The following is a 55,127-nucleotide window of genomic DNA, read 5'->3' on the forward strand; positions in this document are numbered from 1 at the left end:
ATCACCGCGATACAGTGGTAAACCAGTTTGGCGCTCTCACTGGAGAGAGAACCCTCTAATTCGTTGATACAAAAATAACGAAGTGTCGAGGCGTCTACTGCAGACGCGCGGCGATGAGTTCTTCGAGGTCGTCGCGGAACTCGTCGACTTCGATCTCTTCGAGGACGGGCACGAAGAAGCCCTTCACGAGCATGTTGCGCGCCGTCTGCTCGGGGATGGACCGAGAGGCCATGTAGAAGAGGTCTTCTTTGTCTACCTGGCCGACCGTCGCAGCGTGCGACGCTTCAGTGTCGTGGTTGTTGATGATGAGCTTCGGCGACGCGTCTGCCTCGGACTCGTCCGAGAGCATCAGCGTGTTCTCACGCTGGTAGGAGTTCGTACTCCACGCGTCGCGGCCGACGTCCTGGACACCCTCGTAGACCGAGCGTGCCTGGTCGTCGAGGACGCCACGGGTCACGAGGTCTGCGGTCGTGTTCTCGGCTTTGTGCCAGACACGAGCGTTGACGTCGAGGTGCTGGTCGTTGTGACCGAAGAACGCGCCGACGATCTTCGTCTCCGAAGCGTCGCCGTTGAGTTCGGTCTCGACGTCGCTGCGGGTGAGGCGAGAGCCGAGGTTCCCCTCGATCCAGTTGATGGTCGAGTAGGTGCCGGCGTCGCCTCGCTTGAGCGAGTACGTGTAGGTGTCTTCGTCGAGGTTCTGGAGCGACCCGTACTGGACGTACGAGTTCTCGCCCGCGTCGATTTCGACGAGGTTCGAGAAGTATCGCTCTCCGTCGACCTCGGCGTCACCGGACTCGATGCCTTCGAGGATGGTGACGGACGAGGACTTCTCGGTCACGACGAGCGTGTGACTGAACAGCGACCGAGAGTTCATCTCGGCGCGAATCTTCACGTCTTCGGCGTCGACGCCTTCGGGGACGTAGATGAACGTGCCCGTGGTGAACAGCGCGGCCGACAGTGCCGTGAGGTAGTTCGTCTCGAGGTCGACGACGGAGCCGAAGCGCTCCTCGATGAGGTCACCGTACTCGCCGAGCGCCTCCGTGAAGGGGAGGACGACGACGTCGTCTGGTGCCTCGCGGGTCGTCTCGTCGGCCTGGTTCAGGGGGTCGACGAGCGACTCGAAGTCGAGGGCTTCGAGGTTCGTCCATCGGCGGCCCGGCGTCTGGATGACGTCGGGGAGTTCGAGCGTGTCGAGTGCTTCGAGGGCCTCGAGTCGGGCCTCGAGCAGCCACTCGGGCTCGTCCCGTGCGTCCGAAATCTCTCGTACTGTCTCTGCAGACAGGTTTGCGGGAAGTTGCGCACTCATTGGTTATCCGAGGCTACCCTCCATCTCGAGTTCGACGAGTCGGTTGAGTTCGACTGCGTACTCGATGGGCAGTTCCTCCGTGATGGGTTCGATGAACCCGGAGACGATCATCTGCTTTGCGTCGTCGTCGTCGAGTCCGCGCGACTGGAGGTAGAAGATGTCCTCGTCGCCAATCTTCCCGACGGTTGCCTCGTGAGCAACGTCGACGGTGGACTCGTTGATCTCCATGTACGGCATCGTGTCCGAGGTGGACTCGTTGTCGAACATCAGCGCGTCACACTCGACGGCGGTCGAGGAGTTCTTCGCGCCGTTTGCGATGTGGACGAGGCCGCGGTAGTTGGTGCGGCCGCCGTCTTTGGAGATGGACTTCGACTCGATGGTCGACTTCGTCTCGGGTGCGTTGTGGTAGACCTTCGCGCCAGTGTCGATGTTCTGGCCTTCGCCCGCGAAGGCGATAGTGATGTGGTTGTCGGATGCGCCACGGCCCTTGAGAATCGAAGCTGGGTAGAGCATCGTCGCCTTCGAACCCATGGAGCCGGAAATCCACTCCATGCGGCCGTTCTTCTCGACGATTGCGCGCTTCGTGTTGAGGTTGTACGTGTTCTTCGACCAGTTCTGCACGGTCGAGTACTGCACGTGAGCGTCCTCGCCGACGAACACTTCGACGCCGCCGGAGTGAAGGTTGAACGCGGAGTATTTCGGTGCGGAACAGCCCTCGATGTAGTGGACTTCGGAGCCTTTCTCCGCGACGATGAGCGTGTGTTCGAACTGGCCCATCCCCTCGGAGTTCATGCGGAAGTACGCCTGCACTGGCATGTCGACTGTCGTGTCCTCGGGGACGTAGACGAACGACCCGCCGGACCAGATGGCCCCGTGGAGTGCGGCGAACTTGTTGTCGCTCGGTGGGACGCACTTCGTCATGAAGTACTCCTTGACGATGTCTTCGTGCTCTTGGACCGCCTGGTCCATGTTCATGAAGACGACGCCCTTCTCCTCCCAGCGTTCCTGCATGTTCTGGTAGACGACTTCGGACTCGTACTGGGCACCGACGCCGGAGAGGGCGTTCTTCTCGGCTTCCGGGATACCCAGTTTGTCGAACGTGTCCTTGATGTCGTCCGGCAGGTCACGCCAGTCGTCGACACCGCCGCGCACTTCCACGTCGGGGCGGATGTACGGGACGATTTCGTCCACGTCGACCTCGGAGAGGTCAGGCTGGCCGGGCCAGTCGGTCGGCATCGGCATCTTCTGGTACTGCTTGAGCGCGCGGAGGCGGCGCTCCAGCATCCATTCGGGTTCGTCTTTGTCTTCCGAGATGACGCGGATGGTCTCTTCGGTGAGACCCTTCTCTGCCGCGAACGCGGCCTTCTGCTCCTTCTTGAACTCGAAGCGAGCTTCCGTGTCTGTCTCTTTTAGGTGGTCTTGGTCGGAACTCATGGTGTGTAGGGTGGTTTACGCGGCCTCGTAGACTTCCTCACGGACCCAGTCGTAGCCTTTGTCTTCGAGTTCGGACGCGAGGGACGCGTCGCCGCTCTTGACGACCTTGCCGTCCAGCATGATGTGGACGTAGTCGGGTTCGACGTATTCGAGGATACGCTGGTAGTGAGTAATCTGAAGGATGCCCGTGCCCTGCTCGTCGCGGAGCGCGTTGATGCCTTTCGACACGTCCTGCAGGCGGTCGATGTCGAGACCGGAGTCGATCTCGTCGAGCACTGCGATGGACGGTTCGAGGATGGCGGCCTGGAGCACCTCGTTCTGTTTCTTCTCACCGCCGGAGAACCCGGCGTTGAGGTAGCGCTGCATGAACTTCTCGTCCATGTCGAGGAGGTCCATCTTCTCTTTGAGGAGTTTCTGGAACTCGGCGACACCGACTTCGCCGTCGTCGACGTTGCCCTCCATCGGGGAGGTGTCGTAGCCGGCTTCCTCTTCTTCTGCGTCTTCGTCTTCGCCGAAGAGGAGTTCGTCGCGCTCGTCGATCTTCGCGTTGAGCGCGGTTCGGAGGAAGTTCGTCATCGTGACGCCCTCAATCTCCGCGGGGTACTGGAAGCCGAGGAAGATACCGAGCGCGGCGCGCTCGTTCGGTTCCAGTTCCAGAAGGTTCCACGTGCGGGCGTCTTCCGGAATCTCGACGTCGCCGAAGTCGCCTTCCTCCAGGTGGAGGAGAATCTCGCCGTCGGTTACTTCGTAGGCGGGGTGGCCGGCAATGATTTTAGAAGTCGTAGACTTGCCGGACCCGTTCGGGCCCATCAGTGCGTGGATCTCGCCGGATTTGACTTCCAGGTCGACACCTCGCAGAATCTGCTCACCGTCTTCCTCCGCGACACGTGCGTGGAGGTTCGTAATCTCGAGAGTTGCCATCGTTGGTTCGTTGCCTCGTACTCGAACCCTGGGGAGTATCGCCCATAATGCTTGCGCATTTACCCCCGGTGCCTTTTGTAGAAAGAAAATTTGTTTTCAAAACCACAAAGGAGACGTGACGGTTCGTGACATATGTCCGGGTTTCGGGCACCCGAACATCGCTTCGTCAACGGAGCTGGAGTAACCACAAATGGTTACTTCCACCCAACGAGCGTGTCGCTTAGACGAAACTCCCGAGTCCGGTCTGTTCTTGGCCGCTTTTGACTTCGTCCCACGACATCCCGAGCGCCTCGATGATACGCGAAATTGGGCCTTCGAGCGTCTTGTCGAGCATCGTGTCCCAATCGACTTCGAACTCGTCTGGAACCTGGTCGGCGTACTCGAAACAGATGACGTCGGGGTCGCGCTTGAACGCGCGGTAGAGGTCGTCCATCTGCGGGTCGAAGCCATCGTCTTCCATCGCTCGGAACCACGAGGGGTGGACCTTCTGGAGGTAGACGCGCTTCGGTTTCGACCCGCGACCGAAGTTAGTCCCGAGGAACCTGTTCGCGTACTGTGCGCCGCGAACGTGGGCAGTCGGCGTGTCGTACGCCGACAGACGCTTCCCGATGCCACCGGGGATGCCGATTTCTTCGAGCGGCAAGTCACCGGACTGGAAGTCGGTGATGATGTCGTGGAGGTAGTCTTTGATGACCTCGGTGTCCTCACCGTGGACGATCATGTCGATGACGTTCTTCTGGACCTCTTTGGTCACCTGCGCGATGTCAGAGCGCTTGTACTCGAATCCGGTGATGTCGATGTCGTCGACGTCTTTGCCCTCTTTCCAGACGATGTGACCGGCGTAGCGTTTCTTCTTGCCCGCCTGGAAGAACCGCCGGTAGAGTTTCTCGAACTCGATTTGGAACCGGTGTTCGTCGGCACCGAGCGCCTCTTTCGCGAAGTCGTCGTAGGCGGCGTTGATGTGTTCCTCGATTGCGAACGACTGCTCGATGGCTTCCTCTTTCGACACGTCGGGGCCGAGTTCGAGCATGACCGAGTCGGTGTCTCCGTAGGCGACGTCGTAGCCGAACTCGTTCGCTGCCTGCTCCGTGAACTCGATGACTTCGCGCCCGGTGGCCGTCACTGCAGCACCCATCTCTTTGTCGTACAGACGGAACCGGTCCCATCCCAGGACACCGTACAGCGAGTTCATGATGACCTTCACTGCGGCCTGCTGGCGGTCGAACTGCTCGTATTCGGACGAACCGGGTTCGTGCTCGTTTCGGAGCGACTTCTTCTCTTCACGCTCGGCGAGCAGCTCGTCGACCATCTCCCGAATCATGCCGTCCGGCTCCTGCCGGAAGTGCGTCCCGTTGGGAGCGTGGAACATTTCGCCGTCGTACTCGTCGGGGTCGACTTTCGTCTCCGGCGACGCGTTGATGGTCACCATACACATCGGGTACAGCGACTTCAAGTCGAGGACCGTGACGTTCTCTTTGACACCCGTGATTGGGTCGAAGACAGCACCGCCTTCGTAGTCTTCTGACTCCTGTTGGCCCTTCGACGGCAGTGCGAACTCGCCGTGGACTTTGTGGAGGACGTAGATGTCGACGGTGTCGCCCGGTGTCGGCGCGTCTTCGAGTTTGCACCCGACGAACGTCCGCACCTCGTCCCAGAAGGCGACGATGTCCTGTTTGCGGTCGATTTCGACACACAACTCCACGTCACGAAGGTTGTACTCCAGCAACCGCTCGGGGTCTTGCTCCCAGAGGTCACCGATGTCGCCCGAGTAGCGTTCTTTGCCGACGTCGAGTTCGAGTTCGCCGACTGCGTCCAATCGATAGGATTCGAGTTCCGTGAACTGCGTCCGTTTGTAGGCGTACAGCAGGTCGAAGACGACGCGGCCTTTGATGTCCGGGCCGCCCCATCCGCTCCGCCACACTTCGCCGAGACGCGACATTCGGTCCGCGTCGAGGTCGTAGTCGGTCGACGGGTTCAGTTCGTCGAGTCGGTCGAGGAAGTACGGCGCGTCGAAGTCCTCGAAGTTCCACCCGGTGAGGACGTCGGGGTTCGTCTCTTCGATGTAGGCGAGGAACGCGTCGAGCATCGCCGCTTCCTCCTCGAACGTTCGGACCTCGACTGCCGACCCATCGCGGAGGAACTCGTAGTTCGGAAGCGAGTTGGGGCGTTTGCCCTCGCCGTCGGGGGCGACGGCGTGCCAGACGATGTACTCGTCGCGGTAGGAGTCGTGCGACGTGAGACAGATGATTGGTTCTTCACCGTCTTCGGGGAAGCCGTTTCTGTCGTTGACTTCGATGTCGAAGGTGTTCACCCGCAGGTTCGCGTCGACCGACGCGGGTTCGACTTCCTGGTGGGGAACCTGAATGGTTCCGTCGTCGAGACGGCGGTTCGGGACCCGGATGCCGTCTTTGATGTCCTTGTCGATGAGGAGGCGATTCGGAAAGAGGATGTCCGCTTCGTAGTGGTCGAACTCGTCGCGGATTTGCCCGACGTCGCGGGGAGTTCGCGTGTGGATTCTCGTCAGTTCCTCACCGCGAATACTCTCGTACCCATCTTCGGTGCGTGTGATGACGTCCTTGTCCAGTACCTCGTCGTCGAGACTCTCTGTCGGCGCGTAGAAGTACGGTTCGAACCCGAGGACGCGAACGTGCGCTGGTTCGTCGTCCGCCGTCCGACCGAAGACGTGGAGAACGGGATACTCGTCGCGGCCGGTCCCCTCGATGGTGTAGTCGACCTGTGTGACGGCCAGTTCGACCGTCCCGTCTGGGTCGGGAAAGCGCACCTCGTCCGTGTCGATGACGTCGGAGACGTGCTGGGCGGCATTCCCGGCGACGATGGCGGCCTCACTGTCTGGCCGCTCGTCGCCTCCGCCGTCGGCGTCGTGTCCCCCGAAGTCGCTCAAACCCGTCTGCGTCATGCCACTCGCTTCGGCGGCGCGGCTAAAAACCCCGGCGTTTCCCCGAACCATCTCTCAGACAGAACCAGCCAGTTCCACGGAAAGACATATACCCTTGTGTGACATTCTGTGACACACGATATGACCGACCACGCAGCACCTGAACGGTGGGACGGCACGATCGACGGCAACGGACCGACTGGTCCGACGGGCGCCGAGACGATCGAATCCTACGATATCGACGGTGGCGTGGTGTTCTATGACGCGATGAACCCACTTGCATGGGTCGAGGCGACACAATCGATGCGCCTCGACGACTGCGCCTAATTCGACTGAAGCGGACTCTTTTTCTTGGCACAGCGTCTCGACGCGAGCGTGACGAACGACGAGCGACGCGAGGACGAGTTGGAGACGTCAGACTCGTCTTCCGGGAGCACGCAGAACGCAGAGCGGCCTGCTCACGACGTGGCTTCCGGGACCGACCGCGTAAAGCGATGGGCCGACCCAGAGTCCAGATGGGGAAACCCCGAGCGGGACCTCCCCAAGATTCCTCGCGTCAAGGTTCCGGGTCAGGAAGGCGACGGAAGCCTGAAATCGGAGTTCAGCGACGACGCGCCAGACCTCTCTGCCGACATCGACCCCGAACTGTCGCGCCTGTTCTGGGCGAGCGTCCTCCTCGCCAACGTCGGCGTCGCCGGAATCACACTTGGCCCGATGCTCGTCTACTTCCGTGGCCAGTTGTTGATTGGCGCGGGTGTGACGGCCCTCGGTATTGGCGCACTCGTTCGCGTCTACTCGATGTATCAAGAGTACAAGGCCACAGACTGGTCGTCCGACGACGACGAGGAAGCCGAGTCCACCGACGACGATAGCGACACGCCCGACGACGAGCGCAACCGCTAACAGTCGCCGACGCCTTGGCCCGACCATGCGTACCGTTCGCGGGCCCGACGGCCGAACCTACTTGCTCGTCAAACGCTCCAGCGACAGCAGCCGCGTCCGCGACCCGAAGACTGGTGACGAGCGCTACCTGCCGAACGACGACCTCGAAGACGTCAGCGGGGAATCGCCGCTCGAAACTGCGGCGCGTGCCGTCCCAGAGTCGGTTCGCCGAATCCTCGTCGCGACGCCGACCGAGCGCGGACTGGGCCTCCTCGTCGACCTCGTCGACCGCGGCCCCCTTCCTGTCGTGGACCTCATGGGCGCGTACGACCTCTGCGAGAGCGACCTCCACGGCCTCTTGACGGAGTTCCGAATCGCCGGCCTCGTCGAAGAGACGACAGTCTACGGCGAGCGAGGCTACGAGGCGACAGCGGTCGCAAAAGAGGGAATCGAGCGTCTGCGAGCGAGTGAGTGAGGACGGAGACGTTCAGACCGCTCAGTCGTCGGCGAGGGCGCTCGCGAGGTCAGGCGCGTCCGTTCGCTCGACAGACGAGCGGTTCGTCGTCGGGTTCTTTTCGACGCGGACGAGGTCGTCTGCCGCTCCGACGAGTTCGTTGTCGTGGCTGACGATGAGAATCTGTTTGACACCACGGGTCTGCATGTCTTCGACGAGGTCGACCAAGCGTGAGACGTGGCCGTCGTCGAGGAAGACGGTCGGTTCGTCGAGGATGAGCGGCGGCAGTGGGGCGGCGCCGTCGATACCCTCCGCGAGGAGTCGATAGATTGCACACCGAAGACTGAGGTTGAACAGCGCACGCTCCCCGCCGGACAACTGCTCGGGTTCGAGCGCCGTGCCGTCCTTCTGGAAGACGGTGAGGCCGTACTCGCCGTCGAGACGGATACGTGAGTACGCGTCGTTCGCGTAGACGAGGTCGAACGTCTCGTTGAGCATCCGTTCGAGCACCTCGACGTTCCGCTGGCGAAGGTCCGCTCGGAGGTCACCGTACGTCGATTCGAGCGTCGACACCTCGTCGTGGAGGGAGTCGAGCGCACCGACTCGCTCGGCGAGGCTGTCGCGTCGTTCGCGGAGTTCTTCCAACCGTTCGAGGTCCGACTGGACGCCACCAATCTGACTCTGCAGGTCGTCGCGCTGGTCTCGCAGTTGGGGGAGTACGTCGGTTTCGACCTTGTCGAGGTACTCCGCGGCGTTCTGCTTGCGTTTCTTGGCGGACTCGACTGCGTCTTCGTCGACTGCCTCCCGGAGTTCCTTCCGCCGAGTTTTCCGGTCTTGGAGGTGTTCTCGTCGCTCGCGGTTGACGTCGGCGAGCGTCTCGCGCTTCTCGCGAAGTCGCTCTTGTGTGTCGACCGTGTCGTCACGTCGCTCGACGAGTGACTCGACACGGTCCAGTCGCTCACGGCGGGTTTCGAGCGCGTCGAGGTCCGCTTCGAGGTCTTCGACCGTCGATTCGACAGTCTCGGCACGGTCGGTCTGCGTCGTCGCTGCCTCGCGTTTCGTAGACGCCTCCTCGACGAGTTCGGCGGCTGCCTCTCGCTTTTCTGTAACTGCCTCGCGGCGTGAATCGACCGTCGTCTCGCGGTCTTCGATGCGTTCGTCGAGATGTTCGAGTCGGTCGGAGAGCGTGTCGGCGCGGGTCTCGGCTTCCACGAGTCGCTCTGCTCGCTCGACTGCTGCGTCGAGGTCTTCGACCGTCGATTCGAGTTCGTCTCGCTCGTTTTCGAGTGACTCGACTTCGGCAGAACGGTCGCCGATGGCATCGACGTGTGGCGACCCCTCGACTGCTTGCCCACACTCGGGACACTTGCCAGCGTCGCGGAGCGCCTCGGCCTCGGCCAGTCGTTCGCGTGCGTTCTTCAGTTCTGTCTCGGTCTCCGCGAGCGATTCGCGGGCCTCCGAGCGGTCACGCCGTCGTTCTTCGAGGAGAGCCGCCGCCGACCCACGGTCGACGGGCGCATCGGCGAATCGGTCATCGATGTCTTCGAGCGACGACTCGATGGTCGTCCGTTTCTTGCGGAAGGATTCGAGTTCAGCTGCCGCTTCGTCCGCGGCCGTCTCGTCTGCCTCGGCAGCATCTCGTTTCTCTTTCGCGCGCGCTTCGAGGTCCGCGGCACGTTCTTCGAGGCGTTCCGCCTGCGTGGCGAGGGCCTGAGCCTGCTGTCGTGACTCGGATAGCTCCTCGCGAATCTCGGATTCGCGCTCGGCGAGTGCCTCCCGACGGGCGTCTATCGACGCTTCGGTGGCGTCGTCGAGGTCTGTCTCCGTCAGTGCGGTCTCGATTTCGTCGTCAAGGTCACCGAGTTTCCCGTCGAGGTCATGGATTTGCTCGGTGAGTTTGTCACGCTGTGCTTCGTCCGCCGCGACCTTCGACTGGAGGTCTTCGATGGTCGATTCGACCTCCACGAGGCGCTCTCGCTTCTCGGCGTGTTCGTCCAGCGTCGACTGCGCTGCATCGAGCGTCGATTTCGCCTTGTCGCGTTGTGCTTCGTAGTTCGAGAGCTTCTCGTCGACCTCGGCGAGTTCGGATTCGAGCGCGTTGAGTCGCGCGTGGAGGTCTTCGTCTTCTTTGGCCGCGATTTGTGACTCGATATCTTCGAGGACGCTCCGCTTGCTCGTCAGCACGTCTTCGACACCCAGACGGGCGTTACCGGCCCGTTCTCGGTACTCTTCGAGTTTCCCGAGTTGGAGCAGGTCGTCTATCATGTCCTGTCGCTGGGCCGGCGAGGCGTTGATGAGTTTGTTGACCTCGCCCTGCTGGACGTACGCGCAGTTGACGAACGCCTCGGCGTCCATCCGGAGGAGCGACGCGACGTGTCGCCGGACGTCTCGCGCCCCTTCGACGGTCCCGTCTGGCCCTTCGAGGACACACTTCGCGGTGGTCGCTCGCTCACCGGAGATGCGGATGCGGCGCTCGATACGGTACGTGCCGCCGTCGTGGACGAATTCGAGTTCGATTTCGGCGTCGTCCTCGCCAGTCGTCACGACGTCTTCGAGGGTTCCGGAGAGCGCTTTCGACCCGTACAGTGCGAAGAAGCACGCTTCGAGGAGCGACGACTTTCCGCTGCCGTTGACGCCGTGGATGACGGTGACGCCGTCGCGGACGTCCAGTTCGGCGTCGTCGTACGGCTTGAAGTTCCGGAGGGAAACGTGAGTGAACCTCATGCGAAATCACCCAGCGAACTGTCTCGGGCCGGTTCGGGGTCTGACTCGGATTCGGAGGTCACTTCGTCGGTCGCCGCTTCGTCAGTTTCCGCTTTGTCTGTTACTGGTTCGTCAGTTGCCGCTTCGTTGGTTGCAGCTTCGTCGGTGGTCGGCTGCTCCGACGCTGCCGTGGTCGATTCTGTCACAGTGTCAGTTTCAGTCGGTGGTTCTGGTTCGGTCGGTGACTCCGACTCTGTCGGTGGTTCAGTCGACGGCTCCGGTTTCGTCGACGGTCCCGATTCGGTGTCAGTCGGTTCGCTGTCGTCGGAGTCTGTCTGAGCGGCGACGAACGCACCGGGGTCGTCGTCGAGGAGCGAGGCGACGCGTTCGCGTACTTTGTCGCGGACGTTCGAGTCGGCCACTTTGCTCGCGCGGACCGTCTCGTCCACGTCGAGTGCGGCGGTCGAGAGACCCATCTCGCGGACTCTCTCGCGCACTGCCTCGTCCGGGTCGGCAAACGACACGTCGACCGAGAGTTCTGCCTCGGTGTCGATGTCGCGGCGGTCGTTGACTCGGGCGACGAGTGCGCCCTGTTCGACGGCGAACGACTCGACTGCGGCAGGCGTCACCGATTCGCCGTCGCCGTTCAGGTCGACGATGACAACGGCGTCTTCGAGGTCGAACTCACGGAGGCGCTGTCGAACGCGTTCGATACCTTCGTCGCCAGAGAGGTCGACGTCGATGAACTCGAACGAGCGAGTTTCGAGGGTTCGCCGACGGATATCCACGGTTCCCGCGTCGAACGTGACGAGGTTGTATCCGCGCGGGTCGCGTTCGCTCGCGCTCGCGCGCTCGGTCGACCCACAGTAGGTCACCCACGTGCCGTCGAGGTCCACCTGGTCGGGGACGTGGTTGTCGCCGAGGAGCATCGCGTCGAACTCGACGTTCGACTCGTCGAGGACCGTCTCGGTCTCCCAATCAGCGTGTGCGAAGGGAGTGAACAGGCCGTGTGCGACGAGGGCCGCGTGCGACGTGTCGTGTGGTTCGAAGTGGTAGTCGAGGTCGTCTCGGCGGGAGCGCGGAACGTGGTCGAGTCCGTAGAAGGCCACGTCGCCGAGGACGTAGGGGTCGCTCCCGAGCCGAGTCGCCAAACCGAGGCGCTCGAAGAGGTCCAGCCACTGGCCTCCGCGCGTCGACTCGTGGTTCCCGACGATAGCGAGGAACGGAATCTCTGCATCGTCGAGGCGGCGGAGCGCGGCGAGGGTCCCGAGGAGGTCGGGGAGTTCGGGGCGGCGGTCGTGGTAGAGGTCGCCCGCGTGGACGACGGCGTCCACCTCCTCCGAAATCGCGTCCGCGACGACCTGTTCGAAGGCGTCGAGGAAGTCCTGACGGCGCTCCGGCGAATGGTACTGCTGGTACCCAATGTGGGTGTCGCCGGTGTGTATCACCCGTGTCATCTGTCAGGAGGTTCGCCACCCCCGCTGAAAACGGTTGTGCGACCGGAGTGAAAGTGGTCGCCCACGGACGACGTTGTCGATTCAGTGGAGTCGAGTGACGTACGAAGGCAAGAGAGGTCTCGAAGGAGCGACCGACCGACGCGCGCACAGTGGTGTCCTTCACGGGTTGCCGTGCCGACTGCCCGACGTAGTCGCACCTCTCCACCTGCGTCGAGGAACTGCGCCGCAGTAGAGACGTCGGAAAACGCAGCGCGCGCGTCGGCGATGATGGATTCGAACGCGTCTCGGTCAGAAGTATCGTCGGGGTCGGCGAGTGCGGCGAGTGCGCGGCCGACGACCGCAGGGTCAGGTCCGGGGGTGGGGTCGGGCATAGGCCCGTCTGGGCCCGTCTTCGGGTTTAAATGTTGAGTGTGTAGAGACGCTTTCGTGCGTCAGAGAACGAAAATCGGGAGTCGACCGCGCCTTCCTCTTCGAGTCGGGAGAGCGCGTAGCGAACCGTCCGTGGGGGAAGAAGCGACTCTTCGGCGATTTCGCTCTGAGTGAGCGTGTCTTCGTAGTCGAGTATCTTCGCGACCAACTTCGCACTCGGGGGCATGTCGCGAACCGCGGCCCACCGGTCTTCAGTTTGTGGCTCGGATTCTCGTTCGACCGCTTCGGTGGTGCTCATCGTATCTATCCACAGGCAATGCTATTAGATAATATTTGCTATCCTGTTTTATTACTCTTGAGAATATGTGTGACGCACGTCAGACTCGTCATCTCAGTAGATAGACGCCTCATAGCCGGCGAATCCCTCATACACCCGAAGCCTCTTATGAGCCTGTGCCCTATCCCGCCTGATGACCGACACTGTGGACGACGTCGACCTACCGTACGACAAGGATTCGGCGTCGCAGCAGGAGAAGATCACCGCCCTTCAAGAGCGGCTCGAAGTTCTCGAAACGCAGAACGAGGAGATGCGCGATAAACTCCTCGACGCAAACGCAGAGAACAACAAGTATCAGCAGAAGCTCGAGCGTCTTACTCACGAGAACAAGAAGCTCAAGCAGTCGCCGCTTTTCGTTGCGACGGTGCAGGAAATCACCGACGAGGGGGTCATCATCAAGCAGCATGGTAACAACCAAGAGGCCCTCACCGAGGTGACTGACGAGATGCGCGAGCAGTTAGAACCTGACGCGCGTGTCGCTGTGAACAACTCTCTGTCTATCGTAAAGCGACTCGACAAGGAAACAGACGTCCGGGCACGCGTCATGCAAGTCGAGCACAGCCCCGATGTGACCTACGAGGACATCGGTGGACTCGAAGAGCAGATGCAAGAGGTCCGCGAGACCGTCGAGATGCCGCTCGACCGTCCCGAGATGTTCGAGAAGGTGGGTATCGACCCGCCGGCTGGCGTGCTCCTCTACGGCCCGCCGGGTACCGGGAAGACGATGCTGGCGAAGGCCGTCGCGAACCAGACGAACGCTTCGTTCATCAAGATGGCCGGGTCCGAACTGGTGCACAAGTTCATCGGTGAGGGCGCGAAACTCGTCCGCGACCTGTTCGAGGTCGCCCGCGAGAACGAACCGGCCGTCATCTTCATCGACGAAATCGACGCCATCGCATCCAAGCGGACCGACTCGAAGACCTCCGGCGACGCCGAGGTCCAGCGGACGATGATGCAACTCCTCGCCGAGATGGACGGCTTCGACGAGCGCGGAAACATCCGCCTCATCGCGGCGACCAACCGCTTCGACATGCTCGACCCCGCGATTCTCCGCCCCGGCCGGTTCGACCGCCTCATCGAGGTGCCCAAGCCGAACGAGGACGGACGTGAGATTATCTTCAAGATTCACACGCGGAAGATGAACGTCTCCGACGACGTGGACTTCAGAGAACTCGCCGAACTCGCCGAGGACGCGTCCGGTGCCGACGTCAAGGCAATCTGTACGGAAGCCGGGATGTTCGCCATCCGCGACGACCGCACGGAAATCTTCATGCAGGACTTCCTCGACGCCTGGGAGAAGATTCAGAAAGAAGCAGAAGACACAGAATCCGTCTCGCGCGCGTTCGCCTGACCGGCGTTCTGCGCTCCGAGAAGGGACCACACAGTCTTTTCACAGACCGACGCCCGCGAGTGATTACGCCGCGAAGGCGATGTAGGGGAGGACGAACAGGACGACGAACATTGCAGTGAGGATGATACCGTATCCAGCGAGCGTCGCGGCCGCGGTCACCCACGCTTCGCGCCGGCCGGGAAGGTCGATAGCAGACATAGTCGTCTGCTCACGGTCGTAGATGATAAATCGTTGGACTCCGGAGTCGCCTCGGCCGGTGACTTGGTCGCCGGAACCCGAACGACTGAAACCGACCGGGTCGCACCCACAGATATGGGCACGCCACTCGACACCCGCACGGCGCAAGCCGAAGAAGTCCTCGACCGACTCTACGAGGAGTACCCCGATACGACCATCTCTCTCACCTATTCGAACCGTCTCGAACTCCTCATCGCCGTCATGCTCTCTGCGCAGTGTACCGACGAGCGCGTCAACAAGGTCACCGCAGAGTTGTTCGCAAAGTACGACTCAGCCGAGGACTACGCCGACGCCGACCAAGAGGAGTTGGCCGAAGACATCAACTCCATCACCTACTACAACAACAAGGCGAAATACATCCGCAGCGCGTGCGCGGACATACTCGAAAAGCACGACGGTGAGGTTCCGGACACGATGTCCGAACTCACCGAGCTCGCCGGCGTCGGCCGGAAGACTGCGAACGTCGTCCTCCAACACGGGCACGACATCGTCGAGGGAATCGTCGTCGACACGCACGTCCAGCGCCTCTCGCGCCGACTTGGCCTCACCGAAGAGGAGTACCCCGAAAAAATCGAAACAGACCTCATGCCTGTCGTCCCCGAGACAGACTGGCAGCAGTTCACCCACCTGTTCATCAGTCACGGCCGCGCAGTCTGTGACGCCCGCAACCCAGACTGTGACGCGTGCGCGCTCGAAGATATCTGTCCGTCGTCGAAACTCGACCACGACGTCGACCTCGCCAGCGGCGACGAGTGGTAAGAGAGAGGGAGACGAGCAGAGACCTTAGACGAGCAGATACCCCGTGACGTATCGGTACACGCCGAGAAGCCACGCGAGGAACCAGAAGATGACGTACCCGAACACGCCAATTCGGAGGCGGCCACGCCACGCACCCATGTTCTCGTGGAGGTCGTCGAGTGAGACTGTCGGGTCTGGATTACGGTAGAGGTCCGCTTCCCACTTCGCTTGGAAGATGCGGACGATACCGGTGAGTGCGAAGACGAGCATCGCGTACGCCTGCAGGCCGAGGATGGCGTGCAGGGCGCTCAGCCCGTTCAACTGTTGGAGCAGTCGCGGCATCATCCACGTGACGACCGGGACCGTGTTCAAGACGAGCCCCGGGAAGATGACCTTCAGGTGGTACACGAGAACGTCCCACGACACCGTCTCGGCGTCTATCATAATCCACGCACCGTAGAGGTAGAACGGAAGACTGGCCGTGACGGTGAGCGCGGCGAGGGTGGCGAGGGTCGTCTCGTCTGCCATCGCCCGCCGTTAGCACGCGGGCGGCGTAAATGGACCGATGCACGCACGCACGTTCGAGCGCTAGACCAGTGTCGTGGGATGACTCAGTGAGTGGCTGCCCCAGTATACCGGGTGGATGGGGCCTCCGCGGGTCGGTCCAATCGACTCGGGGTCGGAACACGTTTACCGACCAAGGTCCTACTTCCGCCGATGGCAGATTCGTCTTCCGCACCGGCCGACGACCGAACGTCGCCGGACGCGGGTGCCGACGATGCGGTGTCCGAGGACGAACTCGAAGCCCTTCGCCGTGAGGTCGAAGAGAAGTACGACTTCGAAAACTTCGGCCCCGCAGATATGGCGAAGATGAGCGTCGAAGAGTGGGAAGCAGCGTTCGACCCGGACTCGTGGGTCGTCGGCGAAGAACTCCTCGACCGCGTCGAAGAAGAACTCCGATACCGGGTCGCAATCCGAGAGGTGTTCGCCGTGCTCGAACGCGTCACCGAAAACGGCGAGCCTCGAATCCTCGCGTACTCAGACGAAGGCTACGCAGTCGTCTATCCAGACGGCAGCGTCGAAGGCGAGGGGACGGTCCTCCGGGACGTGAAACCCACCGTCGCACTCTGTTCGATGGACGACTTCGAGGTGAACAGCGCACCCGAGAACGTCCGTCTCCCCAGCCCTGACGAAGTTTCGCAGGGGACCGGCGACTTCGGGAACCGGATGCTCCAAATCGTCGCCTTCGGGCAGTTACTCGGCGGGGTCGCACTCATCGGTGCGTGGATTATCGTCCCGACGGTCCAGTCGATCGTCGCGCCAGTCGTCGGCTTTGGCTTCCTCCTCATCGGTCTCTTCCTCTTCGTCACTGTCGCGAACGCACGACTCTCCGACCGGTTCCGGTCTGAAGAGTATCGTGACCGACTCCGCGCGATTGGCCTCGAAGACGGCGAACGGCCGGCGTTCGTCCCGTCGTTCGACGGCGACGCGGAGGTTCAGTCGCTGGTCGAAGGGCCAGACGGTGAACCCCTCAGTTCTGAGGGCTCGTAACTGCCCTCGTCGGATTGCGCTAATCCCCCTCCGTGGCGGCATAGTCGGTGGGTTTAAGCGCATCCCATCCTGACCAACGACCGTATGAAAAGGCGGGAGTTTCTCCGAACGGCCGGCGGTACAGCAGCCGCCGCGACCGCTGCCGCCGGGACCGCCGCTGCTTCGCAGGAAGGCGGCGGTGGAGCGCAGGTTCAACCTGACTTCGGCGGTTGGCTCGACGGCGTCGACGGAGGCTACGCAGACCTCCGCGGCCAGAGCGAAGTGACAGTCGAAGTTGGTGCCTCCGGCAACGGTGGGAATCTGGCGTTCGCCCCGGCCGGCATCTGGGTCGACCCCGGTACGACCGTGACGTGGGAATGGACTGGCGAAGGCGGCGGACACAACGTCAAGATGGAAGAAGGACCAGCAGGTCTCGACTCCGGTGCGCCCGTTGCTGAAGCCGGCACCACCTACGAGTACACCTTTGAAGAAGGTGACGCAGGCATTAGCAAGTACTTCTGTGAGCCACACAAGGCGCTGGGTATGCTCGGCGCCGTCGCCGTCGGCGGCGACGTGGCGACTGTCGAAGTCGGTGGCGGCGGCGGCGAAAAGGAACTCGAGGAACTCGGTGTTCCGATTCAGGCACACTGGGTCGGCGCGGCGACCATCCTCGGAATCATCGTCACCGTCATCTACTCGTTCTTCATCTTGAAGTACGGCGAGTCCCCCAACACGGGTAACACTGGAGGTGGCGAATAATGTCCTCGACCGGAAGCACATACGGCGATATTCACCGATACGAACCGGCACGCGAGAGTACTGCGGCGGCCATCGCGATCGTCCTCTTGACGATTATCGAGGTCGTGTTCGTCTTCCTCTTCACCTACGGATTCGTCTCCGGGTGGGGTCTGACGGACACGGGTAACATGTTCCTCGGTGGCATCCTCGCCGTCATCTTCGTGGACCTCGCGTTCATCCTCGCACTGTACCGCAAGGAGTTCCTTCCAGACGTCATGATCGTCAAGAAGCGACGTCGCAAGTGGGAAGACCTCTACGTCCGCGAGGAGGACGTCGACGGTGTCACGCTCGGTGACGGTGCGTGGGACCAGGTCAAGCGCGCGGTGTACCCCTACTACAAGCGATAAATCATGAGTCTCGAACGCAAAGAAGAACACGACCACAAAGCCTGGATGAAGACGAAGGACCTCACGCCGATCGAGGCCACCTTCCTCACCACGCTCATCTGGCTGGATAAGCGACTTCGGATCGTCGACTACCTCGAACTTCTGGAGACACTCTACTACCGAGTGAACCTCCAGATGCCGAAGAGTCACACCGAGCAGTACAACCTCGACAACAAGTTCTGGTACTGGTACCCCCTGTACACGCTGGGCTTGTTCTCGACGCTCGCGTACGTCGTCGCGGCGATTAGTGGCGCCCTCCTCGGGTTCTACTACTCCCCGGCGACGACCGGCGACCCGACGACGGCATACAACAGTATCGAGTTCATCATGCGCGACCTTCAGTTCGGCTTCATGCTCCGTTCCGTCCACCGCTGGGCGGCACAGGTCATGGTCGCGGCAGTGTTCCTGCACATGCTCCGTGTCTACTTCACGGGGTCGTACAAGGAACCCCGCGAGCTGAACTGGCTCCTCGGCATCGTCCTGATCAGCCTGACGATGGTGTTCGGGTACACGGGATACCTTCTCCCGTGGGACCAGCTCGCCTTCTGGGCCGGTCAGATTGGCGTCGAGATGTCGCTGTCCGTCCCGCTCGCCGGTGAGTGGGTGGCACAGCTCCTGTTCGGCGGCTTCACGCTGAGTCAGGCGACGCTCCAGCGCATGTACATCCTTCACGTGTTCCTGCTCCCGTTCGTCGTGACGACACTCATCGCGATTCACATCGGTATCGTGTGGGTGCAGGGCATCGCGGAGCCGCACTGAGGTGACAAACATGAGCGACAACGAACCCGAAAACAAGGAGATTCGCACCGACGGCACGGGCATCGTGGCCCCGGACAACGAGACGCCCACGTGGAGCGAGCGCAAGGCTCGCAAGACGGGGCTCTCCCGACTCACGTACGAGTACTTCGAGCGTGCCCGTCGTGAAGACCAGGACCTCCGTATGGAGTCCGACTACGTCGAACGCGACGTGCTCGCGTTCCCGACGTGGCCGCACGAGACCGTCCGGAACCTCTCGATTGCGTCGTTCTTCGTCGGGATGATTCTGTTCCTCTCGGCGACGATGCCACCGCACATCGGCCCGCCGGCGAACCCATCGAGTACGCCGGCGATTATCCTGCCCGACTGGTACCTCTACTGGTCGTTCGGGCTGCTCAAGCTGAACCCGCTGAACCCCGAGCTCGCCATCCTCGGCGGCCAGAAGATTATGGCCGACCGTACGTACGGTGTGCTCGCTAACGGTGTGGTCGTCGGCTTCATCGCCATCGTCCCCTTCCTCAACAAGGGGTCGGCCCGGCGTCCCGTCGAGCAACCGTTCTGGGCGGCAGTGGGTATCGCAGGCGTGGTCTTCGCGATGACCATTTCGCTGCTGGCAGTCAAGAACCTCATGCCGATGAACGTCGACCTGCTGTTCGACCTGACGTTCCTCCTGCCCATCGTCTTCGGGACGGTCACCTACGCGGTGCTCAAGACGATGCGCGAGGGCTACATGTACAACCTCAACCGTCGCTACTACCGGCTTCGCCCGCCGAAGTAGAGCGGAACCACTACCAATCGTCCCTTCTTAGCGTACATAATGACAGATAGCGATGCGACCAGTGGGCCTCACGACACCGGCGAGTCGGGAGGGAGCCAACGCGGCCGGCGCGGTCGGCGCGGGCGACGCGACATCGTCGTCCCGATGCGCCTCTACAAGACGATTACCGTCTTCTCGACGCTCATCGCCGTCGTCAGCGTCGTCCTCGGGTTCGTCTTCCTCGACGCCGCGACACTACAGGTGAGCGCCCTTCGTGCAGTTCTCTCGAACGTCCTGAGCGTCGTCGGCATTGGTGTCGCCGACGGCTTGCTGAGTACGGTACTCGCGGTGTTCGGCCTGACAATCATCGCATTCGGTGCCGTCGTGTACACCCTCGGGACGAGATTTAGGGCTCGCGGAATGGGAAAGTCTCAAGAGGACTCCGGCGAAGGTTCGAACAATGGCTGACGAATTCATCAAGGGGCTGGGCATCCTAACCGGCGCCGGTCTCGCGTGGCTGGTTCTCGCGTCGTGGTACCGGACGAGCAGCTTCGAGAGCACGAAACAGCTCATCGAACCACTGTCGGCGGGTGCGACCGAGGGTATCTTCAACATCATCGGCGTCACCCTGATGGACGCGTTCCTCTGGTTCGCGCTCCTGGGTGCGCTCACGTTCTGGGTCCTCATCCCGGCGGGCCACCAGATCATGTCCGCGCTCAAAGAACGCCGCAACGCGCAGTAAACCCTCACGCGCCCTCTCTTCTCGTCTCGCGAGAAATCATATAAAAACCCCCACACGATAGCGGCCGCCACGTCCGACTCGTGCCGCGTCAGATTGGAAAAACTCTAATGAGTATCCCTCCGACGTTCCTGTATGCAACCACTGCAGTTCCTCGTCCCACTCGACCAGTTGGCTGCGGTCGAACCGGTGATCCCCTTCGCGATACTCGCGCTCGTGCTGGCGAACTTCGCAACGCGATTCCTCGCACACCGGTCACACGTCAAGCAGGCTGAAGACGGTGCAGACGAACTCTCGCGCTACCTGCCGCACAGCATCACGTCCGGTGGACTGGTGCTCGTTTCGTTCGTCTTCTTGCTTTTCGAACCACACGGAGGGATGGTCATGTCCGTCCTCGTCGTCGGAATGTTCCTGACCGACTTCTTCGAGTTCGAGTCCCGCAACGTCGAAGCGCGCAACGACCGCCCACTCGAACGTCCGAACGGTGCGCTCACCGCCGCGGTCTTCGTGCTCCTGTACGCTGCGTACCAGAGCCTCTTTTTCCTCATCGAAGGCGCCTGGAACGTCGTCGTCTGAGACGGTCTGGACGCCTCCGTTTTCTGCAACATCTCCGAGACCCGCTCGGTAGCATCACGAGGGACCCGATTTTTTAGTCCCGAGCGCAGTCGCTCGTGAGCGACTGCAACGGCGACTCAGGAGCGGAAAAATACGAGACAAGAGCGCCGTCCATCGACGGCCGCGCAGTTCAGTCGAGAAGCAGTTGGGCCGTCCCGTCGACGGTGACCAAGACGGGCTCGAACGGTGGAACCTCGCGGACGACGTCGTCGTCGATGACGAGTGAGACGGGTGCGTCGTCGCGTTCGACCGTAAGCCGAAGCGGTGGTTGGAACACCCACGTGTCGGTCCGCGTCGCGTACGGAGAGACGGGGACGACGGCCACACCGGCGTCCGGACCGACGACCGACCCGCCCGCCGCACGAGCGTACCCAGTACTCCCGAGCGGAGTGGCGACGACGACGCCATCCGCACGGAATTCGTCGACGGGCACCCACTCGTCGGCGTCGGTCAGGTCGTCGTGGTCGGGCGAGACAGCGTGTTCCGACCGAGCGTGCGCGACGCCGTACTCCGAGATGTGCGCCGGTTCACTCGTGACGAGCATGGCGTCGAAGAGTGCGCGGCCCGCGTGGTCGCCATCGACGGAGACCGAGAGAATCGGGTGGTCGACGACGCGTCGCTCGCCTGCACGTATCGACGCGACGGCGTCTTCGAGGTGACGACGAGGCGTCGACCACGGCATCGAACAGTCGACGGGGACGACCGGAGCGTCCCACGGCGAGTCGAGTACGGCGTCAGAGAGTGACGACTCGCCGACTGCGACGACGGCGTCGGCAGTCGCAGTCTCGTCAGACGAGACGACGTCGGCACCCGCCGCTCGAATCGCCGCAGCGACCGACTCGTCACCGACGACTGCAAATCTCATCGTCGTCCACCTCCGGCGAGCCCGTAAGCATCGTGCCGTGCTACGCTGCCCCGAATAAAAGCCCTCGTGGTTCGGTCCGACCGTGAGACGGAACCGAGGAGTCGACCGTCTTCGCTGCCGGTCTCAGAACGGCCAGTCGCCGGTGACCTTCATCCCCTTCGCCTGGTCTTCGGCTTCGAGTGCCGCAGCGATATCCTCGGGTGCCGCGTGTGGAATCTCGCGGTCTGCGCGTGCGAGTTCGACCGTGAGTTCGGTCAGCAAGATTGCTTGCTCGCGGAGCGTCCGCGATTCGAGTTTCTCGATAGTGTCGGCGTGGGTGTGACCCCATCCGCGGCCGCGCCCTTTCTTCTCGCTGCCGACCATGTACGCCGGAACGCCGTGGGCGACGAAGGGCCAGTGGTCACTGTGCGGAAGTTGCTCGGGAATCGTCGAGATATCGTGGTCGAAGCGCTGTGCGACGGTCTGGGCGGCGTCTTCGAGTTCGTCGAAGCCGTGGGTGTGCAGGCGGAGCGTTCGTCCGGCGACGACGCCGTCGTTGTTGACGATTGCCTTGACGTTCGCTCGGTCTGCGCCCAGTCGCGTTGCTTCGTGTTCGGACCCGACGAGGCCGACTTCTTCTGCGCCGAAGCAGACGAATCGGACCCGTGTCTCCAGTTCGTCTTCGCGGGCAGCGAGTGCGCGGGCGAGTTCGACGACCATCGCGGTCCCTGCGCCGTTGTCCATCGCGCCTTCGGCGATGTCGTGTGCGTCGAGGTGACTCGTCACCAGTACCTCCTCGTCGGTCTCGGGGCCGAGTTCGGCGTGGACGTTTCCGCTTTCGGCCTCGGGGGTCTCACAGGTGACTTCGATGGTGACCTCTTCTCCCTCGAATCGACGGCCGAGGCGGGCGCCAACTTCCTTGCTCACGCCGACTGCAGGGATGTCACCGATGGGTGCATCGGCGGTTCCGACGCTCCCGGTGGGTGGGAGTTGGCCGGGGACGTGGTTCGCGAAAATGAAGCCCTCGGCACCGGATTGGACGGCGTAGTAGTACTTTTCGCGGCGGTGGATGAAGCGGTCGAAGTGGTCGGGAACGGTCGACGAGACGACGACGATTTTGCCCGAGAGGTCGCGGTCGAAGTCCTCGGGCAGTCCGTATCCGAGGTCGACGAGTTCACCGGAGACCGTCCTTGCGGGACTGCGCGGGAGCGCGATGCAGTCTTGGGTCGTGTTGTGCGCGACGATGGTGCTGTCGCCGCGTTCCCAGCCCTGAATCTCGAAGGGGTCGATGCGGGCGTTGCGCGCACCGACGGATTCGAGCGCGTCGCGCGTCACTTCCATCGCCTCGCGTTCACCGGGCGACCCTGCCATTCGGTTGCCGATGTCGACGAGCGTCTCGAGGTGTGACCATCCGACGTCGCTCGTGAACGTCTCGCTAATCCACTCAGTCATACACAGAGGTGACGCGGGCCGAGGGTAATCGTTGCGATAGGCGTGCCCGCAGAACTGACCGCCGTCTCGATATTTACCACTCACGTGCTCCCGTGAACGGCAGGTTCAAGGGGCATCTATCACGTACTTTCATTCATGAACGACGTTCGAATCGCCGGGGTCGGACTGACCAAGTTCGGCAGTTCCCCCGAGCGAACGGGCCGCGATCTGTTCGCCGAGGCAGCACTCGCCGCCCGCGACGAGGCCGGGCTCCCCCGCGAGGACTACGAGGAGATTCACTACGGGAACTTCATGGGTGAACTCGCAGAGGGGCAAGGCCACCAAGGTCCGGTCGTGGCCGAGGCCGCGGGACTCGAATGCCCAGCAACCCGCTACGAATCGGCGTGTGCCTCCGCGGGTGTCGCCTTCCGACAGGCCGTCCAGACGATTCGCGGCGGGGGTGCCGACGTCGTCCTCGTCGGCGGGATGGAACGGATGAACAACCTCGGCACGTCCGAGGTGACTCGCTCGCTCGCAATCGCGGCCGACGAGTTGTTCGAAGTCCGCGCAGGCGTCACGTTCCCGGGTGCGTACGCGCTCATGGCCCGGGCGTACTTCGACGAGTTCGGCGGTGACAACGAGGACCTCGCCCACATCGCAGTGAAGAACCACGCCAACGCGATGACGAACGAGTACGCACAGTTCCACCGTGAGATTACCGTCGAAGACGTCCTCGAAAGTCCCACCATCGCCGACCCATTGACGCTCTACGACGCGTGTCCCATCACCGACGGTGCGAGTGCCGTCGTCCTCGTCAGCGGCGACTACGCGGATAAACACGACGTCGACGCCCCCGTTCGAGTCGCCGGGGCCGGACAGGGTGGCGACAAGGCCGCACTGCAGGACCGCGAGTACCTCGCCCAGACACCGGCGGCGACGAAAGCCGCAGAGATGGCATACGCGGACGCCGCCATCACGCCCGACGACGTCGACGTGGCCGAAGTCCACGACTGCTTCACCATCGCCGAGGTGCTGGCACTCGAATCACTCGGGTTCTACGAGCCCGGTGAGGGTATCGGCGCGGCCGCACGGGGCGAGACGACCCGTGATGGTAACCTCCCCGTCAACCTCTCTGGCGGGTTGAAAGCGAAAGGACACCCAGTCGGTGCGACGGGAACTGCGCAGGTCGTCGAGATGACGAAACTCCTCCGCGGCGACCACGCGAACAGCGGTGCCATCCCGGACGCTCGCATCGGCGTCACCCACAACGCGGGTGGAACCGTGGCGAGTGCTGTCGTCCACGTGCTGGAGGTGATGAACTGATGGCAGACACGGGTTACGACGAGTGGTTGGCCGCCATCGCCGACGGAGAGGGCTACTACCTCGCTTGCCCCGACGGCCACGGGTCGCTCCCACCGCGGCGCTCCTGTCCGCACTGTGGAGACGCTGAACTGACCGAAGAACCGCTCCCCGAGACGGGTACCGTGGTCACCTTCACCGAGATTCACGTCCCCGCGCCGGACTTCGCCGACGCGGCACCGTACGTGACGGCAATCGCCACCTTTGGTCCCGTCCGACTCACGGGCGTCGTCCGCGACGTCCCCAACGCAGAGGTCGAACTCGGGATGAACGTCACGCCTGACGCCGACGTGAACGAGACGACTGGCGAGCAGTTACTCGTGTTCCACCCGGTCGACGAGTAACCGCACGCTGGGTACGGAACCACATAGTCTCAGTTTTCCTGTCGTTCGAGAATCTCGCCCGGTGAGGTCCACCCGTAGACGTACGACCCGATGGCCCACACCCAGAACCCTGCCGCAAGAAGCGCGATGGCACCGTAGAGGAACAGCGACATCGCGTCGAGCGTTCCTCCAAGCATCGTTACGCGAGCGCGTCTCGGACTGTCTCGACGAAGGCGTTCGGGAACTCGACGTGCGGGAGGAGCATCGCTTCGTCGAAGACGACGAGTGTGCAGTCGGCCGCTTCGGCGAGTTCTCGGCCGTCTTTCAGCGGCGTGATGTCGCTCTCACGACCCCAGATGAGCGTCGTCGGCACGTCGAGGGCAGAGAGTTCCGACGCGAGGTCCACGTCCGAGTTGAGGTAGCCGGAGATGAACGACGCGGGTGCAAACCGGGCGCCCTCCTGGTGTGCCGTCTGCCACTCGTACGCTTCCCACTCGTCGCTCGCCTTCGCTGGGTCGTAGTAGCCGTGGTCGTCGTTGAAGTAACGAATCGACTGTCGGGAGGCGACAACGTTGAAAAGCGCCTCGCCGACGACCGGCGCGCGGACGAGTTCACGAAGCCACTCCTTGGGTTCCGGACCGCCCCGCTGGGTGGGACAGATGAGGACGAGGCGAGAGACCGAGACGTCGTCTCGTGACGCCGCAGTGACTGTGTACGCAGACGTGAGCGACGACGCGACGACGGACGGGTCGTCGTACCGGGCGAGGAAGTCGCCGACGAAGTCCTCGTAGAGTGCCGGGGAGTAGTACAACGGTGGACGGTCAGAGAGTCCGAATCCGGGGAGGTCCGGGGCGACGACGTGGTAGTCTTCGGCGAGTTCGTCGAAGATTTCGCGGAACTCACCCGACGACCCGGCCGCGTTGATACCGTGGAAGAGGACGAGCGTCGGCGCATCGGCGTCACCTGCCTCGACGTAGGAGACGGTCATCCCGCGCCAGCGGTACGTCCGTTGGTCACCGGAGAGCGGAGGTTCGAGCGGGCCAGCACGTTTCGAGAGGCTCGCGTTTGCGGCGACAGCGAGGCCGACACCGGCCGCAGCGAGACCGAGAACTCGTCGGGGCTTCATGTCATCTAAGTGGCGCGCGATGACCTTAATTCGCCCGCCGGTAGCGGGGTCGACTGGTGAAAATTGGTGGAGACTGGCTCAGTCGTCTCGGTCTTCGAGACACTCCCGAAGCGGTTCGATGACGGTTTCGGTGACCGCGTACGGGTCTGTCTCCTTGTCGACGACGGCGGTGGCGAAGTCGTCGATACCGCCACGGTGGTCCAGTTCGCGTTCGAGGAGTCTGTTCACGTCGCTCCGGAGCAGTTGCCGAATCTCTTCGGCAGCGCGCTGTCGGGCCTTCTCTTCGAGTTCTCCCGACTCGGAGAGATACGTGTAGTGGTCGGCGAGCGTCTCGACGAGGGTGTCGATTCCCTCACCCGTCGTGGCGATGGTCTCGACGACCTGTGGCGTCCAGACCGGTTCTGGCTCGGGCTCTTCGTCTACTTCGTGAGAGTGGTCATTCCCGCCGTGACCGTGGCCGCCGTGCGCACCGGCGTCGTCGAACGCGTCAGCACCGTGGTGACCCACGTCGAGATTCGCTCGTGGGTCGTCGCGGAGGTGAATCATCTCCTGTAGCTCGGCGACGGTGCGAGAGGCGCCCTCCATGTCTGCTTTGTTGACGACGAACACGTCGCCGATTTCGAGGATACCAGCTTTGAGCATCTGAACGTCGTCGCCGCTGCCGGGTTGGACGAGGACGACGACCGTATCTGCGGTCTTCACGACGTCGACTTCGTTCTGGCCTGCGCCGACCGTCTCGATGATGATTCGGTCCTTCCCGAAGGCGTCGAGCGCTTTGACGGCGTCTGCAGTCGCCGTCGAGAGACCACCGAGTTGGCCGCGGGCGCTCATCGACCGGAAGAACACGTCCATGTCGCCGACGTTCGACGCCATGCGGATGCGGTCACCGAGGACGGCACCACCGGTGTACGGCGAGGAGGGGTCGACGGCGATAACACCGACCGTCTCACCCTGGTCGCGGTAGTACTTCGCGAGTTTGTCCACGAGCGTCGACTTGCCAGCGCCGGGGCTCCCGGTGATACCGACGACAGACGCGTGGCCCGTGTGTGCGTGAATCTCGGAGACGATGTCACGGTAGCCCGGTGACTGCGACTCGATTTTCGTGATGACGCGAGCGAGTGCTCTGTGTTCACCGTCGAGGAGTCGCTCGACGAGGTCGGATTCGACCGCCTGCCCCATCGTCACTTCCGCTCAGGCGCGTTTTCCTTCACGAAGTCGATCGTCTCCTGCATCGGCGTGCCGGGGCCGAAGATGGCGTCGACGCCTTCGTCGAGGAGTTCGGGGCGGTCCTCTTCGGGGATGATACCGCCGACGATGACGAGTGTGTCGTCGAGTGCCCCGTACTCTTCGAGGCCGGCCATCACTTTCGGGACGAGTGTGTTGTGTGCACCCGAGAGGATGGAGATGCCGAGAACGTCGACGTCCTCTTGGACCGTCGCCTGAATGATTTCGTCAGGCGCTCGGTGCAGTCCGGAGTAGATAACCTCGAACCCTGCATCGCGGAAGGCGCGAGAGATTACGTGTGCCCCACGGTCGTGGCCGTCGAGTCCCACCTTGGCGATGAGACACCGGATAGTTCGCTGTTCGGAGTCCGCGCTCATACGCGGAGGTTCGGTGTCACCCGATTTGATTCTAACGGAAGATAAGGAACGTTGCCGCTCGACCGACACGGCTGCCACAGCTCACTCGGCACAACCGCCGTCAAAACACTCGACGTGGGCGCCGTCGGCTCAGTCGGTGTGACCGCCGTCAGCTCACTCGCCGTGAGCGCTTCCGACGTACTCGTCGAGGAAGTCGGCAATCTGGGTGTACGCGTCGATGCGGTTCTCCAGTTTGGAGAAGCCGTGTCCCTCGTCTTCGAAGATGAGTTCGCGGACGTGGGCGTGCTTGCGTGCCTCCTCGACGAGTTGGTGGGCCTCGCTCACCGGAACGCGCGGGTCGTTCTCGCCGTGGAGGACGAACAGCGGCGCGCGAATCTTCTCGACGTTGTTGAGTGGCGAGATGGATTCGAGGAACTCCCGGTCGTCTTCGAGAGAGCCATACTCCGCCTCGCGGAGTTCACGTCGCCAGTCGCCCGTGTTTTCGAGGAACGTGACGAAGTTGGCGATGCCGACGATGTCGATGCCGGCAGCCCAGAGGTCTGGATACTCGGTCATCGACGCGAGCACCATGAACCCACCGTACGACCCGCCCATCGCGACGATTTTGTCGGGGTCGACTGCCGGGTGGTCGTGAAGCCACTCGACCGCCGCCTCGATATCGGCGACCGAATCCATCCGCTTTTCTACGTCGTCGAGGTGGCCGTAGGCTTTCCCGTAGCCTGCGGACCCGCGGACGTTGGGTTCGAAGTAGGCGTACCCGCGTGAGAGGAAGTACTGCTTTACCGACGAGAACGACGGTCTGCGCTGTGCCTCGGGGCCGCCGTGAATATCGACGATGACGGGTGTCTTCCCCTCGGGTGACTCTTCGGGGAGGGTGAAGAACGCCGGAATGTCGCGGCCATCGAACGTCGGGTAGTGGACGAGTTCCGGCGGGACGAACGTATCTCGTGGAATCCCCGCTGTGGCCGCGTGCGTCCACCGCTCTGCGTGGCCTGTCTCCAGTTCGACGACGTAGACGTTCGCGGTGTCGGCGCTGGCAGTGACCGTGATAGACGCTCGGTCGCCGTCAGGTGAGAACGAGACGCCGCCGGCGACGCCCTTCGGGAGGTCCGGTTCGGGGAACGTGTCAATCTCGTCGGGGCCGACGAGTTCGCCGAACGTGAGTTCGGTGTAGCCTTCGACGTTCCGAGAGTAGACGAGTTTGCGCGTCTCGTGGTCGATGCTGATTCCATCGAACTCGTAGTCGTCACCGGATTCGACGAGCGTGAACTCCTCGGTTTCGAGGTCGTAGCGGACGAGTTCGAGCGTGTCGCTGTCGCGGTCGGTCACCATGTAGATGTTCTCGCCGTCCGGCCCCCACTCGGGACTCTGGAATCGAACAGTGCCCTCGTGCGGCGTGAGATGCGTCAGTTCGTTCGTAATCAGGTCGAGGACGTACACGTCCTGGTCGAAGTTCGAGTACGCCTCTTGGACGATGAGTTTCGAGTCGTCCGGCGACCACCCGCCGAGGGTGAGCCACCCGTCGCCCTCGTGGACGAGCGTGGCATCCATGCCCGTCCCGTCGCGGTCCTGTACGTACACGTCGAAGACGGCGTTGTCCCGTCGATTCGACGTGAAGGCGAACCGCTCGCCGTCGTGACTCCACCCACCCCAGCGGTGTTTGGCATCGGGGTGTTCGGTCAGATTCTCGATGACGCCCGTGTCGGGTTCGAGACGGAACAACTGCTCGCGCTCGTTGCCGCCTTTGTCCATCCCGAAGACGAGTTCAGGGTTCTCAGGCGACCACGAGGCGAAGGTGACCCGTTCGTCGTAGAACGTTCGTTGTTCGGGCCAGACGCCGGGGCCGTCGACGGTCCACACCTGTGGGACGCCCGTCGTGTCCATGAGAAACGAGAGTCGCTCCCCGTCGGGGGCGAAAGAAGCACCATAGGCGCTCCTGATGTGCAGGTAGCGCTCGATATCGTAGGTTCGCATACCCCGAAGATTCGCGCGGTGGCGAGAAATCGGTTTGGGTGTCAGAAGTCCGAGAGTCGAGGGGACTGCGACTCGGGTCCACATACTGGGTGGCGCAGTCGCTCAGTCGGGTTAAAAGATGGTATCGAGTGAACGGCGTACTGCCGTGATTAGATCATGTCTTCGGCCTTGAGCCCCTCGATGATGTCGTCGACGAGGCTCTCAGCGTCTTCGTACGGGAAGTCCTGGTGCTTGCCGAGCTTCGCGGCGAGTTCCATCGCGGTGATGGTCACACCGTCGGCTTCGAACTTCGTGCCCGGACCGTTCGGGAGGGCAGGAACGAGCGACATCTGGTTCTTGACAGGGAAACTCGCACCGGAGAACGCGTCCATGAACTGTTCGCGAAGTTGAGATTCGACGTCAGACATACCTTGAAGGTACAGAGTGACGTGGAAAAACGTTCCGGAACAACCATAAACTATTTAGAAGTTTCTCAAAACCGCGTCCAGTGGTCGCAGTGTGAGAGCCGGCCGCCTCGTCCGGGACTGATGGACTTATCTACAACGGCAATTCATGCAGAATCATGGACTTCGACTTCGACCGTCTGAAGCAACTCACAGAGACTAGTGGTGTCCCCGGCTACGAGGACCGGATTCGCGCCCTCGTCCGCGAGGACCTCGAAGCGACGACCGACCACGTGAGCGTCGACGCGATGGGCAACGTCGTCGGCACCATCGAAGGCGAGAGCGACTACGAAGTCGCCGTCGCGGCTCACATGGACGAAATCGGATTTATGGTCCGTCACGTCAACGAGGACGGCTTCCTCCAACTGGATGCCCTCGGTGGCTGGGACCCTCGCGTCCTGAAGGCCCAGCGCGTCACGGTCCACGCCGAGAGTGGCGATTTCACCGGCGTCATCGGCTCTGTCCCGCCGCACACGCTCACTGAAGAGCAGAAGAAGAAGGAACCGAAGGTGGAAGACGTGTTCGTCGACCTCGGTCTCCCCTCCGAGACGGTCGAAGAGGAAATTTCCGTCGGCGACCTCGTGACGATGGAGCAGACGACCGTCCAGATGGGCGACCACGTCACGGGCAAAGCCATCGACGACCGCGTCTGCCTGTTCGCCATGCTCGAAGCGGCCCGTCGCATCGAGAACCCCGAAGTCACCATCCACTTCGCTGCAACCGTCCAAGAGGAAGTCGGCCTCCGCGGCGCGCAAGCACTGGGCGTCGACCTCGACCCCGACCTCGCACTCGGTCTCGACACGACCGTCGCCAACGACGTTCCCGGCTTCAAGCCCGCTGACTACGTGACGCAACTCGGCGAAGGTGCGGGTATCAAACTGAAAGACTCCAGCGCCATCGCCAACCCGAAGGTCCACCGTCGCCTGCGCGACGTGGCCGAAGAGAACGACATCGCCTACCAGATGGAACTGCTCCCCGCGGGCGGCACGGACACCGGTGGCTTCCAGAACACCTACGGCGCGAAACCCGTCGGTGCCATCTCGATGCCGACGCGCTACCTCCACACCGTGACTGAGAGCGTCCACAAAGACGACGTGACCGCGTACATCGACCTCCTGACCGCGTTCTTGTCGAGTGAGACCGGCGAGTTCGACTACACGCTCTAAGCCGGCCGTGAAATAGCGGTCGGGGACCCGTCAAATTGAGGCGCGGTATCCTTCGGCCGACGGACGCGAACCAAAGTATTCACTACAGGCCCACACCAAGCGGCGGACATGACCGACGGCAACGTGGATATGTCTCGGCGGGCGTTCCTCGGCGCGGCCGCTGGTGGCGCGGCGGTTGCCGCCACCTCTGGCACGGCCGCGGCGCAGACTGAAGAACCAGACTTCGGCGGCTACCTCGACGGCGTCGACGGTGGCTACGAAGACCTTCGGGGACAGAGCGAAGTCACCATCGAGGTCGGCGCTGAGGGTAACGGCGGCGCACTCGCGTTCGCCCCCGCTGGTGTCTGGATCGACCCGGGGACGACTGTGACGTGGGAATGGACTGGCGAAGGCGGCGGACACAACGTCGTCGCGAGCGAAGGCGCGTCACTCGAATCCGGCGCACCAGTCGCTGAAGCTGGTACGACATACGAGTACACCTTCGAAGAGGGCGATGCAGGTATCACGAAGTACCACTGCGCACCTCACGAGGCACTCGGTATGCTCGGTGCAGTCGCCGTCGGCGGCGACGTCCCGACTGTCGAAGTCGGTGGCGGTGGCGGCGGCGCAAGCCTCCCGCAGGTCCCGGACAGCGCGAAGGCGCTCGGCGTCGCGACGACGTTCGCGATGATTGCGACGCTCGGCCTCGCGTACTTCTTCATGAAATACGGCGGCGACTACGACATCCAGGAGTAATCCCGTCGTTTCGTCCCCCGGTTTTTCACAGTGATGAGCGACTGCGCTGTTCACGCATCCGGCGCGTCAGCGTCAGAAGAAGCCGAAGTCGTCTATCTCTGATTCGTACACCGACTCGAACTGACTGACGACCTGTCGGGAGTCGTACCGGGCGAAGTCTTCGTCGACCGTCCGGTGGTCGAATCCGCGGGCAGCGACGATCTCGTCGGCGAGTTCCTGTGGACTGGTGACGAGGGAGCCGCGTTCGCGTCCCTCGACGAGTTCGTGGGCCGCAGACCGAGCCTGATACTCGACGAGACTCACACACCCGCACGCGAGTGCCCACAGGAGGTTCGTGGCGAACGGTTCGCGCGTCGCCGTCTGCGCGAAGACGTGTGCGCCCTTCATGATGGGAACTGCCTCGTCCGCAGAGAGTTCGCCGAGGAACTCCACCCGGTCGTCGATTCGAAGGTCGCGTGCGGTCTGTTCGGCGTTCGACCGTTCGGTGCCGTCGCCGATGACGACGGCGTCCCAGTCTTTGTCGCGGAGTTCGGCGAGTGCGAGGAGGAAACTCTCGACGTTGGCGTGCTCGTCTAAGTCACGCGCGTAAACGACGTCCGCTCGCTCTTGGACGCCTGCCTCCCGAACGAGGTCCATGTCGATTGGTTCGGGCACGACGTGGGTCGCGTCCACGGACGCACCCAGTTCGCGCACCTGCGTCCGAATCATCTCGGAGGGGGCCAAGACGGCGTGTGGGGCCTTCGCCGCGCGGCGATACGAGCGCGACCCACCTCGGTCGTCTCGGGTCCACCAGTCGGCGACGACAGGGACACGCAAGAATCGCGCCGCGGCCTTGGCCGCCGTCACACACGACGGTGGGAAACTCGTGACCTGAATGACGTCCGGTTTGACCTCACGGAGGGCGAACGGGACTCGAGAGGCGAACCGCCCAGACGCCGGCGAGTCGGTCACGCGGTGGTACGTCACGCCGTTCTGTGCGAACTCGATGACCTCGCCGTCCCACCACTTGGCACAGAGGACGACAACGTCGTGTCCGTGTTCGGCGAGGAGTTCGGCAGTTCGCCGCATTCGAATCGTCGCTCCCGTCTCTTCGTGGTGCGGTGTGTACATCGAGACGAGTGCGACTCGCATATTCGCGGCCACTACGCGCCGCGATAAAAATCCACGTCTTTCGCGTCCGAGAGACGACGCACACAGTCGAGAAAATCCCAGTCCACGTGGCCCGTCGTCAGATGCCGACGACCGGTGCGACGAGTGCGGCCACCGCCGACACTTCGTACTCCCACCCGTACACGTGGTTGAGGAGGAGGTAGGTTACGACACCGAGGGCGAGCGAGAGCAACCACGCTGCGACGGCGAAGCGACCGACCTTCCGGTGGGGAGTCTGGGTGCGCAGTTCGTGTTCAGAGTGCGTGAGGCCGAGGATGAGCGCGTAGAGGACCACCGGAACCGACACGATCGAGAGCATGATGTGAATCGCCAGCATCGCGAGGTACGGGACGTACGCGTACACCGGGCCGACGAACTCCTTGGTGCCGCCGCCGCCAATCTTCGTGAGGTACATGACGAGGAACGCGATGATGAGGAGGAACGCCGTTATCATCGCAATCTTGTGCTTTCGGACTTCGTCACGGCGAATCCACCGCCAACCCGCCGCGATGACGAAGATGTTGAGCGTGTTCACCAGCGCGATTGCGTCCGAGAGGCGGTTCACCTGTTCGAGCGACAACCTGGGAAAGACGTTGCCGGGGACGAGTCCGAGGAACGTCCCGACGACGAGGGCGTATCCGACCACAGAGAGAATGATAGTCGCCGCCGCGGGGTGTTCCTTCAGTGGATTGCCGGCGCTCGCAGTTGCCATGACCGGGTGTTAGTCAAGAGACGTATTCCCTCTTCGGGTTTGGAATGGGGGGGGCGGTGGGGTTCGGTGTAAGTGTGGTGCGGTACTGGCTCCGTTTCGAACCGCGACGAACGAAGTGAGTTGCGGTCTTTTTCCCTCCGTGTTTTTGCGCCGAGAGGTCGCTTCGCGACCCGAGGCGTAAAAAGGTGGGTTCTAGATAACGCCCGTAATCGTCGCAGCCTCGATAGCCGCCTCTTCGCTCACACCGTCACCGAGGATGGTGTAGCGGTCACGAATCTCGTGTGCCGTGGTGAGCGCCTCGATAATCTTCTCGTCGGAGATGCCGAGTTCGTCTGCCGTCGTCGGCGCGCCCATGGTCGAGAGCGCGTCGCGGATGTTGGTCCACTCGCCACGGGGGCCGCTGTGGAAGTACTCGGTCATGATAGAGCCAACACCGACCTGATGGCCGTGGAGTGCGCGGCCGGGGGCGATGCGGTCGAGTTGGTGCGAAAAGAGGTGTTCCGCGCCCGAGGCGGGTCGTGACGACCCGGCAATCGACATCGCGACGCCCGACGAGACGAGCGCTTTCGTCACAATCCACGCAGACTCTTCCAGTCCGGGTTTGATGGAGTCCGCGCTTTCGACCAGCAGTTCTGCGGTCATCTGCGCCAGCGCACCCGCGTACTCGGAGTACTCGACGTTCTTGAGGCGGTGGGCGAGTTGCCAGTCTTTGACTGCGGTGTAGTTCGAGATGATATCTGCACAGCCTGCAGTGGTCAGTTCCCACGGTGCTTCGGCGAGGAGTTCGGTGTCGGCGACGACTGCCAGCGGCGGGTCCGCGGCAACCGAGTGACGGGTGTCTCCTTCGGGAATCGACGACCGTCCGGAGACGATGCCGTCGTGACTTGCCGCCGTGGGGACCGAAACGAACCCACATTCGAGACGGTCTGCGGCCATCTTGGCAACGTCGATTGGTTTGCCGCCGCCGAGGGCGATGAGATAGCCAGCGTCCATCTCGCGGCCGATTTCGACGACACGCTCGACCGACTCGAAGCTCGCTCGGTCCAGTGAGACCGACGCGATGCCGTCGAACTGGTCGCGGATTCGGTCACCCGCGATGCGCTCGGGCGACGGGCTCGTGACGAGAAGCGGCTCCCCCGAGAGATAGAGTTCGGCGACCGCATCGGCGAGCTGGTCGAGCACGCCGTGGCCGACGAGGACGTTTCGGGGGAGTTTGATCCACGTCGATTTGTCGAACATACGCAAGCATCCGCCACGGTGGTTCATAGTGTTTCTCGTCTGGGCGGAAACGGGGTGACAAAATCCCGCCCGCGTCCACGAGAGAACGCCTCGGTTCAGACGAGCGTCTGTACCGCGTCCCAGAGGAACAGCACGCCGAATCCGCCGAGGACGACCGCACTGAGCGCTGCGACTACCGGTGCGAACGAATCGACTCGCTGTTCGGCCGCGACGAGGGCAGCAGGGAATCCGACGACCCAGACGGCGATGCCGCCGAAGAATCCGACGATGAGCGCCGGACTCCCCGTCTGGACGATGAGGAGGTTCGAGAGCGACGCACCGACGTAGGGAGTGTACGAGAGCACGTCGACGGTTCCGGAGTTGAGTAACCCGACGCCGATAGTGAGCCAAAACAGAATCTGGTACGGATTCGTCAGCGCGAGGACGAATGCCTTCGTGAACCCGGCGCTGTCGGTTTCTGGGTCCGCGGCCTCACGGAAAGTCGTACGCATCTCGTTGGCCGCACCGTAGGCGAAGTAGAGCATGAGGAGACCGCCGACACCGACCATCACGGCACGAATCGTCGGAAACTGCTCGACGAACGCGACGAGTCCGAGTGCCGCGAGAACGAAGAACAGCGCGTCGGCACTCATCGCACCGAGGCCTGCACGAGCGCCCGAGGACCACCCACGGACGACGCTCTCTTCGGCGATGACGGCGTTCATCGGTCCCGGCGGTGCTGCGAGTGCGAGGCCGAAGACCAACCCGGCGCCGAGAGACGGGAGGACAGTAGACATCGGCGTTTCTTGGAGCGATTCCGTGAAAAATGGCGCGAATGTGGCGTCGCGGTGCGCGAACGACGTCCACTCAGACGAGTGCGAGAATCACGTCAGAGACACCGGTGACGAACGTCTCCCACGCGGAGAACCCGGTGAAGATGGCGACGGTCGTCTCGAGTGCGAAGAACCCGAAGAGCAATGCAGCACCGAGGTACGCCTTTCGGGTGTCGAATCGGTCGGAGAACCGATGGAAGAAGTACGCGTTGGCGATGCTCACCGGGATGATAGCGAGCATCTCGCCGGCCCAGACTGCCGGGTGTGCGCCGTACTGGACGGCGAGTCCGATGGTCACCAGCTGCGTCTTGTCGCCGAACTCACCGGCGGCCATCATGGCGAAGATTGGAAAGAACCCGCCGAACCCTTTGCTCGATAGTTCTCGGCCGAACAGCGACGGCGTCGCGTCGAACTCGGGGAGTCCGCCGTCCGTCAGCGAAGTCCCGCCGCTCTTCGACGGAGTCGCCCGGAGCAGAAGCACCGCGAAGAGGGCGAACAAGATAGCAGTGAACGCGTCGAGTGCCACTGGTGGGAGTGCGGTCTGTAACGCCTTCCCGAAGGCGATTTCGAGTGCGGTCCACAGGGCGAAGGCCGACCCTGCGGCCGCGACGACGACTTTTGGGTCGAATCGCGTCGAGAGACCGGCGATGATGAACTGAACTTTCTCCCCGGGCAACACCGCGAGTTGCGCGACGAGTGCGACGACGAGAATTTCAGTCCAGCCAGTCACGCAGTCGAAACACCCTCGTCTTCACACTCTTCGTCTGGGGTGCGGACGCGGATGGTCTGTGCGACAGACTCGGGAAGACTCTGTTCGCGGTCGGAGTCGGTGACGCGGACCGTGACCATCCCGAACGGTGCGATGTCGGTTATCTCGATGGTCGTTCCCGGCGTGACGCCCGCCTCAGAGAGGTACTCCAACTCTTCAGGGTCACGGTCGCTAACCCGGCAGACGACGACGGTATCGCCCACCGCGTGGTCGAGGAGCGTCGTCAATCCTGACGAACTGGGTGGCTTGAGGTCGGCACTCGGGATGGGGTCGCCGTGGGGGTCTACTTCTGGGTCACCGAGTGCGGCAGCGACGCGGCGCTCGAACTCTTCGCTGATGTGGTGTTCGAGTGCATCGGCCTCTTCGTGGACTTCGCTCCACGAGTAGTCGAGGTGCTCGGTGAGGTACGCCTCCAACAGGCGGTGATGTCGGAGCACTTCGAGTGCGACGGTCTCACCCTCTTCGGTGAGTTCGACACCCTTGTACTTCTCGCGGTCGAGCAGCCCGCGTTCTTCGAGTTTTCCGACCATGCTCGTCACGGTCGGCGGCGTCTTGCCCAGATACTCCGCGATGGCGGACGTCGAAACGGGTGGGCCGTGCTCCATCTGGAGAGAGTAGATTGCCTTCAGATAATCTTCCATCACGTCGCTCAACATAGGCTGAATTAGACGTGTCTAAACCAAATATCTGATGGACAAAACCGACCGTCGACCGGGACGCACTTTCGAGGCCGTCTCCGTATCTGGGTTAGATTCCCTGCCCCATCAGGTGACTACGGAGGATATCGGCGTTCTTCGTTCCGGATTCGGTGTTGACGACGACGACGGTGTCGTCGTCTTCGAACTCGTCGGAGTGGTCCCACGCAGCAGCGAGTGCGACACCACCGGCGGCACCCACTTCGACGCCGGCAGTCTGGGCGGCGGTGACTGCCGATTGGAGGGCGTCGTCGTCACCAACAGTGACAGCGGCACCGTCCGATTCCTCGATTGCACGGAGTGCGAGCGACCCGCCTTTGGGGTCCGGAATCTCTAGTTCGCCGACGATGGTGTCGGGGTGGTTCCACGCCTCAGTTTCGTCGTTTCCGGCCTCCCACGCCGTCGCGATGGGTGAACAGCCAACAGATTGGGCGGCCACGAGGCGGGGGATGTCGTCGACGAGGCCGAGGTCGGACAGGTCGCGGAAGCCTTTGTAGACGCCGTAGACGAGTTCACCCGTCGCCACGGGGACGACAACCCAGTCGGGGACGGTCCAGTCGAGTCGTTCGGCAATCTCGTAGGCGATGGTCTTCGCGCCGTCGTGTCGATACGGGTTGTCGAACTCTTGGAGCGTATACCAGTCGCTCTTGAGTTTCTCGTGGAGCGCCGAGAGTGCGGCAGGATAGCGCCCGCCGACGACTTTCATCTGCCCGCCGTGGACGTTCACCATCGCTTTGTTCGGGAACGGCGTCCGCGACGGGACGAACCCGTACGAGCGAACGTCGACGAGGCCTGCGTAGGACGCAGCGGACTGCGCTCCGTTACCGGGTGAGGCGTGCGCGACGACCTCCGCGTCTGCTTCACGCGCCGCCGTGGCCGCGAGCGAGAACCCTCGGTCGAGGAACGTCCCGGTCGGGTTGCGTCCCTCGTCTTTGATGAGCAGCGACCCGACACCGGTCTCCTCGCCGAGCGCGGACGCCTCGACGAGCGGCGTTGCACCTTCGTTCGCCGTCACCGGGTCGGAAAACGGGAGGAGTTCGCGGTAGCGCCACATCGAGTCGAAGGGGCGTGCTGCGAGCGTCTCCGTATCCCACTCGACGCGATCGAGGTCGTAGGTGGGGTCGAGCGGCGCGCCCGCTTCACTTTTGCCGGTCACGTCGGCGTCGTACTCGTCACCGGTCTCCGTACACACCAGCCCAGAGAACGTGTCGGAAGTCTGCATAGGCGGCCCTAATGGGGGGAGGGACTAAGCCCTTCCCGTCGGGCGATGGCTTCCACCCGCAGGGGCTTTGTGTCACGCGTCCGAGGGACCGTGTATGGACGATAGCCACATCGTTGTCGTCGGTGCGGGTCTCGCCGGTCTCGTCGCCGCACGACACCTCGCCGCCGATGGGGCCGACGTGACCGTCATCGAACGACGGGACGAGGTCGGCGGCCGCGTGCGAACCAGAACGAAAGACGGCTTCACGCTCGACCGTGGGTTCCAGGTCCTCTTCACGGGCTACCCCGCAGTTCGGCGCGAACTCGACCTCGACGCCCTCGACCTCCGCAGATTCACGGCCGGGGCGACCATCTGTCGGCCGAGTCGCCGTTCGGTCCTCTCAGATCCCCTCCGCGACATCGGGAGTCTGTTCGACTCGCTCCGAAATCCCGAGGTCACGACGAGCGACAAACTTCGGACGCTCGCGCTCAGACAGGACGTGAGCACCCGCGACGAAGCCGAGATATTCGCCTCGCCCGACCAGAGCATCCGGTCGTACCTCCGCGACTGGGGATTCTCCGAGGACTACATCGACCACTTCGTCGCCCCGTTCTACGGCGGCATCACGCTCGACCGGTCGCTGTCGTCGTCGAAGCGCGTCTTCGAGTACACCTTCAAGATGCTCTCAGACGGGAGTACCGCAGTCCCTGCGGACGGGATGCAAGCGATTCCCGAGCAACTCGCCGACAGCGCCCGCGACGAAGGCGCGACGATTCGTCTCGGCGAACGAATCGAGTCGCTGCAGAGCGATTCCGACGGCGCGATCGTCACCACGAGTACCGAATCGGTCGAAGCCGACGCCGTCGTCGTCGCGACCGACCCGAAAGAAGCACGGCGCCTGACCGGCGTCGAGTCGATTCCGACCGACGCGTACGGGTGCGCCACCCAATACTACACGCTCCCCAAGGGAAGCGGCCTGAACGAAGGCAAGCGTATCATGCTCAACGCCGCCAATCCGGACCCGAACACGGTCGCTCCACTCTCGACTGTCGCGCCTGAATACGCACCTGCGGGCAAAGAACTCCTGAGCGCGACGTTCCTCGGAGCGGCCGCACAGGACGAATCGGAAGAAGACCTCTTCGAGAAGACGCTCCGGGCGCTCGAAGCGTGGTACCCAGAGCGCTACTTCACCGACCTCGAACTGCTACACACCGACTACATCTCCTTCGCGCAGTTCGCGCAACCGCCGGGTGTTCACGACTCGCTTCCGGGGCACCGTGACGCCTCCGGACGGACCTACCTCGCAGGCGACTACACCGCGTGGTCGTCGATTCAAGGAGCCATGCGAAGCGGTCGTGAAGCCGCTGACGCGGTTCGAGCGGACCTCTCGAACTGAGACAGAGGTGGCGTCGCTCACCGCGGGCTAATAGTTCGTGGACGTGACGCCGCCAGTTGAATCGACTTCCGAGGTGGACTGGACACCGTCGAACGAGAGCCCACCAGTCGGCAACGGTTTAGACGAGAGTCGCTGTGTACCGTAGCGGTAGACGAGTATCCCTGCCAGTAGCCACGCAGCGAGAGCGAGACTGGCCTCGGAAGGGAGAATACCGTTACCGGTGACGCCTGCCGACAGGTAGACCGAGATGGCGTTCCAAGTCGTGTGGAACGCGATGGGAACGAGCACACGACCACCGGACTCGTTGTACAACCACGTCGTGATGACGCTGATTGCGAGGACCGCGAGCAGGTAGAACACGAACGACGTGCCGGATTGTGAACTCCCGGGCATGGCGAACAGTGGAATGTGCCACGCCGCCCAGACGACACCGATGACGAGCGAAGCACGGAACGCACCGAGTCGTCGCTGGAGGACGGGAAGCCCATAGCCCCTCCAACCGGGTTCTTCGAGGCCGCCGCGGATGAGCGTCGAGAGCAGAAGCGCACCGAGCACCCCCGCCGGTCCGAGGGCCGCACTGTCGAACGACCATCCAGTGACCACGGTGAGGGCGAGCGTCGCACCGAAGAGGACGACTGGAACGGCGACGGCGGCGGCCCAGATGGCCGGTGAGGCTCGAACGCTCACCAACTGCCGACTCCACGACCGAATATCACCAGTCGCGGTTGCGAGGACAATCGCCGCGAGGAATGGACCGAACCCGCCCACGAGGACGAGTAGTGAGACGAATGCTGGCGGGTCACCACCCCTGACGAGCAGCGTCGCGGGAATCCACCACACCCACGTGAGGACGTACGTCAGGACGAGGAACACGACGAATCGGTGCGCTCGTATCTGCGTGCGAAGCGAGGACATCGTGTCTATAGATAGTCATGCTCCGAGCATATCCACCGCGTGCACTTCTCGGCAGGTGGGAAGCAGCCCAGCACCGAGAGACTTCGTGCGGAGGTTTTTGTCAGAGGAGGCGACGAAGTTTCCCCAACGGCGGGAACGTGAGTGTCTCGCCTGCGTCGTCGTCGCGGACGAACGGGCGAAAGACGCTCGCGTCGCGGACGAGTGGCGACTGAAAGTCTGACCCACGCATTCGGTTGATTTCGACACCTGCGGCGAGACGGGTGAACGACGGAAGCATCAGCACGTCCGACCCGCGGTACGCACCAGGGCCGTAGAGAACACAGGGACGCGTCCGCCCCTCGATAGTGAGCATCGGATGGTCGTGGCCGACGACGTAGAGGTGACTCTCGCCATCGGGTTCGCAGTGGCCATGCGAGACGAGTGTCTCGTCTGCGAGTCGGTACTCGTCGTGGACGTCGCCCGACCACGACTCGGCCAACATGGTGTCGTGGTTTCCGGCGACGAACACAGGAGTCGCACCGGCGTCGGTGCAGGTCTCAGCGAGGGTTTCGAGGGCCGACACGCTCCGCTCTGAGACGCGGTCGAATCGGTGGAGGAGGTCGCCTGCGAAGACGACCTCATGCGGGTCGAACTCGGCGACGAGTGCCGTCAGTCGGTCGGCGAGGTCGGTCCGTTCTCCGAGAGGGAAATCCACGTCCGACGCGTCCGCGCGGCCGACGTGCAGGTCGGCGACGACGAGTGCGTCTGCAGCCGGGAGGAACACGGCACGGTCACGGACGGCGACACTGAGCACGACGGACGACAGGGGCGACAGAGACAAAGCACCACCGGAGTTCATTCAGCCCAATTCGTGGCCCTCGGAGCGAGGGCCTTTTTACGGGGTGCGTCCCTCACTCGTGATATGAGCGGCGCCCTCGAGGACAAGCGAACCGCGACTCGCTTCCGCATCCTCGCCGAGATTGCCGACCGCCAACCGGCCGTGAGTCAAGGTGAGATAGCCGAGGCAGTCGGCGTGACGAGCCAAGCGGTCTCCGAGTACATCCGCGAACTCGTCGACGACGGACTGGTGGACAAAGAAGGGCGGTCTCGCTACCGCGTGACGAAAGAGGGAGTCGATTGGCTCTTTCAGGAGGCCCGCGCACTCCAGCGATTCGCCGAACACGTCACCGACGACGTCCTCGAGAGCGTCAACGAAGATGCCGCCATCGTCACCGACGACGTCTCGGCCGGCGAGACGGTGACGCTCTCACTCCGTGACGGACTCCTGTACGCGACACCGGACGACACCGGCCCGGCCATCGGCGTCGCAACGACCGACGCAGCGGCAGGTGAAGACGTCAGCGTCACTGGCTTCGAAGGCGTCATCGAAATGGAACCGGGGTCAGTTCGCGTCCTGCAAATCCCACCGGCGCGACTGGGCGGGAGTAGCGACGTAGACGTACCGACGCTGGCGGACGCGTGCGCCGACGCCGATATCGTCGTCGCCAGCGGCGTCGAAGGAGTCGTCGCCTGTCGTCGAGCAGATATCGACCTCGAAACGTGGTTCTCACCGGGCGAGGTTGCGGCCGACGCCGCTGCACGCGGATTAGATGCCGTGGTCGTCGCCAGCACTGACGCCGCCGGGCGCGTGACCGACGCACTCCGCGATGCTGGTGTCTTGTTCGAAGTGACCGAACCGTAACGTCGTAGCGAAACCGCGACGTCGCTAATCCTCGGCGTGTTCTCGTGCCATCGTGTACGCCTCGCGGAGCCTGCGGAACCGCTCTTGGTCGCCGCCATGGTCTGGATGGACGTCTTTGACTTGCGAGCGGTAGGCATCGCGGACGGCGTCGGGAGAGGCGTTGGCCGAGAGTCCTAATCTGTCGAAGGCCTCCGTGATAGGGTCGTCTACGTCTGCCAGTTCGGGTTCGATGTCGGCGACTTCGAACGGGAGTCGACGACCGAGTTGCCTGCCCGGCATCTCGTGTTCACACAACACGGCGTACACCCCCGCCCGTTCGAGGCGGAAGAAGGCCTGCGCGTCGAACGTAATCGCGACGTGTCGCTCCGGGAGGTAGAACGCCACCGTCTCGTCGCGAATCGTCCAGTCTTCAACGAATCGCTCGCCGATAGCGGTCAGGTAGTCTCGGATTTCGAGGCGGCGGCGACCCACACCGTCTACTCGCGGACCGCGAGAGACCGGTTGGTCGGGAAAGAGGCGGCCACCGACGACGAACACTCCGGCGACGACGACGGAGGCGATTGCGCCCACGACGAGGCCCACCACGAGCCACGATGGGAGCAGAAATACCCACTCCGGAAGCACGCTAGAAGTCACGGGACGAGCGAGTAAGAACCCCTCGCTGCCCACACCCCTTTGCCGACGGCCAGCCAACTTCTCCTATGCAACCGATACGGTTCGAAGAAGCAGACAGCGAAGCGCGCACACAAATCGGCGAAGGATTGACCCGCATCGCCGTCACCGCTGGACGATTGGAGACGGGGCGGAAAGAGGGGCGGTACTTTCTCCGACACGACGATGGCTGTGCAGTCTGCGGTGAGCACGTCGTGGCTGGTGAACCCTTCTACCTCGACCCAGACACGGGAGAGGTTCTCTGCGAGACGCACGGACGAGAGCGCCGAGACGCGTGATACCGAACGGTTTCTGGTTCGCGTAACAATTTCATACTCGGGTATGAGTGAGTTTTTATTCACACATGTCCCGGTCGCAAACTTCTTTATTGCCCTCCGGGACCATACGAACACCACATGGCTGTAGTCTGGCTGGACGACGTACGGGCCGACGACCTCGAACTGGTCGGCGGCAAAGGCGCGTCGCTGGGCGAACTCACTGGTGCAGGGCTTCCTGTCCCACCGGGGTTCGTCGTGACGGCGGGCACGTACCGAGCCTTCATCGAGGATGCGGGAATCGACGACGAACTCTTTTCTGCGGTGGAAGTCGACCACGAGGACTCGGCGGCGCTGAAAGAGGCGCACGAGACGGCCCACGAGATTATCATGGGTACGCCGATGCCAGAGAGCGTCCGAGAAGAGATTCTCGACGCCTACCGGAGCATCGGAGATGGTGACGCCTTCGTCGCAGTTCGCTCGTCTGCAACTGCCGAAGACCTCCCAGATGCCTCGTTCGCAGGCCAACAAGAGACGTTCCTCAACGTCACCGAAGAGGAACTCCTCGAGAGCGTCAAGGCGTGCTGGGCCTCCCTGTTCTCCGAGCGGGCAATCTACTACCGCAACCGGAAGGGCTTCCCACACGACAAAGTCGACATCGCAGTGGTCGTCCAACAGATGGTCGACTCCGAGAAGTCGGGCGTGATGTTCACACGTCACCCCTCGACGGGCGAGAAGAAGGTCATCATCGAGGCCGCATGGGGTCTCGGTGAGGCAGTCGTCTCAGGCACCGTCTCCCCCGACAACTACGTCGTGAGCCGCGAGACCGGTGAGGTCGAGACGGCGACCATCGCCGACAAGAAGACGATGTGCGTCCGCGACGAAGAGACGGGACAGACCGTCGACCGCGAGGTGCCGAGCGACAAGCGCCACGACCGCGTGCTCGTCGACGGCGAGGTCGACCGACTGCTCGAACTCGGCGAACTGGTCGAAGACCACTACGGAACGCCGCAGGACGTCGAATGGGCGGTCTACGAGGGCGAAGTGTACATGCTCCAGTCCCGCCCAATCACGACCATCTCCGAGGGCGACGACAGCGACTCCGCGAGCAGTGATGACAAAGCCAAGAACACCGGCGACGACGTCATCATGCGTGGTCTCGGGGCGAGCCCCGGCATCGCATCCGGTCGCGCTCGCATCGTGACGAAGCTCGACCACCTCGACCAGGTCGCCGAAGGTGACATCATCGTCACCGAGATGACGATGCCCGACATGGTGCCCGCGATGAAGCGCGCCGCCGGCATCGTCACCGACGAGGGCGGAATGACCTCGCACGCGGCAATCGTCTCGCGCGAACTCGGCGTCCCCGCAGTCGTCGGCACGAGCGACGCCACCTCGACGCTCACCGACGGCGACATCATCACCATCGACGGCGACAAGGGAACCATCCGCGAAGGTGAAGAACCCGAAGAGAAACAGCGCCAACCCGTCGAAGAAGCACGACCCAAGACGCCCGTCAAACCCATGACGGCGACGGAAGTCAAGGTCAACGTCTCTATTCCCGAGGCGGCCGAACGCGCCGCCGCGACGGGTGCCGACGGTGTCGGCCTCCTCCGTATCGAGCACATGGTGCTGACGCTCGGCAAGACGCCCGAGCGCTTCATCGAGCAGAACGGCGAGCGTGCCTACGTCGACGAAATCGTCTCCGGTGTGCGCGAAGTCGCAGAGGAGTTCTACCCGCGACCAGTTCGCGTCCGCACCCTCGACGCACCAACCGACGAGTTCCGCCAACTCGAAGGCGGCGAGAACGAACCACGCGAACACAACCCGATGCTCGGCTACCGCGGCATCCGCCGTGGCCTCGACAACCCGAACATCTTCCGCCTCGAACTCCGGGCGTTCCGCCGTCTGTACGACATGGGGTACGACAACATCGAAATCATGTTCCCCCTCGTCAACGACGCCGAGGACGTCCTTCGCGCGAAAGAGCACATGGTGGAAGCAGGTATCGACCCCGACAAGCGCGAGTGGGGCGTCATGATCGAGACGCCGGCCGCCGCGCTGTGCATCCGTGACCTCGCAAACGCCGGCATCGACTTCGCCTCCTTCGGGACGAACGACCTGACGCAGTACACGCTCGCCGTGGACCGCAACAACGAGCACGTCGCCAACATCTACGACGAACTCCACCCGGCCGTGCTCAAACTCATCGGCGACACCATCGAAGCGTGCCGTGAGGTCGGTGTGAAGACGAGCATCTGTGGACAGGCCGGATCCAAGCCGAAGATGGTCCAGTTCCTCGTCGACAAAGGTGTGAGTTCTATCTCCGCCAACATCGACGCCGTCCGCGACGTCCAACACGAAGTCAAGCGGGTCGAACAGCGACTCATCCTCGACTCGGTTCGCTGACGACGCGCCGTCCAGTCACACGACCGGTTCTCGTTTTTTCGACCCACTGCCGACGAACACCCGTCACACAGTGCGCCCAGCGTCTCCCCGTTTCAGAGACTGAACTCCGTCTTTTTGGTTCCCGCGCACGTCTCTCTAGAGTGAGAGGTTCGTGATTCACCCATGTCCACCGCAGTCGATACATCCTCCACTCCACAGACAGACGTTATCGCCCGTATTCGTGCGATAATCGTCGCGCTCGCCATCGTCGCCGCCGCCATCCTCCTCGGCGTCGTCCTCACCATCGTCGCGTTCGTTCCGCTACTCGCCCTCGACGTCTCCATCGACATCACCGGGTCGTCGTTCCTCGTCGTCTCGCTGATTCCGTCGCAACTCGCCTTCGCAGTCGTCGGTGTGCTCATCATCGTCACACTTCTCGACGGATTTTCCATTCGCGTCCCGACGCGAACGGATATCAAGTGGGTCGCAATCGGCCTCGCCGCGAGTTTCGCTGCCGTCGGACTGCTCGTCGCAGCCTCGACGTTCGTCGACCTCAGTCCGGTGCAGTCGGTCGTCGGCGAAGCGGCCAGCGTCGACCCGACGATTCTCGTCGTGCTCGCACTCTTGTCCATCTTCGTCATCGCCCCCGCCGAAGAACTGCTCTTCCGGGGCGCAGTTCAGGGCCGTTTGCGGAAGACGTTCGGCCCCGTCGGTGCCATCGCGCTCGCGAGCGCCATCTTCGCGTCGCTCCACGCGTTCAACTTCGTCGGCGGCGGACTGGTCGTTCTCGTCCCGCTTGCGGCACTCTTCCTCGTCGGTGCCGTGTTCGGGTACATCTACGAGCGAACGCAGAACCTCGCCGTTCCAATCGCCGTGCACGCCCTCTACAACACGACGCTGTTTCTCTCGTCGTTCGTCCTCGGGTGAACCGAGACTCGCCTCGGAACTCGATTTCTACACTCAACGATGCGCGTGAACAATAGAGCGGAACCGATATACTGCGCGTAGTTTTACCGGAATGCATGCAGCGCGCGGCACCGCAATCGTTCGACCGCGTTCTCTCTTCGATGTGTACCCAACCGCACCCAGTGGCCCGTGAGGCCGCAGCGCGGTTCGTGGCGACGAATCCGGGCGACCCAGCGACGTATCAAACGGTCGCCGCACTCGAAGAAGACGCGCTCGCGTATCTGGGCGAGATGACCGGGCTTTCGACCCCCCATGGCTACATCGCCAGCGGTGGCACGGAGGCGAACATCCAAGCGATTCGCGCCGCGCGAAATCACGCCCGTGACGACGACCCGAACGTCGTCGCACCCGAGAGCATCCACTTCAGTTTCCAAAAGGCCGCCGACGTGCTCGGTGTCGAGTTGCGGACCGTCCCCGTCGATGTCGACTACCGGGCGAACGTCGATGCCGTCCGCGAGGCGGTCGACGACCACACGATTCTCGTCGCCGGTGTCGCCGGCACCACCGAGTTCGGTCGGGTCGACCCCATCCCCGAACTGACTACCGTCGCCCACGACGTTGGCGCACTGATGCACGTCGATGCCGCGTGGGGTGGGTTCGTCCTCCCGTTCACCGACCACGAGTGGTCGTTCGCCCACGCACCCATCGACTCGATGACCATCGACCCGCACAAGTTCGGACAGGCTGTCGTCCCCGCGGGTGGCCTCCTCTTCCGCGACAAAGAGATTCTGGACGCACTCGCCATCGATACACCCTACCTCGAATCCACCTCACAGGCGAGTCTCACCGGCACCCGGAGCGGTGCAGGTGTCGCCTCCGCCGCCGCCGCGATGCGCGAACTGTGGCCTGCTGGCTACCGCGAGGCGTACGAGACACAGCAAGCGAACGCCGAGTGGTTCTACAAGGAACTCGTCGCGCGTGGGTACGACGCCGTCGAACCCGAACTTCCCCTCGTCGCTGCACCGCTTCCCGACTCGGAGTTCGCGTCGCTTCGTGACCTCGGATGGCGCATCTCGCGGACCGCCAGCGGCGAACTTCGCGTGGTGTGTATGCCCCACGTCTCCCGTGAATCGCTTCGGGCGTTCCTCTCAGACCTCGACGACGTCGGCAGCGGCCGCCCCCAACTGTACTGATTGTTCCGCGGTTCACCGCCTATCCTCGGAAAAAACGAACGACGTTTCAGTGGCGACACAGGCGGCGTTGGGTGAACCCTCTTGGACCGACGAAGATTTGGTCATCGTCATCACGTTCGTCGGTTCGGGGCCACCCGCCGTGACCGTCGACGACCCGCAGTCCGCAGTCGGGTGACGAGTCGGTCACCCAATTCAGTACCACGAATAGTTCCGGTGTCTATGAATTTCACGCGTTCGTGAGTTGGCTACCCAAACCTGAAGGCTTACATTAGATTGGTTTCGAACATCAGATGTGAACCCTGCTGCGCTCGTGTCGCTCGTTGACCTCGCCCTCGGGATTTACCCCGACTTCTCGTGGCTGACCTCGCTCGTCGAGACAGCGACTGGGTGGTTCGGTCTGGTGATTATCTTCGCCTACTCGTTCCTCATCGCCTTTGCCCTCCCCGGCGTGAGCGAAATCGTCCTCTTTGCACCGCTCAACCTCGGCCTGCCAGACAGCGTGAAGCTAGCGGTCATCATCCTCGTCAGCGGCGCTGGTAAATCCGCAGGGAGCGTCTTCGCGTTCCACATCGGCCACGAGACCAAGGAGTCAGGATACGTCGAGAAGGCGCTCGACCGACTCCCGGTCGACGTGATGGGATGGACCGAACGGAAGGCGATTCAAATCGCCCAGAAATGGGGCTACGCCGGCCTCGCCGCGGCACTCTGTGTCCCGGGCTTTCCCGACACGCTCTCGATTTACGCGTTCGCGGTCCTCGAAGACGACTACCTGAAGTTCGCTGCGGCGACGTTCGTCGGGTCGGCCGGTCGCCTCATCGTGACGGTCGTGGGTATCGAGGCCGTCGCTGCGTTCATCTGAGCGTTCGTCGCCCTACACCGCGTCTTCGAGGCACGGCAGTGCACTGACCGGGCAGAACATCGGTGCGTTCGAGAGTAGCTCTCGCAACACGTGGACGTGGCTCGCGCCGACCACGGCGAGTATTCGGTCGTCGCCCGACTCGACTGCTCGCCACAGGTTGTGCACCATCCGCAGATTTCGGTCGTACCACGTCGCGACCATCTCCGGTCCACCGAAGTTGTCTCCCTGTCCCCAACGAAGGGTCTCGCCGAAGAACGCGGTTGCATCTGTCCCGAGGTTCTGTTCTCGATTCTGCCAGACAAGGAACGCAGGAATCGTCTTCGTCGCGATTTGTTCCGTGAGCTCTCGTTCGAGTTCACCTACGTCGACGTGCTCGAACGGCACCTTGTCGGTCGGTTCGAACCCGCGCTCTGCGAGCGCCGCGTACGCGTCGTTCCCGAGGTCCATCGGATAGTCGATTGGGTAGACTCGGTCGTGGGCCAGTCGGTCGGCCAGCCGGAACCCGAGCTGGACGACTTCGCTTCGGCACTCGGTCGTCAGGTCGTCTCTGCGTGGGTGCGGTGGTTCGATTTCCTGTTCGGTGTCGTACGACCGCTCTCCCGACCGATACTCGTCGTAGAGCGCGTTCACCTCGTCTGCCCGGTCGTACGGGCGTTCGACGGCAACCCGGTCGGGGCACCACCCTTCCAACGCATCGACTGTGGTTCGTAACTGGGCCTGTCGCTCGGGGTGGAGCACGTCGTCAACGTCGATTTGGGCGACGTCCAATCCCGGGTTGTCCATGTGGTACGTCCCGAGGAGCATCACCTCGACTGCGCCAGACTCACATCGAGGCCACCCTTCGGGAGGGCTGTCAGACGACTGTTGCCTACTCATACACACAATCCATCAGTGCTCTGCCATGAATCTGCGGGTCGGTAGACTCGATATTCGCACACATCTCGGGTGTTTCGACAAAATCGAGAATCATAATCGCTGGTTATCCCCGTCTGTTGCCTATCTCTAGCATGGCATACAGACGCATCTCTAACCAGGTGGTCGTCGGGGGCGCCATCGTTCTCGTCGGCCTCGTACTGCTCGCAAACAGCACCGGCCTCTACGACACGAGCGGCCTGTTCCGGTACATTCCGTCGCTGTTCATCCTCGTCGGCATCTACGCGCTCGTCGCCAGCGGGTTCCGAAACGTCGGTGGCCCACTCGTCCTCATCGCCATCGCGGGTGCGTGGCAAGCCGTCGCCCTCGACCTCGTAACAGGGTCGCAGGTGTTGTCTCTGTGGCCGATACTCCTCGTCATCCTCGGCCTCTCTGTCGTCCTCGGGCGCGTCCGGTCGTCCGTCGAACCGGTCACCGGTGAACGCGTGGACCTCGTCGCCATCTTCGGCGGTCGGAACGCGCGTGTGACGACCAGTCGGTTCACCGGCGGTGCGATTACTGCGCTGTTCGGGTCTGTCGAAGTGGACCTCCGTGAGGTTCCCGAACTCGAAGAGACCGCCCGAATCAACGTCACGGCGCTGTTCGGTGGTGCAGAACTCACCGTCCCACGCGACTGGAACGTCCAACTCGACGTGATTCCAATCTTCGGCGCGGCCGAAGACGAACGCCCGCGGCGCGAACTCGAACACGAAGCCGTTGACCTCGTCGTTAGTGGATTCTGCGGGTTTGGCGGCGTCTCGATAAAGGACTGACGACAAAAGCCGCGTCTTTTATCTCCCTCCTCAGTCTTCTCTTTCCTGTGATTGCGACGGGCCTCCCCGACAACATGCGCATGCGTGTCCTCTTCTAGCCACGGGTGGACCCGTCTTCGGTGTTCGTCGCGGTAACGCGCGGCGAAGCCGAACCCGGCGAACCCCGGGCTGTTTCTGCATCGACTGCCAGACGCATCCGTACCGGCGGGCTTTAGGCCCGCATCCGAGATACACGACACATATGAGTCACGAGGAATTCCCGACAGAGAACCCCGCGGTGGTGACGTGTGGGTTGCCGTACGCGAACGGCGACCTCCACATCGGCCACCTTCGAACGTACGTCGGCGGCGACATCTACAGTCGCTCGCTGCGAAAACTCGGCCAACAGACGGCCTTCGTCAGTGGGTCCGACATGCACGGCACGCCAGTCGCCGTCAACGCCGAGAAAGAGGGCGTCACACCCGAGGAGTTCGCACTCCGTCACCACGAGAAGTACGAAGCGACGTTCCCCCGGTTCAACATCGACTTCGACAACTACGGCCACACCCACGACGAGACGAACACCGAACTCACGCAGGAAATCGTCAAAACGCTCGAAGCCGAGGGCTACGTCTACGAGAAAGAGATTCCCGTCGCGTACGACCCCGACGCCGACCAGTGGCTTCCCGACCGATTCGTCGAGGGTGCCTGTCCGTACTGTGGCGAACACGCCCGCGGTGACGAGTGTGACGAAGGCTGTGGTCGTCACCTCGAACCCGGCGAGATAGAGAACCCGACCTCGACGCTCACTGGCAACCCCGCAGAGTACCGCGAGCGCCAGCACAAGTTCTTCGCCGTCTCCGACCTACAGGAGTACCTTCAGGAGTTCATCGACCGCCTCGAAGGGACGTCGAACGCCCAGAACCAGCCGCGTGAGTGGATCGAGGGCGAACTCCAAGACTGGTGTATCACCCGCGACATGGACTGGGGTATCGACTACCCCGGCGAGGAAGGTGACGACCTCGTCCTCTACGTCTGGGTCGACGCGCCAATCGAGTACATCTCCTCGACCAAGCAGTACTCAGAGAACGTCGGTGCCGACACCTTCGACTGGGAGCAGGCATGGAAGGAGTCGGGCGACATCGTCCACATCATCGGCCGCGACATCATCCAGCACCACACCGTCTTCTGGCCGGCGATGCTCAAGGGCGCAGGATACATCGAACCCCGCGCCGTCATGGCCTCTGGCTTCATCACGCTCAACGGCAAAGGGTTCTCGACCTCGCGCAACCGCGCTGTCTGGGCCGACGAGTACCTCGACGAAGGCTTCCACCCCGACCTACTTCGCTACTACCTCGCCACGAACGGTGGCTTCCAGCAGGACGTCGACTTCTCGTGGTCGAAGTTCCAAGAGCGCGTGAACAGCGAACTCGTCGGCACCGTCGGCAACTTCCTCTACCGGTCGATGCTCTTCGCGTACCGCAACTTCGAGGGCACGCCGGACGCCGACGTGTCCGAAGAAGTCGAAGAGCGCATTCAGGAGGCCATCGACGAGTTCGAAGCGGCCCTCAACGGCTACTCGATTCGCAAGTCCGGCAACGCCGCCGTCCGCCTCGCCCAGTTCGGTAACGAGTACATCCAGCGGAACGAACCGTGGAAACTCACCGACGAAGACCCCGAGGCGGCCGCACAGGTCATCCGCGACTGCGTCCAGATTGCGAAGGCAATCGCCGTCATCTTCCAACCGGTCGCGCCCGCAAAGATGCAGGCGCTCTGGGAGCAACTCGGCGAAGATGGGGCCGTCGCAGACACGGCCATCGAAGCAGCGCTCGAGACGCCACCGGCGTCGTTCGGCGAACCCGAAGCACTGTTCGAGAAGATAGAAGACGACCGCGTCGAGGAACTCAACGAGAAGCTCGACGAGCGCGTCGCCGCGACGGAATCCGAAAGCGACGAGTCCGAAGAGGACACTGACGAGAACATGGCAGACGACGCAGACCTCGAACCCATCGCAGACGACCGCATCTCCTTCGACGAATTCCAGGACCTCGACCTCCGTGTCGGCGAGATTCTGTCGGCCGAAGGCATCGACGGTGCGGACAAACTCGCCAAACTGACCGTCGACATCGGTGTCGAAGAGCGCCAAATCGTCGCCGGCATCAAACAGCTCCACGACCTCTCGGAACTGCCGGGCAAGAAAGTCATCATTGTGGCCAACCTCGAAAAAGCCGAGCTGTTCGGTGTGGAGTCCAACGGGATGCTCCTCGCCGCTGGCGACGAGGCCGACCTCCTGACGACCTACGGTGACGCCGTCACCGGCACGAAGGTCCAGTAACTGAGACCAACCGCGACCCGCGACTCGATTTTTCGCGTCGAATCCCACGACAGTACCGCAGAGGCTATCCGTGCTGCTTCCACAGCGTCGTCTATGGAACTCCGCGGCAGGACCGTGATAGGAATCGTGTGCGCACTCGTCGCCGTTGCGGGCCTCGTTGGGGGTGCACTCGGCGGCGGCGCAGGGACGCTGACTGTCGAACGCGTGGACGAACTTCCCCAAGGGCAGGGCGCAGTGGCGTTCGCGAATCTCGACCCTGACCAGCGGGCAACGTTCGAGAACGCAGTGACGACCGGAGAGCCCGTTCAGCTACCGAACGAGGCCGCCCGTAACGAGTTCGTCGACCCCGGCTACGTCCGGTACGACGGTAGTATCTACCGCACGACTGTCTCCTCGTAAGTCCTCGTCGAGACCGACCGTACCTTCCGTTTTCCCCTCGAACGTCAGCGTCGTATCGGAGTCACTATGAGCGACGACACAGGACTCTCAGCTATGCGATTGGGTGTGTCACTCGCCGTGGTCGTGCTCGTCCTCACTGCGGGGTGTCTCGGCGGGAGCAACGCGTCGGGCTACCTGTCAGTCGAGCGCGTCGAGGAACTCCCGCAAGGCGAAGGCGCAGTCTCGTACGACAATCTCTCGCCTGCACAACAGGAGGTCTTCCGGGACGCGCTCGGCGAAGACGGGAGCGTGACACTGGAGAAAGGAACCGACCGAAACGAGTTCATCGACCCCGGCTACGTTCGGTACGACGGGGAAATCTACCGGACGACCGTTTCGGTACCATGAGACCGTCTCGGTGCCCGGAATTCCGGACTCACACCTTTCTTGGCGGCCTGAGTCGGTAGTAGCGACGGTTGAGGTTGTACATGTAGCCCTCGCGCATCGTCTTGAGCACCGCGTAGGTGACCGTCCCGAAGACGATGGGCAGGAGGAACGTCAAGTCGAACAGCAGGTCGACGTTCATCGGGACGAGGTTCTTGACTGCCAACAGCGAGATGGTCAGCGCGAAGACCACGCCAAAGACGCCCACTGCGGCCCAGAACGGCTCTTCGACTGGTCGGCGTGCAGAACCCTTGTTGAGGAAGGGGACGATGGCGATGAAGCCGACGACGACGCCGTTAGCGAGCACGCCGTAGGTCCGGTCGGCCATAATCTTCTGCCCGCCGAGGATGGCGAGTTCAGGGTTCAACGGGTCGAGTTTGAGCAGCCCGAACGACCAGTAGAGGTACCAGTCGGGCAAGATAATCGCCGGCGTCTGACTCGGGTTCGCGGGAGCACCGATGTGTGGTGGCATCGTCGCCGAGAGGAACAGAATCATCCCGACGAAGAACGACGCAATCGAGAGGTTTCGGACGGTCTCGTGCGGCCACGTCGGGAACGCGAGCACGTCGCGTTCGACGTAATCGGACGACTGTCGGACCGTTTGGTCTTCGTACCGAGCACGCTCGAAGTACTCGTAGGTCAGGCGCGCGAGTCCGGTCGTTCGGCTCTTTCGGTCGTAGAAACTCGGTGTCTCGTTGTCCGGTGGGACTGGTCCCATGGGGAGTCCACCGTCGGTGGTGGCCGCGGACTCTTCTGCGGCCGCGTCGCTCCCGTCGATTCCACCGTCAGCCCACCCACCACTCTCACTCTGTATCCGAGATGGAGACTCGTCGGTCGAGCGCATACTAGAGTGTAGTCTCGAAGGGAGAAAAGCACGCCGTGAGGGGCTCAAACACCCGAAATCTTGACTTTCCGAGAGTCAATATTGTGCCAAAAAACAATGACTATTACCTACATAGAGTATGTATGAGAACCACTTACTCAACACCGAGTTCATCATCGGGCTTTTTTATTCCTCGCTCGTAGGGCGCGCTATGCGCAACGCTAAAATCGTCTGTACACTCGGTCCCGCATCCTTCGACCGAGAGACGATTCAGGGACTCGCGGACGCCGGGATGAGTGTTGCCCGGATGAACGCGAGTCACGGAACCGTCGAACATCGGTCCGATGTCATCGACACCATTCGGTCCGTGGACGAAGCGACCAAAGAACCACTCGCGGCCATGCTCGACCTGCAGGGCCCCGAAGTACGAACCGCACCAATCGACGACGACATCACCCTCGAAACGGGGAGTGAAGTCCGATTCTACGAGGGCGATGAGGCCACGCCCGACGCCGTCGGTCTCTCGTACTCGATCGCTGCCGCCGAACCCGGCGACACCATCCTGCTCGACGACGGCCGTATCGAAGGGACGGTCGACCGCGTCGAAGACGGGTCGGTCTTCACTCGCATCGTCTCCGGTGGCGAACTCGGCTCCCGAAAGGGCGTGAACGTCCCCGGTGTCGACCTCGATATCGACCTTATCACCGACTCCGACTACGAGAACCTCGAACTCGCCGCCGAGAAGGAAGTCGACTTCGTCGCCGCGTCGTTCATCCGCGACGCAGCGGACGTCTACACCATCAGCGACACGCTCGAATCGCTCGGTGCGGACATCCCCATCATCGCGAAAATCGAACGCGCCGGTGCAGTCGAGAACCTCGACGAGATTATCGAAGCAGCCCACGGCGTGATGGTCGCCCGCGGTGACCTCGGTGTCGAGTGTCCCCTCGAAGAGGTCCCCATCATCCAGAAGC

60 protein-coding genes (1 of these 60 only partly in view) are annotated in these 55,127 nt (G+C 62.7%); 30 read left to right on the plus strand and 30 right to left on the minus strand.

The annotated features are described in order from the left end of the window. Nucleotides 1-94: 94 nt before the first annotated feature. The 4 genes from sufD to GJR98_RS13880 all read right to left on the minus strand — a co-directional run bounded on the left by sufD (nt 95) and on the right by GJR98_RS13880 (nt 6,578). Nucleotides 95-1,306: a Fe-S cluster assembly protein SufD gene (gene sufD, locus GJR98_RS13865; RefSeq protein ID WP_151139233.1), complete on the minus strand. Its 1,212-nt coding sequence runs from the start codon at nt 1,304-1,306 to the stop codon at nt 95-97. Between the two features lie 3 nt (nt 1,307-1,309). Then, nucleotides 1,310-2,740: a Fe-S cluster assembly protein SufB gene (gene sufB, locus GJR98_RS13870; protein ID WP_151139234.1), complete on the minus strand. Its 1,431-nt coding sequence runs from the start codon at nt 2,738-2,740 to the stop codon at nt 1,310-1,312. A gap of 15 nt (nt 2,741-2,755) precedes the next feature. After that, nucleotides 2,756-3,661, minus strand: a complete 906-nt coding sequence (locus GJR98_RS13875) for an ABC transporter ATP-binding protein (protein ID WP_151139235.1) — start codon at nt 3,659-3,661, stop codon at nt 2,756-2,758. Nucleotides 3,662-3,881: 220 nt separating this feature from the next. Next, the gene (locus GJR98_RS13880; RefSeq protein ID WP_151139236.1) at nt 3,882-6,578 is read right to left on the minus strand and encodes a DNA-directed DNA polymerase; all 2,697 of its coding nucleotides are present in this window, start codon (nt 6,576-6,578) and stop codon (nt 3,882-3,884) included. A gap of 120 nt (nt 6,579-6,698) precedes the next feature. Here GJR98_RS13880 and GJR98_RS13885 point away from each other — a divergent pair, with 120 nt between their 5' ends. The 3 genes from GJR98_RS13885 to GJR98_RS13895 are packed head-to-tail and all read left to right on the plus strand — an operon-like array spanning nt 6,699 to nt 7,914. Next, nucleotides 6,699-6,884 (plus strand): DUF7331 family protein, encoded by a 186-nt coding sequence (locus GJR98_RS13885; protein WP_151139237.1) that lies wholly within the window; start codon nt 6,699-6,701, stop codon nt 6,882-6,884. 48 nt (nt 6,885-6,932) lie between these two features. Further along, the gene (locus GJR98_RS13890) at nt 6,933-7,460 is read left to right on the plus strand and encodes a DUF7322 domain-containing protein (protein ID WP_151139238.1); all 528 of its coding nucleotides are present in this window, start codon (nt 6,933-6,935) and stop codon (nt 7,458-7,460) included. Nucleotides 7,461-7,485: 25 nt separating this feature from the next. Then, entirely contained in the window at nt 7,486-7,914 is a 429-nt protein-coding gene (locus tag GJR98_RS13895; protein WP_151139239.1) for a DUF7346 family protein, read from the plus strand. Between the two features lie 21 nt (nt 7,915-7,935). Here the strand turns inward: GJR98_RS13895 and rad50 are convergent, their stop codons facing one another. Genes rad50 through GJR98_RS13915 form a run of 4 tightly spaced genes read right to left on the minus strand, consistent with a single transcriptional unit; the run spans nt 7,936 to nt 12,720 of the window. After that, the gene (gene rad50, locus GJR98_RS13900) at nt 7,936-10,617 is read right to left on the minus strand and encodes a DNA double-strand break repair ATPase Rad50 (protein WP_151139240.1); all 2,682 of its coding nucleotides are present in this window, start codon (nt 10,615-10,617) and stop codon (nt 7,936-7,938) included. Then, nucleotides 10,614-12,053 carry a DNA double-strand break repair protein Mre11 gene (gene mre11 / locus GJR98_RS13905; protein WP_151139241.1) on the minus strand — a complete coding sequence of 480 codons (1,440 nt, stop codon included), beginning with the start codon at nt 12,051-12,053 and terminating at the stop codon, nt 10,614-10,616. The genes rad50 and mre11 overlap by 4 nt, the downstream gene beginning before the upstream one ends. Beyond that, nucleotides 12,050-12,424 carry a hypothetical protein gene (locus GJR98_RS13910; protein ID WP_151139242.1) on the minus strand — a complete coding sequence of 125 codons (375 nt, stop codon included), beginning with the start codon at nt 12,422-12,424 and terminating at the stop codon, nt 12,050-12,052. Before GJR98_RS13910 ends, mre11 begins: the two co-directional genes overlap by 4 nt. A gap of 26 nt (nt 12,425-12,450) precedes the next feature. Then, on the minus strand, nt 12,451-12,720 hold the full coding sequence (locus GJR98_RS13915) for a helix-turn-helix domain-containing protein (protein WP_151139243.1): 270 nt from the start codon (nt 12,718-12,720) through the stop codon (nt 12,451-12,453). A 172-nt stretch (nt 12,721-12,892) separates the two neighbouring features. Between GJR98_RS13915 and pan1 the strand changes: the two genes are divergently transcribed. Beyond that, nucleotides 12,893-14,110, plus strand: coding sequence for a proteasome-activating nucleotidase Pan1 (gene pan1 / locus GJR98_RS13920; protein ID WP_151139244.1), 1,218 nt, complete (start codon nt 12,893-12,895; stop codon nt 14,108-14,110). 63 nt (nt 14,111-14,173) lie between these two features. Here the strand turns inward: pan1 and GJR98_RS17860 are convergent, their stop codons facing one another. Beyond that, on the minus strand, nt 14,174-14,308 hold the full coding sequence (locus GJR98_RS17860) for a hypothetical protein (protein ID WP_255518442.1): 135 nt from the start codon (nt 14,306-14,308) through the stop codon (nt 14,174-14,176). A 114-nt stretch (nt 14,309-14,422) separates the two neighbouring features. Between GJR98_RS17860 and nth the strand changes: the two genes are divergently transcribed. Beyond that, entirely contained in the window at nt 14,423-15,106 is a 684-nt protein-coding gene (gene nth / locus GJR98_RS13925) for an endonuclease III (protein WP_151139245.1), read from the plus strand. Between the two features lie 24 nt (nt 15,107-15,130). On the opposite strand, the gene GJR98_RS13930 is transcribed toward nth, so the two are convergent. Continuing rightward, complete coding sequence (locus GJR98_RS13930; RefSeq protein ID WP_151139246.1) at nt 15,131-15,613, minus strand: DUF7321 family protein; 483 nt, start codon at nt 15,611-15,613, stop codon at nt 15,131-15,133. A gap of 189 nt (nt 15,614-15,802) precedes the next feature. On the opposite strand from GJR98_RS13930, the gene GJR98_RS13935 reads away from it, so the two are divergent. The 8 genes from GJR98_RS13935 to GJR98_RS13970 all read left to right on the plus strand — a co-directional run bounded on the left by GJR98_RS13935 (nt 15,803) and on the right by GJR98_RS13970 (nt 20,627). Beyond that, nucleotides 15,803-16,636, plus strand: a complete 834-nt coding sequence (locus GJR98_RS13935) for a DUF7319 domain-containing protein (RefSeq protein ID WP_151139247.1) — start codon at nt 15,803-15,805, stop codon at nt 16,634-16,636. 84 nt (nt 16,637-16,720) lie between these two features. Next, entirely contained in the window at nt 16,721-17,374 is a 654-nt protein-coding gene (locus GJR98_RS13940) for a halocyanin domain-containing protein (protein ID WP_151139248.1), read from the plus strand. Next, nucleotides 17,374-17,760: a DUF7318 family protein gene (locus tag GJR98_RS13945; RefSeq protein WP_151139249.1), complete on the plus strand. Its 387-nt coding sequence runs from the start codon at nt 17,374-17,376 to the stop codon at nt 17,758-17,760. The genes GJR98_RS13940 and GJR98_RS13945 overlap by 1 nt, the downstream gene beginning before the upstream one ends. A gap of 3 nt (nt 17,761-17,763) precedes the next feature. Continuing rightward, complete coding sequence (locus GJR98_RS13950; protein ID WP_151139250.1) at nt 17,764-18,558, plus strand: cytochrome b; 795 nt, start codon at nt 17,764-17,766, stop codon at nt 18,556-18,558. A 10-nt stretch (nt 18,559-18,568) separates the two neighbouring features. Next, nucleotides 18,569-19,333: a cytochrome bc complex cytochrome b subunit gene (locus GJR98_RS13955; RefSeq protein ID WP_151139251.1), complete on the plus strand. Its 765-nt coding sequence runs from the start codon at nt 18,569-18,571 to the stop codon at nt 19,331-19,333. A gap of 39 nt (nt 19,334-19,372) precedes the next feature. Then, nucleotides 19,373-19,780: a DUF7315 family membrane protein gene (locus tag GJR98_RS13960; RefSeq protein ID WP_151139252.1), complete on the plus strand. Its 408-nt coding sequence runs from the start codon at nt 19,373-19,375 to the stop codon at nt 19,778-19,780. Next, the gene (locus GJR98_RS13965; RefSeq protein ID WP_151139253.1) at nt 19,773-20,054 is read left to right on the plus strand and encodes a DUF7314 family protein; all 282 of its coding nucleotides are present in this window, start codon (nt 19,773-19,775) and stop codon (nt 20,052-20,054) included. Before GJR98_RS13960 ends, GJR98_RS13965 begins: the two co-directional genes overlap by 8 nt. A gap of 132 nt (nt 20,055-20,186) precedes the next feature. Next, nucleotides 20,187-20,627 (plus strand): DUF7313 family protein, encoded by a 441-nt coding sequence (locus tag GJR98_RS13970; protein WP_151139254.1) that lies wholly within the window; start codon nt 20,187-20,189, stop codon nt 20,625-20,627. Between the two features lie 169 nt (nt 20,628-20,796). Here GJR98_RS13970 and GJR98_RS13975 read toward each other — a convergent pair whose 3' ends face one another. Continuing rightward, nucleotides 20,797-21,531: an NAD(+)/NADH kinase gene (locus GJR98_RS13975; RefSeq protein ID WP_151139255.1), complete on the minus strand. Its 735-nt coding sequence runs from the start codon at nt 21,529-21,531 to the stop codon at nt 20,797-20,799. A gap of 123 nt (nt 21,532-21,654) precedes the next feature. Continuing rightward, complete coding sequence (locus GJR98_RS13980) at nt 21,655-22,962, minus strand: M28 family peptidase (RefSeq protein WP_151139256.1); 1,308 nt, start codon at nt 22,960-22,962, stop codon at nt 21,655-21,657. 135 nt (nt 22,963-23,097) lie between these two features. Between GJR98_RS13980 and GJR98_RS13985 the strand changes: the two genes are divergently transcribed. Both GJR98_RS13985 and GJR98_RS13990 read left to right on the plus strand, forming a co-directional pair. Further along, nucleotides 23,098-24,264 carry a thiolase domain-containing protein gene (locus GJR98_RS13985; protein ID WP_151139257.1) on the plus strand — a complete coding sequence of 389 codons (1,167 nt, stop codon included), beginning with the start codon at nt 23,098-23,100 and terminating at the stop codon, nt 24,262-24,264. Next, complete coding sequence (locus GJR98_RS13990; RefSeq protein WP_151139258.1) at nt 24,264-24,644, plus strand: Zn-ribbon domain-containing OB-fold protein; 381 nt, start codon at nt 24,264-24,266, stop codon at nt 24,642-24,644. The genes GJR98_RS13985 and GJR98_RS13990 overlap by 1 nt, the downstream gene beginning before the upstream one ends. A gap of 29 nt (nt 24,645-24,673) precedes the next feature. On the opposite strand, the gene GJR98_RS13995 is transcribed toward GJR98_RS13990, so the two are convergent. From GJR98_RS13995 to GJR98_RS14020, 6 genes are all read right to left on the minus strand, one after another. Next, nucleotides 24,674-24,820 (minus strand): hypothetical protein, encoded by a 147-nt coding sequence (locus tag GJR98_RS13995; RefSeq protein WP_154269751.1) that lies wholly within the window; start codon nt 24,818-24,820, stop codon nt 24,674-24,676. Between the two features lie 2 nt (nt 24,821-24,822). Next, on the minus strand, nt 24,823-25,749 hold the full coding sequence (locus GJR98_RS14000; RefSeq protein WP_151139259.1) for an alpha/beta fold hydrolase: 927 nt from the start codon (nt 25,747-25,749) through the stop codon (nt 24,823-24,825). 78 nt (nt 25,750-25,827) lie between these two features. Further along, entirely contained in the window at nt 25,828-26,928 is a 1,101-nt protein-coding gene (gene meaB / locus GJR98_RS14005) for a methylmalonyl Co-A mutase-associated GTPase MeaB (protein WP_151139260.1), read from the minus strand. Between the two features lie 2 nt (nt 26,929-26,930). Beyond that, nucleotides 26,931-27,350 carry a cobalamin B12-binding domain-containing protein gene (locus GJR98_RS14010; protein WP_151139261.1) on the minus strand — a complete coding sequence of 140 codons (420 nt, stop codon included), beginning with the start codon at nt 27,348-27,350 and terminating at the stop codon, nt 26,931-26,933. A 153-nt stretch (nt 27,351-27,503) separates the two neighbouring features. Beyond that, a complete protein-coding gene (locus GJR98_RS14015; RefSeq protein WP_151139262.1) occupies nt 27,504-29,324 on the minus strand; it encodes a S9 family peptidase in 1,821 nt (606 codons plus the stop codon). A 149-nt stretch (nt 29,325-29,473) separates the two neighbouring features. Then, nucleotides 29,474-29,731: an MTH865 family protein gene (locus tag GJR98_RS14020; protein ID WP_151139263.1), complete on the minus strand. Its 258-nt coding sequence runs from the start codon at nt 29,729-29,731 to the stop codon at nt 29,474-29,476. 155 nt (nt 29,732-29,886) lie between these two features. On the opposite strand from GJR98_RS14020, the gene GJR98_RS14025 reads away from it, so the two are divergent. Both GJR98_RS14025 and GJR98_RS14030 read left to right on the plus strand, forming a co-directional pair. Beyond that, nucleotides 29,887-30,933 (plus strand): M42 family metallopeptidase, encoded by a 1,047-nt coding sequence (locus tag GJR98_RS14025; protein ID WP_151139264.1) that lies wholly within the window; start codon nt 29,887-29,889, stop codon nt 30,931-30,933. 108 nt (nt 30,934-31,041) lie between these two features. Further along, entirely contained in the window at nt 31,042-31,668 is a 627-nt protein-coding gene (locus GJR98_RS14030) for a halocyanin domain-containing protein (protein WP_151139265.1), read from the plus strand. 72 nt (nt 31,669-31,740) lie between these two features. Here the strand turns inward: GJR98_RS14030 and GJR98_RS14035 are convergent, their stop codons facing one another. From GJR98_RS14035 to GJR98_RS14065, 7 genes are all read right to left on the minus strand, one after another. After that, nucleotides 31,741-32,799 (minus strand): glycosyltransferase family 4 protein, encoded by a 1,059-nt coding sequence (locus GJR98_RS14035; RefSeq protein WP_151139266.1) that lies wholly within the window; start codon nt 32,797-32,799, stop codon nt 31,741-31,743. Between the two features lie 97 nt (nt 32,800-32,896). Then, nucleotides 32,897-33,529: a DUF420 domain-containing protein gene (locus GJR98_RS14040; protein ID WP_151139267.1), complete on the minus strand. Its 633-nt coding sequence runs from the start codon at nt 33,527-33,529 to the stop codon at nt 32,897-32,899. Nucleotides 33,530-33,721: 192 nt separating this feature from the next. Then, on the minus strand, nt 33,722-34,768 hold the full coding sequence (locus GJR98_RS14045; RefSeq protein WP_151139268.1) for an NAD(P)-dependent glycerol-1-phosphate dehydrogenase: 1,047 nt from the start codon (nt 34,766-34,768) through the stop codon (nt 33,722-33,724). A 95-nt stretch (nt 34,769-34,863) separates the two neighbouring features. Further along, nucleotides 34,864-35,544, minus strand: a complete 681-nt coding sequence (locus GJR98_RS14050) for a LysE family translocator (RefSeq protein WP_151139269.1) — start codon at nt 35,542-35,544, stop codon at nt 34,864-34,866. Between the two features lie 70 nt (nt 35,545-35,614). Next, on the minus strand, nt 35,615-36,310 hold the full coding sequence (locus GJR98_RS14055) for a TMEM165/GDT1 family protein (RefSeq protein ID WP_151139270.1): 696 nt from the start codon (nt 36,308-36,310) through the stop codon (nt 35,615-35,617). Further along, on the minus strand, nt 36,307-37,005 hold the full coding sequence (locus tag GJR98_RS14060) for a metal-dependent transcriptional regulator (protein ID WP_151139271.1): 699 nt from the start codon (nt 37,003-37,005) through the stop codon (nt 36,307-36,309). Before GJR98_RS14060 ends, GJR98_RS14055 begins: the two co-directional genes overlap by 4 nt. Before the next feature lie 91 nt (nt 37,006-37,096). Continuing rightward, nucleotides 37,097-38,266 (minus strand): threonine synthase, encoded by a 1,170-nt coding sequence (locus tag GJR98_RS14065; protein ID WP_151139272.1) that lies wholly within the window; start codon nt 38,264-38,266, stop codon nt 37,097-37,099. A gap of 94 nt (nt 38,267-38,360) precedes the next feature. On the opposite strand from GJR98_RS14065, the gene GJR98_RS14070 reads away from it, so the two are divergent. Beyond that, a complete protein-coding gene (locus GJR98_RS14070; RefSeq protein ID WP_151139273.1) occupies nt 38,361-39,641 on the plus strand; it encodes an NAD(P)/FAD-dependent oxidoreductase in 1,281 nt (426 codons plus the stop codon). Between the two features lie 27 nt (nt 39,642-39,668). On the opposite strand, the gene GJR98_RS14075 is transcribed toward GJR98_RS14070, so the two are convergent. Both GJR98_RS14075 and GJR98_RS14080 read right to left on the minus strand, forming a co-directional pair. After that, complete coding sequence (locus GJR98_RS14075; RefSeq protein WP_151139274.1) at nt 39,669-40,556, minus strand: CPBP family intramembrane glutamic endopeptidase; 888 nt, start codon at nt 40,554-40,556, stop codon at nt 39,669-39,671. Between the two features lie 100 nt (nt 40,557-40,656). Next, nucleotides 40,657-41,349, minus strand: coding sequence for a metallophosphoesterase (locus GJR98_RS14080; RefSeq protein ID WP_151139464.1), 693 nt, complete (start codon nt 41,347-41,349; stop codon nt 40,657-40,659). A gap of 108 nt (nt 41,350-41,457) precedes the next feature. On the opposite strand from GJR98_RS14080, the gene GJR98_RS14085 reads away from it, so the two are divergent. Beyond that, entirely contained in the window at nt 41,458-42,237 is a 780-nt protein-coding gene (locus GJR98_RS14085) for a DUF7839 domain-containing protein (RefSeq protein WP_151139275.1), read from the plus strand. A 24-nt stretch (nt 42,238-42,261) separates the two neighbouring features. Here GJR98_RS14085 and GJR98_RS14090 read toward each other — a convergent pair whose 3' ends face one another. Further along, nucleotides 42,262-42,861 carry a J domain-containing protein gene (locus GJR98_RS14090; RefSeq protein ID WP_151139276.1) on the minus strand — a complete coding sequence of 200 codons (600 nt, stop codon included), beginning with the start codon at nt 42,859-42,861 and terminating at the stop codon, nt 42,262-42,264. A 77-nt stretch (nt 42,862-42,938) separates the two neighbouring features. Between GJR98_RS14090 and GJR98_RS14095 the strand changes: the two genes are divergently transcribed. The 6 genes from GJR98_RS14095 to GJR98_RS14115 all read left to right on the plus strand — a co-directional run bounded on the left by GJR98_RS14095 (nt 42,939) and on the right by GJR98_RS14115 (nt 48,509). Continuing rightward, a complete protein-coding gene (locus tag GJR98_RS14095; protein WP_151139277.1) occupies nt 42,939-43,187 on the plus strand; it encodes a hypothetical protein in 249 nt (82 codons plus the stop codon). 117 nt (nt 43,188-43,304) lie between these two features. Further along, nucleotides 43,305-45,572 (plus strand): phosphoenolpyruvate synthase, encoded by a 2,268-nt coding sequence (gene ppsA / locus GJR98_RS14100; protein WP_151139278.1) that lies wholly within the window; start codon nt 43,305-43,307, stop codon nt 45,570-45,572. Nucleotides 45,573-45,734: 162 nt separating this feature from the next. Continuing rightward, on the plus strand, nt 45,735-46,478 hold the full coding sequence (locus tag GJR98_RS14105) for a CPBP family intramembrane glutamic endopeptidase (protein WP_151139279.1): 744 nt from the start codon (nt 45,735-45,737) through the stop codon (nt 46,476-46,478). 95 nt (nt 46,479-46,573) lie between these two features. After that, a complete protein-coding gene (gene mfnA / locus GJR98_RS14110) occupies nt 46,574-47,650 on the plus strand; it encodes a tyrosine decarboxylase MfnA (RefSeq protein ID WP_151139280.1) in 1,077 nt (358 codons plus the stop codon). 49 nt (nt 47,651-47,699) lie between these two features. Further along, a complete protein-coding gene (locus GJR98_RS17865) occupies nt 47,700-47,825 on the plus strand; it encodes a hypothetical protein (protein WP_255518443.1) in 126 nt (41 codons plus the stop codon). Nucleotides 47,826-47,942: 117 nt separating this feature from the next. Then, complete coding sequence (locus GJR98_RS14115) at nt 47,943-48,509, plus strand: YqaA family protein (protein ID WP_151139281.1); 567 nt, start codon at nt 47,943-47,945, stop codon at nt 48,507-48,509. A gap of 12 nt (nt 48,510-48,521) precedes the next feature. Here the strand turns inward: GJR98_RS14115 and GJR98_RS14120 are convergent, their stop codons facing one another. Further along, nucleotides 48,522-49,385, minus strand: coding sequence for a DUF5694 domain-containing protein (locus GJR98_RS14120; protein WP_151139282.1), 864 nt, complete (start codon nt 49,383-49,385; stop codon nt 48,522-48,524). Between the two features lie 131 nt (nt 49,386-49,516). Between GJR98_RS14120 and GJR98_RS14125 the strand changes: the two genes are divergently transcribed. From GJR98_RS14125 to GJR98_RS14140, 4 genes are all read left to right on the plus strand, one after another. Next, a complete protein-coding gene (locus tag GJR98_RS14125) occupies nt 49,517-50,194 on the plus strand; it encodes a LiaF transmembrane domain-containing protein (protein ID WP_151139283.1) in 678 nt (225 codons plus the stop codon). 241 nt (nt 50,195-50,435) lie between these two features. Continuing rightward, entirely contained in the window at nt 50,436-52,508 is a 2,073-nt protein-coding gene (gene metG, locus GJR98_RS14130; protein WP_151139284.1) for a methionine--tRNA ligase, read from the plus strand. Nucleotides 52,509-52,601: 93 nt separating this feature from the next. After that, nucleotides 52,602-52,907, plus strand: coding sequence for a hypothetical protein (locus tag GJR98_RS14135; protein WP_151139285.1), 306 nt, complete (start codon nt 52,602-52,604; stop codon nt 52,905-52,907). A gap of 93 nt (nt 52,908-53,000) precedes the next feature. Next, complete coding sequence (locus GJR98_RS14140; protein WP_151139465.1) at nt 53,001-53,294, plus strand: hypothetical protein; 294 nt, start codon at nt 53,001-53,003, stop codon at nt 53,292-53,294. A 28-nt stretch (nt 53,295-53,322) separates the two neighbouring features. Here GJR98_RS14140 and GJR98_RS14145 read toward each other — a convergent pair whose 3' ends face one another. Continuing rightward, nucleotides 53,323-54,048, minus strand: coding sequence for a cytochrome bc complex cytochrome b subunit (locus GJR98_RS14145; protein ID WP_151139466.1), 726 nt, complete (start codon nt 54,046-54,048; stop codon nt 53,323-53,325). Between the two features lie 316 nt (nt 54,049-54,364). Between GJR98_RS14145 and pyk the strand changes: the two genes are divergently transcribed. Beyond that, a protein-coding gene (gene pyk / locus GJR98_RS14150; protein WP_151139286.1) for a pyruvate kinase crosses the window boundary here: on the plus strand, nt 54,365-55,127 show its beginning. Its footprint extends 1,016 nt past the window's final position; the window shows 763 of its 1,779 coding nt (coding positions 1-763); the start codon lies at nt 54,365-54,367; its stop codon lies off the right edge, out of view.

This window comes from Haloferax marinisediminis, from assembly GCF_009674585.1.
In the GTDB taxonomy this organism is placed as follows: domain Archaea; phylum Halobacteriota; class Halobacteria; order Halobacteriales; family Haloferacaceae; genus Haloferax; species Haloferax marinisediminis.

Excerpts from the sequence above, each read along its gene's own strand:
- GJR98_RS14095 (WP_151139277.1), top strand. The coding sequence starts at position 42,939 with ATGCAACCGATACGGTTCGAAGAAGCAGACAGCGAAGCGCGCACACAA.
- GJR98_RS14045 (WP_151139268.1), bottom strand. The coding sequence starts at position 34,768 with ATGTTCGACAAATCGACGTGGATCAAACTCCCCCGAAACGTCCTCGTC.
- nth (WP_151139245.1), top strand. The coding sequence starts at position 14,423 with ATGGGCACGCCACTCGACACCCGCACGGCGCAAGCCGAAGAAGTCCTC.
- GJR98_RS14120 (WP_151139282.1), bottom strand. The coding sequence starts at position 49,385 with ATGAGTAGGCAACAGTCGTCTGACAGCCCTCCCGAAGGGTGGCCTCGA.
- pan1 (WP_151139244.1), top strand. The coding sequence starts at position 12,893 with ATGACCGACACTGTGGACGACGTCGACCTACCGTACGACAAGGATTCG.
- GJR98_RS13975 (WP_151139255.1), bottom strand. The coding sequence starts at position 21,531 with ATGAGATTTGCAGTCGTCGGTGACGAGTCGGTCGCTGCGGCGATTCGA.
- GJR98_RS14030 (WP_151139265.1), top strand. The coding sequence starts at position 31,042 with ATGACCGACGGCAACGTGGATATGTCTCGGCGGGCGTTCCTCGGCGCG.
- GJR98_RS14105 (WP_151139279.1), top strand. The coding sequence starts at position 45,735 with ATGTCCACCGCAGTCGATACATCCTCCACTCCACAGACAGACGTTATC.
- GJR98_RS14025 (WP_151139264.1), top strand. The coding sequence starts at position 29,887 with ATGGACTTCGACTTCGACCGTCTGAAGCAACTCACAGAGACTAGTGGT.
- GJR98_RS14000 (WP_151139259.1), bottom strand. The coding sequence starts at position 25,749 with ATGAAGCCCCGACGAGTTCTCGGTCTCGCTGCGGCCGGTGTCGGCCTC.
- GJR98_RS13935 (WP_151139247.1), top strand. The coding sequence starts at position 15,803 with ATGGCAGATTCGTCTTCCGCACCGGCCGACGACCGAACGTCGCCGGAC.
- GJR98_RS13990 (WP_151139258.1), top strand. The coding sequence starts at position 24,264 with ATGGCAGACACGGGTTACGACGAGTGGTTGGCCGCCATCGCCGACGGA.
- meaB (WP_151139260.1), bottom strand. The coding sequence starts at position 26,928 with ATGGGGCAGGCGGTCGAATCCGACCTCGTCGAGCGACTCCTCGACGGT.
- GJR98_RS14125 (WP_151139283.1), top strand. The coding sequence starts at position 49,517 with ATGGCATACAGACGCATCTCTAACCAGGTGGTCGTCGGGGGCGCCATC.
- mfnA (WP_151139280.1), top strand. The coding sequence starts at position 46,574 with ATGCAGCGCGCGGCACCGCAATCGTTCGACCGCGTTCTCTCTTCGATG.
- GJR98_RS13995 (WP_154269751.1), bottom strand. The coding sequence starts at position 24,820 with ATGCTTGGAGGAACGCTCGACGCGATGTCGCTGTTCCTCTACGGTGCC.
- GJR98_RS14145 (WP_151139466.1), bottom strand. The coding sequence starts at position 54,048 with ATGGGACCAGTCCCACCGGACAACGAGACACCGAGTTTCTACGACCGA.
- sufB (WP_151139234.1), bottom strand. The coding sequence starts at position 2,740 with ATGAGTTCCGACCAAGACCACCTAAAAGAGACAGACACGGAAGCTCGC.
- GJR98_RS13885 (WP_151139237.1), top strand. The coding sequence starts at position 6,699 with ATGACCGACCACGCAGCACCTGAACGGTGGGACGGCACGATCGACGGC.
- ppsA (WP_151139278.1), top strand. The coding sequence starts at position 43,305 with ATGGCTGTAGTCTGGCTGGACGACGTACGGGCCGACGACCTCGAACTG.
- GJR98_RS13915 (WP_151139243.1), bottom strand. The coding sequence starts at position 12,720 with ATGAGCACCACCGAAGCGGTCGAACGAGAATCCGAGCCACAAACTGAA.
- GJR98_RS14015 (WP_151139262.1), bottom strand. The coding sequence starts at position 29,324 with ATGCGAACCTACGATATCGAGCGCTACCTGCACATCAGGAGCGCCTAT.
- sufD (WP_151139233.1), bottom strand. The coding sequence starts at position 1,306 with ATGAGTGCGCAACTTCCCGCAAACCTGTCTGCAGAGACAGTACGAGAG.
- GJR98_RS13970 (WP_151139254.1), top strand. The coding sequence starts at position 20,187 with ATGCAACCACTGCAGTTCCTCGTCCCACTCGACCAGTTGGCTGCGGTC.
- GJR98_RS14065 (WP_151139272.1), bottom strand. The coding sequence starts at position 38,266 with ATGCAGACTTCCGACACGTTCTCTGGGCTGGTGTGTACGGAGACCGGT.
- GJR98_RS13955 (WP_151139251.1), top strand. The coding sequence starts at position 18,569 with ATGAGCGACAACGAACCCGAAAACAAGGAGATTCGCACCGACGGCACG.
- mre11 (WP_151139241.1), bottom strand. The coding sequence starts at position 12,053 with ATGACACGGGTGATACACACCGGCGACACCCACATTGGGTACCAGCAG.
- GJR98_RS17860 (WP_255518442.1), bottom strand. The coding sequence starts at position 14,308 with ATGTCTGCTATCGACCTTCCCGGCCGGCGCGAAGCGTGGGTGACCGCG.
- GJR98_RS14010 (WP_151139261.1), bottom strand. The coding sequence starts at position 27,350 with ATGAGCGCGGACTCCGAACAGCGAACTATCCGGTGTCTCATCGCCAAG.
- GJR98_RS13875 (WP_151139235.1), bottom strand. The coding sequence starts at position 3,661 with ATGGCAACTCTCGAGATTACGAACCTCCACGCACGTGTCGCGGAGGAA.
- GJR98_RS13895 (WP_151139239.1), top strand. The coding sequence starts at position 7,486 with ATGCGTACCGTTCGCGGGCCCGACGGCCGAACCTACTTGCTCGTCAAA.
- GJR98_RS14035 (WP_151139266.1), bottom strand. The coding sequence starts at position 32,799 with ATGCGAGTCGCACTCGTCTCGATGTACACACCGCACCACGAAGAGACG.
- GJR98_RS14140 (WP_151139465.1), top strand. The coding sequence starts at position 53,001 with ATGCGATTGGGTGTGTCACTCGCCGTGGTCGTGCTCGTCCTCACTGCG.
- GJR98_RS14040 (WP_151139267.1), bottom strand. The coding sequence starts at position 33,529 with ATGGCAACTGCGAGCGCCGGCAATCCACTGAAGGAACACCCCGCGGCG.
- GJR98_RS14060 (WP_151139271.1), bottom strand. The coding sequence starts at position 37,005 with ATGTTGAGCGACGTGATGGAAGATTATCTGAAGGCAATCTACTCTCTC.
- GJR98_RS14135 (WP_151139285.1), top strand. The coding sequence starts at position 52,602 with ATGGAACTCCGCGGCAGGACCGTGATAGGAATCGTGTGCGCACTCGTC.
- GJR98_RS14085 (WP_151139275.1), top strand. The coding sequence starts at position 41,458 with ATGAGCGGCGCCCTCGAGGACAAGCGAACCGCGACTCGCTTCCGCATC.
- GJR98_RS13880 (WP_151139236.1), bottom strand. The coding sequence starts at position 6,578 with ATGACGCAGACGGGTTTGAGCGACTTCGGGGGACACGACGCCGACGGC.
- GJR98_RS13965 (WP_151139253.1), top strand. The coding sequence starts at position 19,773 with ATGGCTGACGAATTCATCAAGGGGCTGGGCATCCTAACCGGCGCCGGT.
- metG (WP_151139284.1), top strand. The coding sequence starts at position 50,436 with ATGAGTCACGAGGAATTCCCGACAGAGAACCCCGCGGTGGTGACGTGT.
- GJR98_RS14070 (WP_151139273.1), top strand. The coding sequence starts at position 38,361 with ATGGACGATAGCCACATCGTTGTCGTCGGTGCGGGTCTCGCCGGTCTC.
- GJR98_RS13985 (WP_151139257.1), top strand. The coding sequence starts at position 23,098 with ATGAACGACGTTCGAATCGCCGGGGTCGGACTGACCAAGTTCGGCAGT.
- GJR98_RS13940 (WP_151139248.1), top strand. The coding sequence starts at position 16,721 with ATGAAAAGGCGGGAGTTTCTCCGAACGGCCGGCGGTACAGCAGCCGCC.
- GJR98_RS13950 (WP_151139250.1), top strand. The coding sequence starts at position 17,764 with ATGAGTCTCGAACGCAAAGAAGAACACGACCACAAAGCCTGGATGAAG.
- GJR98_RS14050 (WP_151139269.1), bottom strand. The coding sequence starts at position 35,544 with ATGTCTACTGTCCTCCCGTCTCTCGGCGCCGGGTTGGTCTTCGGCCTC.
- GJR98_RS14020 (WP_151139263.1), bottom strand. The coding sequence starts at position 29,731 with ATGTCTGACGTCGAATCTCAACTTCGCGAACAGTTCATGGACGCGTTC.
- GJR98_RS13930 (WP_151139246.1), bottom strand. The coding sequence starts at position 15,613 with ATGGCAGACGAGACGACCCTCGCCACCCTCGCCGCGCTCACCGTCACG.
- GJR98_RS13910 (WP_151139242.1), bottom strand. The coding sequence starts at position 12,424 with ATGCCCGACCCCACCCCCGGACCTGACCCTGCGGTCGTCGGCCGCGCA.
- GJR98_RS13945 (WP_151139249.1), top strand. The coding sequence starts at position 17,374 with ATGTCCTCGACCGGAAGCACATACGGCGATATTCACCGATACGAACCG.
- GJR98_RS13960 (WP_151139252.1), top strand. The coding sequence starts at position 19,373 with ATGACAGATAGCGATGCGACCAGTGGGCCTCACGACACCGGCGAGTCG.
- GJR98_RS13980 (WP_151139256.1), bottom strand. The coding sequence starts at position 22,962 with ATGACTGAGTGGATTAGCGAGACGTTCACGAGCGACGTCGGATGGTCA.
- rad50 (WP_151139240.1), bottom strand. The coding sequence starts at position 10,617 with ATGAGGTTCACTCACGTTTCCCTCCGGAACTTCAAGCCGTACGACGAC.
- GJR98_RS14075 (WP_151139274.1), bottom strand. The coding sequence starts at position 40,556 with ATGTCCTCGCTTCGCACGCAGATACGAGCGCACCGATTCGTCGTGTTC.